The organism is Paenibacillus sp. FSL W7-1088 (assembly GCF_037969855.1).
In the GTDB taxonomy this organism is placed as follows: Bacteria; Bacillota; Bacilli; order Paenibacillales; family Paenibacillaceae; genus Paenibacillus.
On record NZ_CP150216.1, the window covers coordinates 6,686,436 to 6,744,106 of the forward strand.

Sequence of the window (57,671 nt, forward strand, 5' to 3'; positions counted from 1 at the left end):
TTATGTTTTAACGCATGGGTGACAGCTTCTCGGCCAGACCGGACGGATGGAGTTCATAACCATTCTCCGTATACGAATCGTAATACAACCGACCATTGCGATACACCATCAGGTCTTCCAGATGGAAGCCCCCCATCAGATTCAGCTTCTCCACACCACTGCTTCGTTCTTCGTATACCACACCCAGCTTATAGATCCGTGACGTTTCTTCGGCATGCGCCGCGTAGTCCATGAAGGCACTATGGTGATCACCAAAGAAATATTTTTCTTCATAACGATGTTCCTGCGTATAGTCGAATACTCTTACCCGAACGACCGCCTGCTCCTCTAGTGTGCGATACAATCGGCGGAACAGATCATCACGGGTCAGTACATTTTTGTCTCCATAGGTAATGGTAACATTCGCTCGTAACAGCAATTCTTCCTCAAAAGGTACCCGGAGCGGTTCTGCTGTAAGCAGCATCACATGACATACTTCCATCAGACGTTGCAGGAGCCGCTCGTTTCCTTCTGTGGCAAGCTGGTTCATATCCCCCATATAGCGGTCCTCGAACCAGACATCCCGTCCACGCTTCGCCTCCAAATCTGCGATCAACGCTTCCGTCACTTTGCCGTAGTACTCCATTACGTTCTGACCGATATATTCATCTGCAGCCGCTATGCTCTCTACCGCTGTCTCACGCAAAACACGTTCCAACGTTGCCAGTGTCTCCGTTACACTGCGGCTGAACGTATGCAGTTGTTCCATCTCTGTGTCGTAGACACGAAGCAGCTGCAATTCATTCTCAAGACGCAACAATTCAACTTTGGGCACATACACGCGTTCCAGCAAACAATCGATTAAATTGCGCACGTTCTGTTTGTCACGGAAGAAGGCACGTTTGAACGACTGATCCTCTACCCGCTCCTGCTGACGCTGCTCCAGTAAGGCCCGTGCGGATTCAAGCTGCACCGATTTATCACGAATCAATCCAAGCAATGCCTCACGCACACTGCCGAACCCATTGTCACTCCAGGCGGCCCATTGAAAATAGCCAACCTCAGGATGCTCCGTGCGCGATTGCTCGGCCTTACGACGAAGGGAGCCTTCTGTGCTGCGCTGGCGTACTCGTTCCTCGGCAAGACGGACCACGTTATCACGGTAGTACGCCTCTGCCCCATGCCCGAACAGTGCTCTCTCCGCTTCACGCAGCGAGAGCGGCTTCAGATCGGTGAAGCTGACGTTATGCGTCATAATGCCGCTCATACCGCTCACCAGATCCTCATCAGGAAGAATCCCTTCCACTTTGCGCTCTACCGAAGCTCCATCCAGTCCGAAAAAGGCAAGCTTGTCCTTGATGCTCCACTCGGGTTCCTGCCGCATCCGTTCAAGCAAATAACGATACAGATGGTACAACACCGCGAGTGCAATGGGTTTGTTCGGCCGTCTAATCTCGGCAAAACCTGCACTGGCATAACCATGCTGATCCGAGGTCGTACGGATGTTATTTTTGAACGACGTATTGTTATACGTGTTGGCCCCTGTGCTCAATACGGAACCAGAGCTATCCCCATCCTGCTTCCGGTTCTTGAGCAGACAGATTCGGCAGATGATCTCGGCATTTTCGATCCACCCGCCGGGTACGCCAGTTCCCCGCTCATTCTTGTCTGACAAAATATATACGAGATCAAATAACGGAGAAGCGGGATGTACAACCGGAATGGAGATGCCGTCCTCCGTAACCAACAGATTGCCACTGAACGTATAGTCCAGCCCCTGCATGTAATCCAATTCCCGCAGAAAAGCGAGTCCCGCCGCGCTTGCATAACCGAAGGAATCGACCTGCTCCATCTCGCTGACCAGCACATGCAAATCGGTCTGTACCGACTTGAAGGATTGAGCCAATATTGTTTCGGTCAGCTTGGTAAGCTCCGGCAACAATACATTCAACGGATCATCTGCCCTGGTCACGACAGTCACGTAGATTCGATCGAACGATGAATATAGGCGTCCGTATTCGGCAATACGATTACTCACCCGCCGCAAGGTACGATTCAGACCAAAGAGTGCCTGATCTGAATCGTGGAAACTGCGATGTACGTCCTTGCGAAGCGTTTTGGAAGGTCGATCTGTCTGTATGGTGGACAAGGGAAGCACGTGACGTGTCACCTGACCCTCATCGGAAGTGCTGCCATTCCTTGCATCACTCAAGCCGTTAACACGTGCATATCCTGAATGAGCACCAGCGCTGTATTTCTTCGGTTGCACGGGGTCATGCTCACGATGACGGGCATCTTCCTGATTTTCCGTCCCAATCTGTACATAGACTACACCTTCTCCGTTATCCCACTTCAGCCGGTTGATTTCCTGGACAGCAGACACTGCCGGAGCGACCTGGTCACCCACAAACAGGAACAACGCGGGGTAATGGATGCTGCTGCGACCATCACCCAGGCTGCCTTGACGCTCCTGCTCTGCTGCATACTGTGCTGCATACTTCTCCAGATTGCGTTTCAGAGCATTGTTCGAGCTGAACTCCATCCCGGCCGCCACCCTTACTTCAGCCTTCTGCGAATGTCATTCAGTTTCGATGACATCGTTCTGTAGAACTGGTAGATGTCTTCCCCGTTCGCCAGTTCCACTCGCTCGTATTCCAGACGATCACGGGACTCCATGAACAATGCAGCCAGATCATCCAATTTCGTAAGCAGTGGCGTGATATCTTCGGAAGCGGTGAGGTCGTTATCACGGCGGGACGCTTTGCGCAGCAATGTGCTGCGATCCTTCTCTGCCAATCCACGGAAGTTGCCAAACACTTCATATTCAGCAAAGTTACGGCTCTTCATCAGGTTCGCAAACGGCTCCCATGCATCTTCTTCCGGATCACGGTCATAGACGTACAGCGCACCCTTCTTCACGATGGTATCCGTGTAGAGTGCTTCGATGAAGCGGTCATACCACTGCTCCTCGTCCTGATGCTGGGCGAGAATGCCTTCCAGCTCGGTGACTTTGGCCGAGATGGCGTTCATCTTCGCCAGTTCTTCACGTACCCGCGCGATCAGCTGCGGGGAACGCACCAGGTTTTCTTTGGCCATATCTTCATTAATACTTCCGAAAATGTCCTTCACCGACACCCGTGGCAATCCTTCGGATTGCAGGCGTTTCAATTCCATGACTGCCCGCTTCACTTCACCCAGGTTCGGCGTGGTGGACGTCAGGCGCATGTCGTAGGCACCCAGCTTCGCAGACAGGTCAAACGGTTCTGTTGTCACAATTGCATAGCGGTTGCTTGTATTCTCATCAATGGATTTGGCTGTCACAATGTTGTATCCAAGCGCCTGCTCGAATTCGGTACGTACACGGGCGTTGTACTGCTTCACCCGGGCGTTCTCGTACACATCTCCCCATGACTTTTCTGGAATTGGCGACGGCAGATAGGTCCAGTTATTCTTTTCGGTTTGCACCAGATGGCGTCCGATACCTTCTTTGTCCAAAATGGTACGTTCATAACTTTCCTCATATACTTTGAGCGGTGTGTACACAAACAATGGTACCCCGTTGCGAGTGTTCAGCCAGAAGATCCGGTTGCGCACTTCACTTTCCTTAACGGTAAAATGAGATTTGCCCACCGCATTATTCTGATAATTGCGAATCCCTCTCAGAATGCCCGGCGCCTGTGCCGGCACCGATACGAATCCCCAGGATGGGAAATGCAGACTGCCTGTGCTGTTGCTCAGATTGAACACCGGAACGGCCTCATCATCCAGTTTGCCTGCAATGAAGCGTTCCACGAATTTCTCGACCGACTCATCCTGTCCATATTTGATAACCAGGAAGTCCTCCATCGAGCGGGTAATCAGATCGCCGAACTTCTCGGTCAGGAAATCAGAGATGGAGCTGACGATATCGATCTCATTCTCTTTCACCCACTGGCTGGAGTTCTCCAGCAATTCACGCGAGAAGTCGCGGATCAGGTCATCCGTATCGCGCTTGTCCAGCAGTCCATCCACCACACTGACGATATCCGGCACACTTACAACGTTCCAGTAATACGTTTTGTTGCCTTTATGATCGGACTGTTCTTCGCCGCGTGTAAGGATATCCCCGTTTTTGGAGAAGATCGAGCTGAGTGCGTTCAGCGTTTCGGTAAATACGTTATAAATGCGGCTGTTCTCCTGGTTCAGCAATTCGTACAGGTCCTCGTAGAACTCGATCATCTGATCGTTGCGTTCCACATCGGCATGCAGCCAGTACTCATGAATTTTTGCTTCAATATAAGCATTCTTCTTCTTCTCTTTGGAGACAAACGCACTCTTCGCATCGCCCAGCTTCTCTTCGGACTGCTCCTGAGCGGCCTCAATGTCACGCGGAATGCGGAAGGCATTCTCACGCAGGGTTTCAATGTACGACTGAATCATCTTCAGTACACAGAAGCCTTTTTCCGTGTAGATCAGACGGGAGACATAGAACGGACCCTGTTCAGGATGCAAAAACATACGGCGGATCTGTTCGGTGAACTGACCCGCAATCTCACCCGGCAGCTGTTTCTTCGCCTTGATATATTCCTCACGGGCACGAGCCAGGAAGTTCTGCTCCAATTCGGTATCCATGTTCACAACCTGTGATTTCACCACATTGCCATAGGACAGACGCTCACTGTTCTGATAACCTGGGAGCGGCTCCGGCACACGGGCTTCAAAGGACTTGACCACACTTTCGAGATCAATGCCGAGCTTGCGGGCAAATTTCTCGGTATCCTCCTGGTTTGGCGCTTTGGAGAACATGGTGTTCATTTTGTCGAACATGCGGTAAGCCAGATAAGTCGTCATTTCTTCAATCGGCAGTACCGCTGAGGATGCACCGATAATGTTGTAATCATAGTTGGCCGGATAGGCTTTGTTCATCTGTGCAATGTTCGTGCGAATGTTGCTAATATAATCGTGGATGGCAAACTCCTCGCCGGATTGCTTTTCCTCACTCGCCATAAAGTTAGTGATGTTCTCGGCGGTGACGTTCATGCAGTAATCATAGGCGTTCTCCAGCAGTTTGCCTTCCGTGTTGGTTGCGGAAATCAGATGACACAGGTTGAAAGGCGGCAGCGGTGAATTTACGGTCAGAATATTGCCGTATTTCTGAGAGAAACGCTCTCCCCGGCTATCCACGTTCATCCAGTAATCCAATTCCTTGAGCGCAGCGTATCCATTCTTGCGGATATATTCACGAGTGTGTTCACTCAAGCTTTTGTTGGACAGATTCACGTCTGGGGTGAACAGATAACCAAGCGTATTCACGCGGTCAATCCCGGCAGAGCCGTGATCACGTTCGATAATCCCGCGCACGATATAGGAGATATCGAGGAAACAACCACTGCCTGTACCGCCGGAAAGACCTGTCAGCAGGAACACCATCAGTTTTTTGTTGGTGCCTACAGATAATGTTTTGATCTTTTTGTCGATCGCCTGTACGACCTGGTTAATCTTCGTAAACAGCAGCAGACGTCCAGCCTGACGCACCCCTGCGGCTCCGTTCATGCCATCGGTGATGCTCAGCTCCGGAGACAGCCAGTCCGTAATGTACGGCTCCAATACGCTGCGGTTCTGAAGCAGTCCCCCAATCTCGGCATTGGACAGCAATACGAATTCATTAATTGGATCAAGTCCGATGCCTTTATACTTTTTGGCGCGATCCTGTTCATTCGTTTCAAAAGCAAGAAACTCCACGTTGGACGGTTTGTCCATTTTTTTCTTAGATACCGGGTCCTGCGGCAGCTTGAAACGTCGGTTAATCTGGTATTTAAGACGCAACAGTGCATCAATACCTGTTCCTCCAAGACCGATAATCAGAATCGGGTTATCAATTGTATCGACTCTGATTTTCTCACTGACAATCCCTCCGCCAAGCGATACATCCAGTTGCTGAATATGTTCTCTAACAATCGGTTTCATTCGTTGTCCTCCCTTTAGTTAACGCAGTCGGAACTACACATGATTACACTTGCCACTCCGATGACAGAACAACCTTCCGATCGCTGTTATCCCCAGATTTTTTGATTCTCTTTTTCAAAGGTGAAAATCTGGTGATAAAGGCGAGCGCTTCGCTTCTTCAGCTTTTTTCTGCCCTCTACGTTCTTGTGTAAACGGTTATTCCAACTTCTATTGGCAATCATTTTCAGACCAAGTACTCGATCAAAATCGTTTTGTCCGCCTGTTGCAGCGGGATGCTCAGTCGGTCACCGTTCTTCAGTTCAACGCCTGAGCTTGCATCAACGGCACGGCCGGATTTCTCCAGCGTTCCACCTGCAGTGTTACGGATTATAATTCGATCCCCATTGCCAGGTGTAAATACATATTTCTCGGTTTCCTTCAACTCAGGGTCCAGCTGTAACAGCTGGTGCAGATGGAATCTGCCCCGGAAGGATGTCAGCTTTTTATATTGCGGGTACGACTTGTCCCCGGTATTCTCATCACGAATTTCGACAACCATCTGTCCGACAAATCCACGGTTTTTGCGTTTCAACCAGCCTAACAGGAACCAGACACCCACAGCTACCACGATCAATGCGATCACGCCCAAAATAACAGGTATCCATGGAAATGGCTTGTCCTGCTCGCCCGCAGGAGTCGTTGGCTGAGTTCCGCTACCAGCTGCTCCGCCCGCATTGATCGTAATTGGAGCACTTTCCCGGTAGAAGCTGTCTTCTTCTGCACGGATAACAAGCTCGTAGTTATGGTTGTCCGGCACTTCAAACGTTCCGGCGAACCCGGTACCCGTGTTTTCAAGCGGCTGTTCTGTGCTTTTGCCTGTATCCTGATCGTTTACGACCAATGTCGCCTTCATATCAGCATACAGGTCATTATCCTGCAGCGGTTGTCCCCCATTCTCCAGCTTGGCAGTCAGATCGACTTTGTCACCCTTCGTATAGGACTTGGTCTTAATTGGGTCCACGACGAGCTGGAGATCATAGTTGAACAACAGGTTGATATCGATGCTGTCTTTCGGAGCCCCTTTTACCCGAAGTTTCCAGTCGCCTTCCTGGGGCTTGAGCAGCTTCACCAAGGAATAACTCTTTGAAGTCGAGAGCTTGGCAGTGTCAGAGTTCAAGGCTACGGCCTTGCCGGAAGGATCGGTTAATTCAATCTGGACTTGCTTTGAAGACATAATCGAGATGTTGGCTTCAAGTACACTGTCGTTCGGTACGTTCACGGTAACTTCCTGATAACTGCCGTTTCCTGTAATGGAGGGCAGCTTCACGACATTCAGTTTGGCATGATCGGCGAAAATCTCACTCAGAATCTGTGGCAGATCATCCGGTGTATCTGTGATAAAGGACTTGCCTCCGGTCTGCTGAGCCAGATCTGCAAGTGCGTCCTTGTTCAGTTTGCCGTCTGCGTTCAGTCCAATCGTATAGACGGGAATCCCCTGATCTTGTGCTTCCTTGACGGCCTTTGCCAAATCCGCATCGGACTGAGACTGGGTGCGACCTTTAGTTTTGTTAAAATCGTTGTTGCCGTCAGCCAGCAGCACGATCATTGGCGAGTGAGATGCGTCTGCTCCATGGTTCAGCACATTCACCGCTTCAGCCACCCCGACAGAGATATCGGTATATGGCCCTCGGCCGAGCTGATCTATAAAATCTTTCAGGCTGCTCTTGTCCGCATCGGACTGAATCTCCAGCAATGCCTTTTCCCGCTCCACCTGATCGGTGTAAGCAACAATCCCTACCTTGTCCCCCTGGACCGGCAGCATATCAATAAACATTTTCATGGCTTCATTGCTGATCTTGTCACGGTCACTTGTATTCATTGAATTACTGACATCGGCTACAAGTACCGCATCGATTCCGCTTGTCTGTGCCTGAGCCGCTGCAGCATGTGGCAGCAACGCCTGAGGTAGCAGCAGCGTTAGAAATGCCAGCAGAACCAGAGTTCCGCTGAGCCAGCGTATTTTGCTTGTCCGCAGCATTGGGTGTACTCCTTCACGTTTGAGATTAAAATGGGAATAGTTTATTATAGGCGTCAAGCCTTAAGGAAATCTTAACAGTCTACTAATAAATTCTGAAAAGCACCCCTATCTTCAGTTACAGTTTTGTAATGACTGACAAAAATCGACGAATTCATGTCAGTAGCTGGCATGAAAGTTCCAACTATGGAAATATGATATAGTTATTGCCAGCAAACTGCAATATAACGACGCTTGATCAGTAAACATTATCGTTTATAAGATGAATATAAGAATCACACGCTAACGGAGAGGTCAGAAAGGTTGTTCTGCCATCGAAATGGCTCGGGTGTGCAAACAATAGTTCATCTTACAACATAAGCAAAATGATCAAGCCATAGAAAGGAACGGATTATGGTTACATACGGATGCCTCGCCATATTGTTTCTTTTTGTCATTATAAAGGTGATTGCGTTCCTGCTTCATCGGCGCAAACCCGTTTCTCGGGAAGATGCCGATCGAACCCTCTACACTATTCTGAATGGCGAGCGTGATTGACCATGAGCAATAAACAAGTTGTATCCATCAGACCTTTTATAAGAACAACGCATGCGTTTCAAAAGTTGCGTGTCTGCAAACGATGCGGCCAGTATACCTGCCTGTGGGAGGATCATTGTACTGCCTGTGGGCGCGGCACCCTTGCCACAGTGGAAGAACGCGCCTCTTCCCGCGTGAAACGTCGGATTGCACGCGACCTGTTTATCACGGTAATCCTTGGTGCAGCGGCCACCTATTTTGGTGAAACCATAGACCAAACGATGGCGGCGGCCAGCATCTCACTGCTGCTCCTGATTGGATTGATCTTCATGCAAAAGCGATCGTTCCAGGTCGAACAGCAGCGTGAACTCAAACGCATGCTGCGTCAGGATGAAGAAGCAATTCGCCAGGGCATTAACCGAAATTGGGCCCTTGTCGCTGAAGCACGCAAGCAGGATGAAGCGCTAGCCTACGAAATGCTCCGGGAGATCGGCTCACTTGTCTATAACGACCGGATTCGTCTGCAGCAGGTTGCGCTGCTGCAATCCTTTGTGCTGCGCAGTGATATGGACCTGCAGCTCAAACCTCTGCTGCTGCACAGCTTCGAGCGGCTGCTCGCTGAATATATCGGTGAAATCGCACGGCTGAAGCCCGAATTGGTCCGTGAAGATGCGATTCGATATGTCGCCACGTACGAAGTGAATATTTTGCAGCTGCACAACGGGATTCAGATTCTGACGGCAGTAGCCGCCGCTGCTGTACGCAAAAGTAAATATATTGAGTTGTTCCCCAGTCTTATTACCCGCTACGCCCGCTTTATGCCCAAAGATCGGTTTATGCGGCTCTATCGAACTCTGGAGCTGTATCCGGGTAAGGCACGTGGAGGTCTGGCGGAATCGGTTACTCGGGTGTATAACGAGAAATATCGGGATTCATACGCAGATGTTCGTGTGTAGAGCTGTTGTATATGGAACCGAAATGTAAATTAGTGCAAACTCAATCCCTGTATATAGACGAACCACAATTCGTTTACCCCTGCATGCGTACTGGAATTACACGTGACATTGTATAGTTTTTATCATATAAGCTTCAACGAAAAAACACCCCATCCTTAGGTCTAGGATGAGGTGTTTTGATATTTGGAAAATGTATGGCGTTCTTCCAAACTACTTGTTATGGGTTTGATCGTTTACCGTCCGCGACGAGAATCGCGGCGGTCGCTCTTGGCCGGCCCGCGTCCTACGGAGTCCGTCCGGCGTGAACCTTCACTGCCGCGCCCGGAGCTGCGCTTATCGGCGCTACGGCCGCCCCAGCCGCTGCTGCGCTCATCGCCGCTGCGACCTGCACCACGCCCGCCTTGACCCGCTGCACCACGCCCGCCTTGACCCGCTGCACCGCGACTGCTGTCGCTGCTGCGCGCGGAACCACGGCCTGCGCTGCGCTCGTCGCCACTGCGGCCGCCACTACGACCACCGCTGCGTCCACCTTCGCCGCCACGGGAACCACCACGACCGCCACGTCCGCCTTCGCTGCGGCCGGTACGACCTGCACCACGACGGGCACTGCCTGTCCCAGCGGAGCGTCCGCCAGAACGTTCTTCATCACCCTGACTGTTGATGGAACGTCTATTTGCTCCAGTTGATGCTACCGGACCTTCACTTGTCCACTGGATACGGGACAGCTTCTGATTGGTGCCTTCCTCAATACGAGCAAGCTCCGGTCTGTCGTGCTGTGTTGCAAATGTCACGGCAAGGCCCGTGCCGCCTGCACGACCCGTACGGCCGATCCGGTGGATATAGCTTTCCGCATCATGCGGCATATCGTAGTTGAATACATGCGTTACGCCTTCAACATCCAGTCCGCGTGCAGCAACATCCGTAGCAACGAGGATTTGCAATTTCGCGTCGCGGAATGCTTTCATTACATTCTCACGCTTGGATTGGGACAGGTCCCCATGAAGTTCATCGCTCGCATAACCTGCTTCACGCAGATCTTCATTCAGCTTGGATGCACGGCGCTTGGTCCGGCAGAAAACAATCGCCAGGTACGGGCGATACGTATCAATCATGCCGCGAAGTGCCTCAAGTTTGCCACGATCCGTACACTCCAGCACCTGCTGGCGAATCTGATTGATCGGAATCACAGATTTGGAGGATACTTTTACATCTTCCGGGTCTTTCATGTAGTTCTTCGCCAGGTTGCGAATGCCTTTTGGCATCGTTGCCGAGAACAGCATCGTCTGACGTTTGTGTGGCAGTTCACGAAGGATAGTTTCCACATCATCCAGGAAGCCCATGTGCAGCATTTGGTCAGCTTCATCCAACACGAGTTTCTTCACATTATCCAGCTTCAACGTGCCACGACGCAGATGGTCCAGGAGACGTCCCGGCGTACCAATCACGATCTGTGTACCGTTTTGCAGTTTGCGGAGCTGCTTGTCCACATCTTGTCCGCCGTATACCGCAAGAACATGCAGCTTATCGTCGTTTGCAGTCAGCTTCTTCGCTTCTTCCGTAATTTGCAGCGCCAGCTCCCGCGTAGGGGCAATAATCAGTGCTTGCGGCGAGCGGTCGGATACGTTAATTTTCTGAATAATCGGCAGCAAAAAAGCCAGCGTTTTCCCTGTACCCGTCTGTGCCTCAGCAATAATATCACGCCCACCCAGCAATACCGGAATCGAACGCTCCTGTACCGGAGTCGGCACGGCGATGCCCTGATGTTTCAGGATCTCGCACCATTCCGGGCGAATGCCCAGTTGTTCAAAGTTTGCCAATCGTTACACCTCTGTATATTCATTTAGATAAGTCCATTTCATAATTGCTTTCACTTGGCTTCAATCAAGACTAGTTTTCCGTATATCAATCATGATTATGAAATGAATTTTTTAAAAAGCAATCGGTCCGTTGCTCTTCTTCTCCATACCCTGTAGTTTACACGTTAGTCAAGCAAAACAAAAGGGGATCAAGAATTACACCCTCAACTTGTAGCACAAAATTCCAAGATCCGCGTGACTTGTATCGACCAAGTGAGTTTGTGGATAGCTTTGAGAGTAGAGTAAGTATAGAAGCTCGCCTGAGAACGGTGACTACCACTTATCACTAATTTTAACGAACCCAGGACACCCTATTCTGACAATTAGAGCCGCTTGGAATTTCTAACGAACACCAGCTACTTTATTATTCAAAAATACACCCAGAACGGCTGCAGTATTGGTGATATCAGCAAAATAAAATGTCTGAGATTCTTTAGAATAGGGAAAACATGAAATAACCCCATATAAGACATGCCAGGTTCGTTAGAATTTAATCTAATCAAAACAGCGGCGCCCTCTCCCGAATTAAATCCGGAAAACAATGCGCCGCTGATAAAAAAATAACTATTTATGTTGAATAACTATTTATGTGGTCTACTTCGTTGCAACCAAGTTACGAACTGTGCCCTTGCACCGTGGCAAATCCGCTCTTCTCAAGCAAACGAGAGCTTTCCTCGTTCAGTCCACGCAGATGCACTGTTTTTCCCAGCTTCGCATATTTGAACTTCACTTTACCAATGGCGACGACCGCCGTGTTATCCCAAATATGTGATCCGCCAAAATCAATCATGATTTCCTGCGGATCAGTCTCCGCATTGAACTCATCAACGAAGCGGGAAGATGAACCAAAGAAGAACGGTCCGTGGACACGGTACACCTTCTGCCCCTGCTCCTCCTTTGCCTGAACACGAATCTTGGTCTGTTTCCAACCAAAATGAAGCACACTAAGCACAACGCCGACCATTACACCGATAGACAGATCGTGGGTATACACCACAATAGCAACTGTGACTACCATAACAATGGCTTCCGCTCGTGGCACACGCGCAATGTTCTTGATAGAACCCCAGTCAAACGTACCGATGCACACCATAAACATGACACCTACGAGTGCACCCATCGGCACCTCTTTCACCACACCACTGAGCAATAACAACAATATGGCCAGAAAAGCGCCAGCCGTAAATGTGGATAATCGACCTCGACCGCCAGATTTCACGTTAATAACCGACTGTCCAATCATCGCGCAACCACCCATGCCGCCGAAAAGGCCATTAACAAAGTTGGCAATCCCCTGACCACGTACTTCACGGTTTTTGCTGCTCTTGGTCTCGGTCATTTCATCCACAATCGTTGCAGTCAGCAATGATTCCAGCAGACCTACCAGAGCCATCGTGAACGAATACGGCAGCAGAATCATCAGCGTATTGAGGGACCAGTCGATATTCGGCAGATGAAACATAGGCAGGGTACTCGTGAGATTCCCCATATCACCTACCGTTTTGACATCCAGATGTAACAGCGCCGTAATGAGCGTCATGATCACAATAGCAATCAGTGGAGCCGGAACGCTTTTGAAAAAACGTGGCAAAATATAAATGATCGCCAGCGTACCTGCTACCATCGCATACATGATCCAGTTAGCGCCCGTGAAATGGGTAAGCTGAGCCATAAAGATGAGAATCGCCAGTGCGTTCACAAATCCGGTCAACACCGAATGCGGCACAAACGTAATAAACCGCCCAACCTTGAAAATCCCCAAAATAAACTGAATGATGCCTGTCAAAATCGTAGCAGCAAACAGGTATTCCACGCCATAATCTTTGACGAGTCCCACCATCAGTACCGCCATTGCGCCCGTTGCTGCCGAGATCATGCCCGGTCTTCCGCCCGCAATTGAAATCACGATGGCAATCGTAATCGAAGCGTATAATCCGACCATCGGATCGACACCCGCAATGATCGAGAAGGCAATGGCTTCCGGAATCAGCGCCAAGGCTACCGTAATACCTGCCAGCACATCTCCGCGAATGTTACCAAACCATTGTTGTTTTAAAGTATTCATATCTTCCTTTGCCGGTCCTCCTACGTATTTAAAATCAAATTTGTCTTATCGCCTGAACGGCAAGAGAACGGTTCGTCACTGACCAACTTACAACAGACAACATAAAACAGCGGCATACCCTCCCGCAAAAATCCGTCTATATAAGTTGAATTACATGTTGCATTGAACATGATCCGAATATGTTATCCGATATCATGTCTGAACATGTCTCATCCGTTCCAGTGTGCACCTCTTATTTCCACTACAGCATTCAGGTGTCTTGCTTTCGAGACGTTGTGAGCCAATCACAATTTCTCTAGGTTTTCCCCTCTCAGAAAAACCGGGTCCGTTAATGTACTGACCTATTATTATAGTCATAGGAAGCGATATGTACTAATACAATTGAACTGAAAAAACAGGAGCATATCTCGTATTATCTTAATCTTGCGTTATTTAACTCGGAAATACTCTGTTCTTAAACAAACTATTCTCATAAAAATTGGTTGCGACTCTATCCTTTAGCCCGACGGTTTTTGTTTAATAAATAGCTTACCAGATAAAACATAGCCAAGATTCCTGTAATTGCTAGACAAACAAACCTCTCCCTTTCACAAATAAAAATAACCCGCAAAGATCCTTTTAAAAAGTCTCTTTACGGGTCTTGTTACTAATCTAAAATCTCCCCGATTTAAATATAGAATATAGCAGGAAGGCCACCATCAGAATGGCTACCAGAAAACCAATCTCAATGACCGGAATATCCCATAGCATGGTGGACTGGTGACTGATCGAAGAACCGATAATCAACCCGACCATAATGATACAAAATGCCAGCAGTACAATACTGAAAGACAGCCGATTACTAATCTGGTCCAGCCTGCGCAGGAGTGTTTCCAGTTCAGGTACGCTGACCTCCAACCGCAGCTTTCCTTTGCTGATGATTGATGAAATCTGTCTTAACTGTCCCGGAAGACCCATGACACTCTCGGCCATATCCGCCGCACTGCGGAACAGACGATTCTTGATCCTCCCAGGATTGAAACGTTCCTTGATCAGCTTTCGACCAAATGGCTCGGCCATGTCCACGATACTTAAGGAAGGATCGAGATGTTCGATGACACCTTCCATGGTGAGCAGCGATTTCCCTAGCAGAAGAATGTCGGCAGGCATCACGACCCGATGTCGCTGGGCCACACCGAACAGATCATTCAGTGCTTGACCCACGCTTATTTTGGAAAAGGGAATATCGTAGTATTTGCTGCGCAGCTTGTCCAGATCGCTATGAAGCCCTCGCAGATCCATATCATCCGGCATCATGCCCAGCTTCTCAATTGCCCGGATCATGCTGTCCGTATCTTTGCGCATCAATCCGATAATGAGCGAAGCCAGATGCTGCTTCATCTCATCACTCAGACTGCCCACCATGCCGAAATCGATAAAGGCCAGCCTGCCATCCTTCAACACCATCAGGTTGCCCGGATGTGGATCGGCATGAAAGAATCCATGAATGAAAATCTGATTCAACAATGAATCTACCAGTCGCTGAGCAATGTTATTGAGATCATGCCCACGTTTAATCAACTCGTCACGGTCATTCAGCTTGATGCCTTCGATGTACTCCATGGTGAGCACACGAGAGGAAGTTTGATCCCAGTAGATCACTGGTATTTTCACTTTATTATCCTGTTGATATTGCTGTGCAATCTTCTCCGTATTACGGCCCTCGACTGTATAATCCAGCTCGGCCATTAGTGCCTGGGCGTACTCTTCTACCATTTGCGGGATCTGATATTGCTTCACCCAATCCCAGCGTTTCTCCGCCATCGCAGTCAATTCTCGTAAAATATCCAGATCGCGCTGAACAATACGCGATATGCCGGGCCGTTGGATTTTAATAGCTACGGCCTCACCGCTTCGAAGTTTGCCCAGATGCACCTGTCCAATACTAGCCGCAGCCACAGGGGTATCCTCGAACCGGGAAAAGATGTCCTCCAGCGGTGTATCCAATTCCTGTTCCAAAATACCCCGTGCCGTCTCCGAGGAAAACGGCGGGACCTGATCCTGCAGCTTCACCAATTCCCGGATCACAGACTCGGGCAGCAAATCTGCCCTTGTGCTTGCCAGTTGCCCCAGCTTGACGAAAGCCGGCCCCAGCTCCTGCAGCACGAGTCTTATGCGTTCACTCAGCGTCTTGGTGGTGTGGGCTTCACGCGACATCCACCGCCGGGGTAAGGCCAGCAACTGGAACAAACCCAGCTCCTCGACCATATAACCGAAGCCATGACGCACCAGCGCCATGGCAATTTCCCGGTATCTGCCGACATGTTTGATTCGCACAGCCATCTACTCGATCTCGTTTCCTTTGAGAGGAGGAACTTCAAGTGGAGCTGGGGATACATCAGGTTGAAGCTGTGGTGTGTGACCCAGTTCTGCAAGCTTTTTCTCAAGGACGGCAACACGCTGTTCCAATCTGGTTACATCACTCTCGGATGGAACGCCCACTTCCTGAAGGACGCGCTTAACCTGTTCATGAATCATTCTTTTGAACTGGCCCTGTTCTTCATCGCCCCGTTCCATCAGGCGTTCGACCAACGCTTTGGATTCACCAGGCGCCAGTTCCCCACGCTTGACCAGATCATCCACGGTTTTCTCAATTTTCTCCTTGCTTACAACAGTAAGACCGAGCCCTAACGAGATTGCCTTTTTGAACAAATCGCTCATTCTTGTCATCCTCCTCTTCGTTGATCTCTATAGTATACCCTTAATTCATCCGCACACAAAAGAAACGGTCCCGCTATACGTAACGTGCAGCCCATTTTCCTGCCTGCAAAATCAACTGACGATAGGTTTCATGTGCAAACGAAGGTACATGATGTCCTGGCATCAGGTAAACAATGCGTCCAATGCCGTATCTATGCGCCCAAGCTGCGGGCTTTGGCCCTTCTTCGGATTGATACTCCAGCAGAACTTTCGTTTCGGCAAATGAACCAAACTCGAACTGATAAGGCTCTTCCTCCATCGTAAATCCCGATATGCCTTCCGTCACTGGATGACTCTCTGTCGTTACTGTGAACTCCAGTGGTGCATAAGGTGGATGATGCAGGAATTTGGCACCGATCATCTGTTTCAGCTCATAACGATTCTGGAGCGAAATCCCGTTATGTATGATGACCAGTCCACCTCCATTACTAACATAGGACAATAAGCCCGCTGTCTGCTGTGGAGAGACTTTCCCCTTCCAATCGTCCATGTAAGAGATACACACGTCAAATCCGGTTATATTTTCTTGCAGCAGCATGTTGCGATTCTCACTGCACTGCACAGTCATAGTATCGTGAAAAATCCGACTGATCTCCGCATCCACTCCTTGCAGCGGATGCCAGTCCGGATGAGTATAATCACCAAGTAACAACGCTTTTTTACGATGATCCATCAATAAAAACTCCTTTCAAATTACCTAGAACAGAATTACCAAGGAAGGGCTTCCCCCTTGTAATCTACATACGCGGGCTGATCTCCCATGAACTCCTTATGGCGATCAATGAGTGCTGTGATATGCTGAGCCGATTGATCTGGCGTAAGGTCTGCAGCGGTATTCAATTCCCCGCTCATATAACTCTGTACCCACCCGGGATGAATCAGCATCACTTGTCCACCCTCGTTCTTCAGACCATTATGCACAAGGCGAGCCTGCATGTTTAACGCTGATTTGGACATACAATAGGCAAACCATCCATCCCGGCTGCACTGCTCAATACTACCTGCCTCCGAAGAGATATCGACGATCAGCTTGTTTTCCCCTTGAAGCAGGAGGGACAGCAGGGCATGAGTCACGCGCAATGTTCCCAAAGTATTGACGTTAAATACTTCTGCCATCTCCGCCATGTTTAACGGTCCGCGGATATGATCCGTAATACTTCCTAGTATAGCCGCATTATTAATAAGCATATCCAAATGCTCTGTATCCAGCTTCAGTGTTTCCGTGAACAAAGCTACGGACAGATCATCCGCAATGTCGAGTTCGATGGCGCGCAAATGTTTAGGATAGGCATCCGTCAGAAGACGAATCCCTTCGGACTTTTCCATGTCCAACCCTGCCGCATAAACGATATAACCTCTCTTCAGCATTTGTGCCGTCAGAGCCAGTCCCAGTCCACGTGCCGCCCCGGTAACACATACGGTTTTCATCATGCTGTCCCTCCCTCACAAGCTTAATCTGTCTTTAATTCATTCCACATTATTATCCAAAAACCTTTAATTATGAATGGGTACAACTAACTTCACGACCAAAGTCTCAGGTGAATTACCATGAATCAGAGTCGTTCAGCTTATAGAAAATATAAAAAAGTTCTGATCCATATATCAGACCAGAACCGGGAACCATTTGGCATCTTACATGCGTTTCATTTAACACTTCAATAGGAGTCCAGGCGGCTTCACATCTTATTGCAGAAGATGGGCCTTGTCCGCAGATTGGGCAGCGTAATAACGCCCCAGTTCAACGATTAGTGCCCCCATCTTCTCATCTTCCGGGACCACGAGCGCCTCAATACCTTCTTCACGCATCGCGTTTGCCGTAACCCTGCCCACTGAAGCAGGCACCACGCCTTGCCGGAAGGCTTCCTGCATGGCTTCGAGCTTGCCCTTTGACGCCGCATATTCAACCAAAAACCGCACTTGTGGTCCGCTTGTAAACGCGACAGCATCGACCTCATGCAGCAAAATCTCATTCAACAACTGTTCCAGCTCGCCCTCTTCGGGCGGAACGTGACGATATGGAAGCACCTGACGTACTTGAGCCCCTTGTTCCTCCAGCCACCCGACCAGCTTGGGCGCAGTTTCCCCGTGCAGTTGCAACATGACCTTCTGTCCCGCAAGTTCATGAGGCGCGAATTCACGAATCAGCCCGTCTGTACTGCCATCATCATCCCGCACCAGCGGGGTCAGTTTACGTTTTCGGAGTGCATTAACCGTTTTGTACCCTCTTGCGGCAATCAAGGATGCCGATAATACGTCCAGCAATTGATCAGCAATTTCCATATCCTCAGCCATATCAAAAATAGCATCCAATCCCATACCTGTGGTTAATACCGTCCAGTCTGGTGGATCGGATATCCAGGATACCAGACCATCCCGAATGTTACGATCGTCCAGAAAAACAGTTCCCTGTGCAGGCCGGACTAGTGGAATCCCGCCCAATTTCTCAACCAGCAAGGACATCTCTTTGGATTTTCGTGGTCCTGTCAATGCTACGCGTATACCTGCCAAATGTTGAGCCATCCATGTTCCCCCCGTTTATTCAGCCGAATGTCATCAGTCTGACTACAGTATACAGGGTACTTCTATGGAGGGAAACCGAGTTTCCCCTCTTTTCGGCGGTTCATCTATAACGATTTTTGATGGAATATATCAGGAAGGCTGTAGTTCTCCACCCTGATGTCCTTCCCGTTTCCCTTTGTCAGATTCATCTCGTTCCTGTGATGTTTTGTTTGATTTCTCCTCGTTGGAGTGCTGCTTCGGCTTTGTGCCATCCGTTGCCTTCCGGTCGTTCATCCCCTTTTTGCGGGGACGAAGGAATATGAAAATGATGATGGGTAACAGCACCTCGAACAGAATCCCAATCCAAGTCCATTCCCGTGTAAAGCGGAAGAGCTGAACGGCGTTTTTGAAAAACCAGAAGGCGCAGACAAACCCGATCAACGCAACCGGCCCTGTCATGACTTTTCCTGAGACCTTCGGAATCATTCGTTTCAGGCCCCAACATACAAAATACAGGTCAAATGCAATCTTTGTAATTAACGTAGGTAGCGTTACCGCTGCTAATGCAAGGTCAAACCGATCAAGGAAATCACTGATTTGCAGTTGTCTTGCAAGCTCATAGGAGGGATATACCAGTCTGGATGCGATGGGTACCCCCACCGCCAAGATAGTTTCGATGATAATCAGCATCATTAACAGGGCTGCGAACGTAATCCCTCCCATGACTGACTTGAATCGAAAATCACTGCCTTTAACTACAAATGGGATGGCAATCATCTCACCAAAAAAGGAAAATATGTACCAGCTTCCCTTTCCAACACCAGCAACATCGATGTCAAAATACGGCATGAGATTGTCCATGTTAATTTGCTTAATGAGCATAAATGGCAAAATTAATGAATTCAGCACAAACAATGTAACATACAGCTCGGACATTCCTATTAGGGATCCCAACCCTCCCCTCACGATAAAGACAGCCATGACCAAGAGGGTCAATACAATGATGGAAATCGGGGTCGTCTCCAGCAAGGTAATGCTTATATAGTCACCAATTAGCCGGATATCGCGGGCAAATATAAAGAGGAAAAACAGGATATACATTATACCTGTCATACGACCAAAAAAAGGGAATCGCTCCACCAGAGATTCAAACAGATCCTGATCGGGGAACCGTCGCTGAACACGGCTTAACATCCATAGGGATGCCACCATGACAAGAAACACAGGTATATAAGATAAGTAAGCGTGCTGTTCAGCATAAAAAATGGCTTGTGCATGGGGCTGCATCAACGTACCTGTAATGCTGAGCAGCATGATGAGCAGCACCAACTGACGATTGGTCACATTTTGATTCATGGAATACCTCCTTTCTGTCTGATCATTTATGCTTCAAAATTCGTTAGATAACCTTACGGTAACGGTAGCCAACGTTGAACCAATTGGGTAATCCATGTGGAGACAAAGACGGTTTTGCTCAAGGTGGTTACATAAAACCAAATTCCGGCGCTGACAGCGATCAGTCCGTAGGATAACCAGCGATTAATGGCCGCTGCCTGCTTCACATGTTTGAAGTCCATGATGATTACGGCAATAACCATACCCAAATAAGTGAAGAGCAGCGGCTTAATCATGGACAATATCCTCCTCTTGTAATCCAATCGGTTTATTGATAACCCCTACATTTTCAATAAGGATATGTGGCACTACGATTACCTTTACATCTGGATAAATATCATCCCAGCGATCCTTTATTTTTTTCCATTCCTGGGGGAGTTGCTGATGAATGGAACGGCCCAGACCCAAAATATCCGCAGGATATTGTTTTTGAATCAGTCTGACCCCTTCCTTAATGTCCTCTTCGATTTTCTTATGAAGGGCCTGAGTAAGGCTCTTCATTTCTTGGTCTCGCAAATCACCATAATTGGATTCGTTATCTACCAAGACACCCTTCGCATACAGCTCGATCGTCACCGTGACTTTTCCGTTTTCAACATGAGGATGCAATGAAGAGTTATTTTCGTTCAATTTGATGAAAATATCACCTTTTCCACGCGGAGCCTTGACCATCACTTCTGGTTCGTTGGCTTCACCCATTGCCAGTATAAGTGCACCAGCAGGTTCTTTTTCAATCATGCCTATCAGTTTGTCCTTCTTAAAGATGGCGATTCCATCCAACTTGATGTTCGTCTTGACGTCCTTCCAGTTGCCCGGTACATTGTCAGCAGTCGAAGCAACCGGAAGAAATGGATCTACTCCTTCGGAAAGAATCGCATCCGTGAATGTCTTGAGTGAACGCGGTTTGCGCATATTCAGAAAGCACAGTTCGCGTACCATTTCGGAAGGGAATTTTTCGATTGGCGCGTCAGTATCCAGCACTTTGTATGCATATCCTTTAGTCACAATGGGTAACGCTGAAAGCCGGTTAAGCGGATAACGTGTTAGTAAATCAAGCATGGGGGCCACACCATCTCGTGCGAGTTCCTCACCAATCAGCATGGTCCGCCGATGGGCATAATATAGTTCACGAGAGAGTGACTTTTGGCCTTCAACGGATGTTCCGCGCAAGGTTTTGGCTGTATTAGACAACATAAACCACGATTTATCCCCGCTTGTGCCTCCGCCGCCTCCTTCACTTCCAGAAGAACCAGATTGGCCTGGAAGAGCAATTTGAAGGCTGGACCTGTAATTGTCCTTTTCTTTGTCGATAGCAATTCCAATCACAAAAGCGATATCATTAATTTCCTTCCGGTCCCAGCATCCCGATATGAACATAGTACATAGGAGCAGTACGGCTATCGCACGTCGTTTACGGATGAGAACCATGCGCTCACCACCCTTCCTCAGCGTCAGGAGAACCGTTAATCTTTTCATTCATCCGCTGCTGGTCACGATGAACCGTTGATGGACGATGGATCATCTTCCACCATGGTGTACGAATCACAATATCCTTGGTATCCGTCTTGCTATAGGGACTGAGACCTGACAGATAAGGCACCCCAAAAGAGGTCATTTGCGTTAGATGTACGGAGATCAACACCAGTCCGATTACAATGCCATACAAGCCAAGCGCACCAGCAAGCAGCATGATCGGGAAACGCAATAAACGTACCGTAATGGCAAAGTTAAAACGTGGGATCGTGAATGACGCAATCCCTGTCATGGATACGATAATAACCATGGGCGCGGACACGATTCCCGCCTGAACCGCTGCCTGTCCAATCACAAGTGCCCCCAGAATACTGACGGCCTGACCTACCGTTTTGGGTAACCTGACCCCCGCTTCTCGCAAAGCCTCGAATGACAGCTCCATAATGAGGGCTTCAACGAGTGCAGGGAATGGAATGGCTTCCCTTGCCCCGGCAATGCTCAGGATCAGAGTCGTGGGCAGCATGTCCTGATGGAACGTTGTAATCGCGATATAAAGCGCAGGTAGAAATAGCGCGATGGCAACAAACAGAAATCGAATCCATCGCACCAGATTACTGATGAAGAACCGTTCGTAATAATCCTCACTGGCCTGAAGCATCTGCCACATGGTCACTGGCGCAATAAGGGCAAACGGACTGCCATCTACAAAAATGGCAAACCGACCTTCCAACAGGTTGCCCGCCACCGTATCCGGACGTTCGGTATAATGCATCTGCGGAAAAGGAGAATATGGATGATCTTCAATAAGTTCCTCTATATATCCCGTTTCCAGAATGCCATCAATTTTAATTTTATTGAGTCGTTTTTTGACATCCTTAATCAGTTTGGGATCGGCAATATCGTCGATGTAGGTCAGTACTACATTGGTTTTGGTTTCGGTTCCAATTGTCATGCTTAACATCTTCAGTGCAGGAGTTTTCAGCTTAAAACGAAGCAAAGCCGTATTGACGCGCAATGTCTCGGTGAAGCCTTCGCGTGGTCCACGAATAACCGACTCGGTCTGGGGTTCCTCGACACCGCGCCGGACGCCGCCCTTGACGTTAAATAGCCAAGCCTGCTTACTTCCGTTGATCAACAGCAGCGCGGAGGATTCCAGCACCCCATCCGCTGCATCCGCCCAGGTATCTACTTTCTTCACCTGCGTCAGGGCGATACGTGTATCATCCAGAGGAGACGCAGGCTCATCCGTACGTTGCTCGACCAGACCACGAATTAAAGGCCGAAGCATATGATCCTGAATATCCGTCGAATTCACGATGCCTTCGATGTACACCAACAGACCTTCCACTTCAGGTGAAATCTTGACATTGCGGAAGATCACATCCGAGCAATCTGAGAAAATGTCTTCCAGTGCCAACATATGGCTTTCATGTGAAAGTCCTATCGGTTGCCTCAGAATAGGGGGAGACGGCAGCCCCAAGGGGATGTGTTTCTTCTTTTCTGAATCCTTGGAACCATCTTTCCCTGATGTTTTGTCTGCCATATGCCGCCCCTCCGTTCCTGTTTTTTTATACAAGGTAGCTTGTGCCAGATCATGCGGAATTATGTGGTCTTTTTTTTCGAATCTTGTTGAACACATTTCTCCTCGGAAAGTGAATTATTAAAGTACAGTAAGCAGTGAGCAATACTATTATGGCTGACCTAGTATGCAAAAAGAGCCCTTAAATAGGGCTCTTTATCTTTCCAGTTTTAAACTTCCGAATGAATTGCCGTCGGTTTCTCCAGCATCAGTTCCTTGTTACATACATCATCAAATTCCTTGCCATGGTCTATAATCAGACAGATGTGATCTGACAACTGATGTTGGATCAATTCCTTGATGCTATTTTTCCCTTCATGATCCATGTGAGAGACTGCTTCGTCAAAAAGCAAGACACTTGCCCCTTTCAATAAGGCTCTCGCAATAGCAATTCTTTGAATTTGCCCTCCCGATAAATTCTTTCCATTTTCTTCAATCATTTTGTTATTCTTCTCCGGGAACGACTCCATAATCCTGTCCAGCCCCGTAATTCGAAGCACTTTTTCATACTCCATTACTTCAATATGTTCTGCTCCATATTTTATATTGTTCTCGATTGTATTATTGAACAAATATATTTTTTGAGAAACTACAGCCACTTTTTTACGAAGAGAACGTCTATCAAGTGTACGGATAGACACACCATTGATCAGAATATCGCCGTTGTTCTCTTTGAGCTGATAAAGCCCCGTAACTAGCCTGAAAACGGTTGTTTTCCCGGAGCCATTCTCCCCTTTAATGAGAAGTTTATCCCCGGAACTAAGACTGAATTTAACGTTATTAATAACATGTTCTTGTTCCTCATTATACCGGAATGACACATTTCGAAATTCAACTTTGTGAATAGAGTCTACTTTGTTCTTATCATCATCATACTCACCGACCTGGTCCAAGAAAATATGCAATCTTTTCAGGCTGGCTAATGCTGGCTGTATCGTCAGAGCAGTTGTTGATATACTTTGAACAGGTGCATACATTTTAGGTAAGTAATTCATAAACACCATATATCCCCCGAGTGTCATCCCACTTGTAATTACATCTCTTCCCCCAAGGATAATTAAGAGTACAGAAGATAGTGTTCCTAACAGGACAATTAGTTCAATACCAACGGAGTAAAGAATAGATTGCTTAATACTTGTATTCACCAAATCCTTAGTAGCCGTATTGATTTTTTTCGTTTCCTTGTCTTCTACTGAAAGATGCTTAACCTCTTCGATTCCCTGGACTGACTGCTGAATCTTTTCATTAAGGATTGAACTCTTCTCTGCAGCGTCTAAAGAAATACGGTGTATGGATAACAGGTATCGGTTAGATATGAAGTAATATACCGGCATCAGCAGACACAGAATTAATGTTAATTTTATGTTGATGTTAATAAGGATAATGAACGTTGCAATCAATTCAAAAAAACTTAGTATGACTTTAAATGTGTTTGCTGAAATGAGGCCACCAATAGCATTAACTTCATTCAGTCTGGATGTCAAATACCCACTTGAATATAACCCAAAAAAGTCCATTGGTGAATTAAGCAGTTTCGAAGATATGTCTGTACGAAGATTCAGAAGAATATTTTGGCTAACATTAGTAAATACCACATTAGATAAATAGTTCAAAGTGCTTTTAACAATATAAATGACGGCTAGAATTAACCCCAAGCGGACGACATAACCAAAATCACTCTGTGAAATCCCCTTGTCAAATATATTTTTTATAAGCAAAGCTGGTATAACAGACAATGCCGAAAGAACAATGAGCAATGAAACAGCTATCATCAGCTTACCTTTAAATTGCTTCATATAGACAAAGAGAACTTTCATATAATCGCCCATCCCAGATACCTCACTTCAGTTCACAAGTTTTAACCCCTGTATTCAAACGCTCACAATAGTACATGCCGTTTAATTTTTCGGATTTAAAGCTATCTAAAGCTCTACAATCAAAACAAGATAAGTTTTTTGGACAATCTGAACAACCTTCAATTTGTGTTTTAGACATTTCCCAGAATGGTTTATGGGATTTGCGGAAAAATATTTCCCATAATAACTCAGAGCGTAAATCCCCCAACTTGAATTGTCTCATCATCATACATGGATAGACCTGTCCTTCGGAGGAAACAAATATTTGTCCATATAGACAGTTATTATATTTTTTTAAGTACGGTACTGACTGAATGTTGATTGGAAATTCTCTACTCAAGGGACTGTACATTTCCTGTAGATATTTCTGTGAATAAAAATCATTAGATGGATATATATATATTTTTTGCAAGTTTTCATTACTATTATTATTAATTCTATTTACAGACTCCTCATTTAATGAGCATACAATTACAGAAGTAGTATAGGGTATCTGTTCTTTTACGATAATCTCCATAGCCCGCTTAACCTTCCCATAGGCTTCTTCATCTCCGGTAACTCTTGTGTATACTTCCGCATCATCTCCAAACAACTGAAGTGCGAGTGAAACGTTATTCCGTTTGATAAAGTGAATCATATCCTGTTCAAGCATTGTAGCGTTTGTAAACAAAGTTATATTAATGCTGTGCATAGTCAGAAATGAGATTACTTTTTGTAGAAGTTCTTTCTCAACAAGAGGTTCTCCTCCTGAAATGAAACACTCCTTAATCCCTAGTTTAATAGCCTGTTTCAGTACATCCCTCCACTTATCAAAACTCATTTTCTGTTCATTCGGCCATTTTTTACAGCCACAAGATCTATACACAATAGTACTTTCGGTACAGAATTTACAGTTAAGGTTGCACTCCCCCGTTAATTCAATAACAATTCGATTCAAATGGAACGGTACCAATTTATCGTATTTCAATGTTGTTACTCGGGTTGTCTTTATTTCTTCCACAAATACTTTCCCTTCAAATATTGATCCCAAATTCTGTTCTAGTAAGTTATGAAGTATATGGTCTTCAGGTAAATCCAAATCGATTGCTCTATCACTTAATAATTCTTCGAATGCCATCATGTCGTTCCCTCTAAAATATGCTTTCTTTCCTGATATGAGATCCGTTAAAGTGTATTGATCCAGTTCCTTTACTATTATAATTTCCGGATTCAATTTAAAGTACATCGACTCACCACCTACTCTCTTATTTCCATGAACAGATTTGGATTAGTCTCCATGATTGAATAATAAGTAGACAAAGAATTTAGAATGCCCTCTCTAAATTTCCTGCAAAAATTTTCTTTAAGTTTAAAGCCATTACCATCTGTTTCCGTTGTAACATAGCACAGATTACATATGTTCTTCAGGTTGCAATTATTACATTCACTGAGGCTTTCAAAAAACTGGTTCATATATTTAGCCTGCATTGAGAAGTCCAATCCTGTATTGACATCTCCAACAGGATAATGCGGATTAATCTTTTCACACATGTGAAACTTCCCATCAGAGTCTACAGCAAGTTTATGAATACCTGGTATACAACCTCCTCGCATGAGATTATCGTTGTAGGCGAGATTCATCATCGGTTCAAATATAATACTTTTCAATATAGTTTTTGAAAAATTTGTTGCCTCAGATTCAAACCTTTCACACTTACTAGCTTCAATCAAGTCTCTAATGAATCGCTCTCTTTCTTTCAGATGACTCTGGTCTGACTGGGATACTCCATTATAGTACTCAGTATTTAAATCACTTACCCTATTAACTCTCTGAATGCGGATATCCATTTCTTTGTTTTTTTCAAAAAAATCGTCCAATTGTTTAAAATGAGTCAAATTGTCAAAAGTAACTAGAATCCCATAAGGAAGTGGTGTATCTCCTTTGTCTAAGTATTCTCTATACATTTTCTCTAATAAATTCAATTTTTTGAAGACCAAATCAAAGGTTCCCTTATTGTTAAGCGTAACTCTATTCCTATCATGATTTTCACGATCACCATCTAAACTAACTGATATTGAAAAATTATTCTCCAACATATAACGTATCTTGGACTCAGTTAGCAAGGAAGCGTTTGTTGTTAACGAGAAGCTAATATTCTTAAAAAATTCCGTATATTTATTTCGCACATATTCAACAGTTCCTTTCATTAATTCCCAATTTAACAGTGGTTCTCCTCCATAGAATCCGAGAGAAATACTTAGATTGGGGTTATTTTGAATACTCTTTAGATTTACATGCATAAAATAATCCACTGCTTTGAAGGCAGTAGAAGAGTCCATAAACTTATTTGAATAGCCTTTTGTAAAAAGGTAATGGTCAGAGTAGATACAATACTTACATCTCAAATTACAGGAATCTGTAACTATAAGACATAAGTGGGCAATTCCCTCTGTCTCCAGTTTGTTTTCAATGTATGCTTTGTCTATGTAAGGCATGTGAAAATCCGTTTGAAACAGATTGTACTTCTTTATTTTAGCCAGCAGGCTTTTGAGGTTATTATGAAGAAAGTACGAATTCTCCACTTGAGATCCACAATCCATTCTTTGCAGAAAATCTTGTTCTTTTTGTTGTAAAGGTATTACAATTCTCGTACTGTTATCAAAACAATAATGAGCACTCTCTGTTTTAAAAAGTAGCGGTTTAGATAGAAATGTAATCATCTATGCTCCTCCTTTAAGACAATCATGAAAAGGAACGCCGGGCCCACAACGTTCCTACGCCTCCATATTACATGCTAAAAAATCTTGCTTCCCCTGCAGCAAAGCCAAACACATCTGCAACCGGCGATACTAGGTCAGCAGCACAAGCTGCTGCACAGGTACCTACACACTTCACTTGACAAAATAATACAGCCACACTTAACACTCCTCTCATTTTATTTAATATAAGTAAATTTAATCAAAGAAATTGCAATTTCTGGTTATAATTTTACAACCAACCATTTACTTGAACTATGATTTTTTTTACATTTTATCAATTATAATCAAATAGAATAAAAAAATGGCCCTAGTGGATTTAAGAGCCATTTTTTTGTTCATTATTTTAGTTAGTCGGCAAAATAATCTTCAGGAACATAGCGAATCTCCGATTCCGCATATATCGTCAATGTTTGGCTTTCTCCATCGTACTGCACCCGGTCTCCCTGAACGTAATACCAATGCTTCACCAAGGGCTGATCTTTACGCTGTACAAAGCGAAACACGTTGAGCTCCTGTCTAAGCTCCATAATGCTATCTACCACCTGTTGTTCCAGACCCGTAACGGTAAAAACAAATCCGGTGCCTTCTTTTTGATAGCGATAGGACATCGAATCTGTTTTGCTGTTCACCAGCCCTCGTCCAGTCACTGCATGCTTAACCATGAACCATTCCTGCTGCGTCATAAAAGTACATCCTCCTTTGATCTTGGAGTTTCATTGCATTTCAGTAATCTAGGGCAGATCGATCAACATATAGAAAGCGTCCTCGCTTGCATCCAGATTCATGGATGTCGTCTGTTCCACACGAGCCGTATCTCCTTCATTTAGCTGATACTCTCCGTTCAAGCCAAGCTTGCCTTCAATAGCAAAAATGTACATGCGGCGATCTTCCGCCTGTTCATATGTTAATGTCTGGCCTGCAGCCAATCGGCCAAGATAGATGGTCATATCCTGTTGAATGGATGCGATACGCGCCCCACCTTCAGGGGATACCACAGGTACCAGTGCTCCCGCAAGCGCGTCTGTATCAAAAGAAGTTGTCTCATAAGAAGGCTCAAGCCCTTTCGTATGTGGCATGAACCAGAGCTGAAGTATACGCACTTCTTCAGAATCGGAGGCATTGTGTTCGGTATGGATCATGCCACTGCCTGCTGACATGCGCTGAATTCCACCAAATGATGTAACAGCCACATTGCCCAGGTTATCTTCATGACGCAGCTTCCCGTTCAGCACGATAGACACAATCTCCATATCACTATGCGGGTGTGCCCCGAAACCACGACCAGGAGCAATTATATCGTCGTTAGCTACCCGCATGGGTCCAAACGCAGTATTCTCCGGGTCCTGATATTCACCAAAGGAAAAGCTGTGATTGCCGCGCAGCCAGCCCCGGTCGAAGCTGGAGCGGGAATCGGATGGAATGACGTTAATCATAAAGGCATCCTCCTATATGTTCTCTTATTTTTTCTTAGTAGCATACTTATTCTCATTGTACCAAATCGATGGGCTAGTCGTCCAAAACAAAATCAAAAAGCCTTTTCCCGGTTCGAACGGTTCACACGAATAATTACGCGTATTCCGAACTCGCGAGAAAAGGCTTGTATGCAGGATTACCTGCTTGAATGAACTTGTTATCCATCCCTATTGGATGATAATAGATATGTTATGCACTAACGTTCTGCCGAGCGTTCCCTTGTCTGGAGAAGAAATGATCCACCGCCAGAAAACGGCTGCCTGTAAAGAGTAGTGTCAATGAACCCGCCAGCAGCAGGTAATCGAATTCGGTACCACTCAAGAACGGCTGTCCCACTTTGGCAGTAAGCAGAACCCCGCCCATCACGACGATGAACAATGCAGCAAATACACGTGTTCCCAATCCCAGAATCATGGCTGCACCACCCACCAGCTCAATGATTGCGACAACCGATGCGAGAAAACCAGGAATGCCGATACTTTCAAAGAAACCAACTGTACCGCTAATTCCACCTTCGAATTTGCTCCAACCATGTAATACAAAGATGAGACCAATCATGATCCTTGAGAAAAACAAGCCAATCTCCACACTTCTATTCATATTCATCTTCCTCCTTGGAGTTTAAGTTCAACGTTACATTTCACCCAATTGACCAAACGAACAAGACAGACAGCAGCAGGATCACTGTGGCAGAAATAAATACCGCATAGCGGGGAAGCGTCAGCGTAACATCCTGTTCCGGGTCTAATAGACGGGAAATCCGCACATTCACCGAAGTATCGGCAAAAGATGATTGTATAGCTGTCTCTCTGATTCTCCAAGGTTCAGGGCAAGCCCGGATCAGTTTGAGCAGTGCACTACCGATGCCCGCAGCGTTCCCTGTACGTTCAATCGCTTCATTGTCAGCCAGAATTTCTCTAATGATACTGTATTGTTTTGAAGTATGCTTCAACACCGGAATATAAGGCATCATGACGGAAAATACCGACAGCAATGTCGTCTTGAGTGGATCACGATGCCACAGATGATGCACCTCATGGTACACAACCGCTCGTTCTTCTTCAGCATCCAGCATCGTGAGCAGGCCTGTGGAAAGCACTATACAGGGTTTCCACAAACCAATCGTAAATGCCACTGGAGACGGCTTGTCCACCACAATGAATCCAGGTTGTCTCAGATGACGGTACCTCGCCTCAAGTTTCCGAGACATGGACCTATCTTCCATTGACCGAAGCTTCCGTACCGCTGCACGTGTCTTGATCATACGATCAAACAGCAGCCAGCCTGTACCAGCAAACGTCAGGAGCACCAGTGCCATAAGAACATGCCCTATGGATAACCAGCCCAGCCTGCTCATCCAGTGATTACATAGCCAGAGCAAGTTAAACGGAATGTCCCAACCGAATATTTTGTACATCGCGTACATGAACATCTGCATGAACACGAATAACGGAATGCCAAACCCGACGGTAAACAACAGCTTCGAGCGGGCCTTCCACATGTCAATCGCTATCCTTTTTCCATTGCTTAATCTTCTGCTCCAGACGCTCAATCAACCCTGCATCTGCTTCATCCAGCGCATCCAGCATGTGATTCACAGCAAGTACCCCGAATTCATCCACCAGCTCATGTGACAATTCCTTGGATTGGTCGTTCATAAATTCCTCCCTGCTCTGCACCGGATGGTACAGTGACGTTCGGCCCTTCTGTGACTTGTGGAGCAGCTCCTTGTCCACGAGACGATTCATCACCGTCATGACTGTATTGAAATTAACGTCTTTATCTTTTTCTAGTGCGGTTTGCACTTCGCGAATGCTGCTGCCTGGGCGCGCCCATAAAATGTCCATGATCTTCGCCTCCAGCGGACCGAAAAACCGGTTCAGCCCACGCTCACCCACTTTAAAATTGTGTATTCTCATGTTCAGACACCCCTCACACTACCCATTGTAGTGCCAACAAACGAGAAGTCAACCTCTATGTCAGCTATTTATTGTAAATGATTTGTAAATATGTTTTCCATTTCAGAATATTATTTGGATGCACAAGGTCTGATTATAAGTAAAAAAATGCCTAAAGACCGGGAGGTCTGCTATTCTGCAGTCCCACCCGGCCTCATTCATAAATCGATTATTCATTTCTGAAATAATGATGAAATCAGTGCTTTATTTATTTACGATCCTGTGATGGCATAAATGCGGAGATGTCCACACCCAGTCCATGGGCCAAACGACCACCGAGCTGTCCATCTGCCTGGAAGAAATGGCACAAGGCACGCAGCTGGGTCTGTTCCGGTACGGCCTTCAGGTCATTGATCAGGTTATCAAGCAAATGCTCCTGCTCAACCGCCGTGAATGAACGGAACAACTCCCCTGACTGCGTATAGTTATCGGTCTTCTCAATTTTCTCACGCGTAACATGACCCTGTAACGGAGCTTGACTGTCGCGATATTCAGGTGCTTCCTCCGGGCTGCTGCCCGAGCTGTTCGGTTCATAGTTTACCGGAGACGGGTCCTGATTCACATTCATGAGGCCATCACGCTGATGATTGCGAACCGGAGCATAAGGGCAGTTCACCGGAATCTGCAAATAGTTCGGTCCAAGCCGGTGGCGCTGTGTATCCGGATAGGAGAACAGACGGCCTTGCAGCAATTTATCCTCAGAAGGCTCAATCCCAGGCACCAGAGCGCTTGGTGAAAAAGCTGCCTGCTCCACTTCTGCGAAGAAGTTCTGTGGATTACGATTCAACGTCATGGTTCCAATCGTCTGGAATGGCAGTACATCTTCCGGCCAAGTCTTGGTTGGGTCGAGCGGATCGAAGGCGAAATCATCCATCTGCTCCGGCTTCAACAGTTGTACCTGCAGCTTCCACTGCGGGTATTGACCGTTTTTGATATGCTCGTGCAAATCCCGGGTGGCATGGTTGAAATCCTGTCCTTGCACCTCAGCCGCCTCTTGACGCGAAAAGCCTCGTACGCCTTGAGCCGATTCCCACTTGTATTTCACATAATGGACTTGCCCCTGAGCATTAATCCATTTGAAGGCGTGTACGCCGAATCCATCCATTTCACGATAACTTGCTGGTGTGCCGAGATCGGAGAACAACCAGGTCATCATATGAGTCGACTCGGGAGATAGTGTCATGAAGTCCCAGTAGCGTGCAGGGTCCTGGATATTCGTATCCGGCGCAGGCTTCAGGGAATGAACCATATCCGGGAACTTTATGGCATCGCGGATGAAAAAGACGGGTAAGTGGTTCCCCACAATATCATAGTTCCCTTCTCGGGTGTAGAACTTCACGGCAAATCCACGTGGATCACGTGCTGTCTCCGGTGAACCTGTACCGTGAATGACGGTCGAGAACCGCACCAGTACATCCGTCTCAGTGCCTGGTTCTTGCAAGAAGTCCGCTGTTGTATAAGCCTTCATGCTCTTCTCCAGTGTAAACACGCCATGTGCACCGGCACCTCTCGCATGAACGACCCGTTCCGGAATACGCTCACGGTCAAAGTGTGCGATCTTCTCAAGCAGATGATAATCCTCAAGTAATGTGGGGCCTCTTCTTCCTGCGGTACGGGAGTTTTGGTTGTCACCTACGGGTGCGCCCTGATTGGTTGTCAAGCGTTCTGTCATATCGTTATCCTCCTTATGTTGGTCTCATGCCTGCTGTATATACTCTATTAAAATCATATTCACCATCGGTTTAAATATACATTTAGACTTGATCTAACTGTTAAAATGATTCTAACATGTCCCACTTGCCTCTTGCATGAGGTTCGTATGAGATTAAGATGAGTTTCTCGCCCGTTTCATGAATGAAACATGAACATCAGCTTGGAGAAAAATGAGCGTTGATCCATTCCAAATGGTTTGATCTACTCTATCTATTGGATATACCCGCATAGGAGTGACATGAACAGCATCATGTGTGCACAAAAAAAAGCGGACTAATCCGCCAGGCGGTAGCCCACTCCTCTTACCGTTACGATATATTGAGGCGAAGCCGCGTTATCGCCAAGTTTTTTGCGCAAGCTTTTGATATGAACATCCACCACATTGCTTCCACCCGTAAAATCAGTCTCCCAAATATCGCTGAGCATCTCCTCACGGGAAATCACTGCACCTTTGGCATCAATCAGCTTCAGCAGCAGATCATACTCTGTCTTGGTCAGGTGAATGCGGTCATTATTCCGGTGCACACTCATCCGCTCACGATCCAGCCATAGATCCTTGAACCCGATGCGTTGGCCTTCCTGTGGAAGAAATCCGCGTTTCGGTGCTGCAGGGCTATTACCAATCATGCGTTGCACACGATACAACGCTTCCTGCGGACGTGCCGGCCAGACCAGTAATTCCTCCTGAAGCATCGGGCCACTGGCACTGCCAATCATCTTCTCCCCCACCAGATACAGACAGGGTGTTGCATGTTCCGCTTCACGATTCAAACGGCTGCTGATGCCCGCAAAAGCATCAATCGTTCCAGCAACAGACAGGTCATAGATCAACAGATCAAATACAAGCCGTTCATGCAAATCAGGCTCCCAGCGGTGGAACACCAGCACATCGAAGCAGCTATCCGTAAGTGCCTTAACCAGCTCATGTACTTGGCCGGGCATCGGACTGATCAGAATGACCCGTCTTGTAACCGGGCAATTATCCACAAGAGGAGTTGGATCTGTCAGGGCAGGCTTGACCCGGAGCGGCAAACGACGACCGGACAGGTTGATTTTTACTTGACCCGTTTGTTTCTGCATTCCGCGCAGACACCTCCAAAGACCACATGAGCGTGATCAATCGCATATCCGGTTTCCTCCGCGACTTGCTTCATCCATTGCGGAGGAACTTCCGTCATGACTTCATCCACCTTGCCGCATACTTCACACATAATATGTTGATGTTCGTCCATGCGGGCGTCATAACGACTGGCTGTCTCGCCCAACTTGAGCTCTCGAATCAATTCTTTATCTGTCAAATATCGGAGCGAATTATATACTGTACCATAAGCCAAATTATAACCTTGCTCCACCAGACGGTTCATCACTTCTGCTGCCGTTGGATGGTCTTCCGAATGACGGACTACATCATAAACAGCTTGACGCTGTATCGTCAGATTTAGAGTTCTCACCAGCAATTCTCCTTTATTTACCCATTCAATAGTATATAAGATGACACAGCAATCTGCTGATTGCTATGATTCCCGGAAATATCAAAATCAATTTTGATTTAGATTAAGTATAAATCTCATTGTATAATGAAGTCAATATCCGACTATTTTATTCATGAATAGCGATAACCAAGGCTCTTCTCCGTATCCACCTCTCCCATTTGGGATAATATGGTTCGCTACTAGACTGCTTTTCAGCTAAAATATAGTAATGTGCGCTAAAGGGGGGATGCTGGTTGCTAAGCACGTTTTTTGTCAATCTCTGTGTTATGATCACGTTCATGTATGTGTCCGGAATCGTAGCCAAATTCTATCGTATCCGTGTTCCCTTTCCCTCAATGCGTATTCAGATGATTGGTGGTCTGCTGTTCGGGATCTATGGAACTGTACTGATGAACTATTCCTTTCCTTTGAATGAAACGACCATTGTGGATTTGCGTCATTTGGCTATCGTCACAGCAGCCGTATATTTAGGAGGACTAGCTTCTGTCATCTCGGGGCTCGTCATTTCCATCCTGCGTATTGTCATGTTTGGAATGTCCTCTGCTGCCATCGATGCAGCATTTGTCATGACAATCATCGGATTGTCCGGTGTATATTTTGCCTATGCTCCCTGGTCCCGATTAACCAAGATTATTACCATGAACCTGCTGGGTATGACGCTGATCTTTGTGATCCTGATGCTGAATACAACCAGCATGAACTCATTAATGAAAGTATATCCGTTACAGATGACCATTTCTTTTGTCGGTGGAATCTTTATTTATTTCATCGCAGAATTCATTAATAAATCCAATGAGATGTTGTTCCTGCTCGAACGAAAAGCAACCACAGACCATCTTACCAACCTCAGTAATCGCAGGCAATTTGAGAAATCACTTGAGCTTGAACTGGAACGGGCACGTGAGTACAAGCAAAAACTATCGCTATTGGTCATCGACATTGACCGGTTCAAAAAAGTAAATGATACCTTCGGTCATACTTCAGGTGATGCGGTCCTGAAACAGCTCGGACAATTGCTCATTGAGCATTCCCGTTCGGCGGATATCGTCTCTCGAAACGGAGGCGAGGAATTCGCTATACTATTGCTCGATTGTGGTCATCATCAGGCCTTGGCCATTGCCGAGTCAATCAGACAATCGGTTGAGAAATACCATTTCGCTCTGCCTGATGGCAATACAATCCGGCTGACCATCTCGATCGGAGTCGCTGTTTTTCCAGATCACTGTGACGACCGGGATGATAACGATTTCTTTGAACAGGCAGACCGTGCATTATATGAAGCCAAGAATACAGGACGGAACCGGGTATGTGCCATTCCGCTGCGTTCCAGGTCACTCTCCGGCAGCCAAAGCCCATTCTAATCTCAAACCCAAAAAGGGATGTTCCCGCAGCCTATTAGGTTATCCAGGACATCCCTTTCTTTCTTATCTCACCCATTTTGCAATCATTCAACTCAACTCGCTTACGGGTACAAGAGCCACCTGTGCGGTCGAGTATGACTGAGTTTGCCTTAAGCTAAGATTTGTTCGATTTCTTCAACGATGGCAGCATCCAGCTTCACACCGGAAGCGGCTGCGTTCTCTTTCACCTGTTCAGGGCGGCTTGCCCCTACAAGCGCACTGGAGACGTTATTTTGGCGCAGAATCCACGCCAGAGCCAATTGACCGACCTTCAGGTCCAGCTTGTCCGCCACTTCAATCAACTGGCGAACCTTGCCGATCCGATCAGCGTTAATTTTCCCTTCATCCCAGCCAAGCTTCGCTGCGCGGCTGTTCTCAGGAATATCGGACACCGAAGTGTATTTCCCGGTCAACAAGCCTTGCGCCAGCGGGGAGTAGACGACTTGTCCAATACCTTTACGCTCACCCAGCGGAATGATTTCACTTTCAATGTAACGGTCAAACATGTTGTATACCGGCTGGTTCACCACGATATGATCCAGCAGCAGGCGATCAGCGGTACCCAACGCAGCTTCCATCTGTGCCGCGGTCCACTGACTAACACCTACGTAGAGCACCTTGCCTTGACGCACCAGATCGTCCAGTGCTCGCAGTGTCTCTTCAATCGGTGTTTCGGTATGATAGCGATGGCAATAATATATGTCTACATAATCAACACCCAGCCGTTGCAAGCTGGCTTCGCATTGTTCCTTAATATGTTTACGGGATAACCCTTGGTCATTTGGACCGTCACCCATTTTGCCAAAAACCTTGGTTGCTAGCACATATGAATCGCGGGAATACGCTTTCAACGTCTGCCCCAGCAGTTCCTCTGCTGCACCCCGCTCGTACACATTGGCTGTATCGAAAAAGTTGATACCTTCATCGAATGCGGCTTCAATTGATTTCACCGCGTTTTCACGTTCCACATATCCTCCGTATGTCAGCCAGCTACCCAGGCTGATCTCGCTTACTTTCAGTCCGCTTCCACCCAATCTACGGTATTCCATTGAATGCACATCCTCCTCTAAACTGATTAATGATGAAGTTCCCTTTCTATTGTATCGTATTCGGCTCGGATTAAAAGGGCTTTGGTGAAGAATTTGGCAAATAGATAAGGTTGCATATGAAAAGCTCCGCTGCATGAGCGGAGCCACGATGCACATTAAATATTACCTAGTCACCACATTCTAATGAATGCACGCTAGTTTGACTTAGTTAGCTGTTACGATAAATTGTTCCCATGCTCCGCCCACGGCGTTACGATTGGCGTACAGTACGCCCCCGTTATTCAGATCTGCACTGACATATTTACCGTTCGCCACGGATTTAAAGGCAACCAGTCCCCCGCCCAGCTCTTCACGGGTAAACTTCTCCCATGTAGATGGATACGTGGCTGAGGCAATCAAGCGCCCGCCATTATTCAAATCAGCTTGCACATATTTGATATTGCTCATCGACAGCAAAGATACCGTTCCATCTGAATTCTGGATGATTTTGAATCGTTCCCAATGTCCGGCAGTGTCCCGATTGGCTACCAGAGCATCTGCACCGCCATTCTCTGCGCTGACAAAAGTGCCATTGGCGTTGGCTTTCAGACTGGACCATGTCTCTGTGAAGGGAGCCGTTCCCGTATGCTTCTTGGCCACATTCTGGAACGAGGTATTAGAGGCAAAGTTCGCCGTTGTGAACTTGCTCCATTTGGAAGCAATCGTTGCCGCGCTGTCCGTATTCAGGTTAGGTGCCGGATTGTTGTTATTATTGTAATAGCCCCAGGTTCCGCCCCCTTTAACCTTATAACTCCAGTTCGTCCATGAAGCATTCAGTGCATTCAGACCAGACAGCCACTTCTCGGTCAGATCATCCTGACCAAACGAGAACTCGCCCGCTAACACCGGAACGTTCCAATTCTTCTGATAGGACGCCATATCCTTCAGCCAGCGATCCATCTCCGAATTGGTCAGATCCCAATTGTTATAATCCGTGAATTGATAATGATGCGTCTGATACATCACATTCGTCCAGCCATAAGTTGTGGGTGGTGAAGCTGCCCACCAGTCGAAGAATGCCGCGATGATGATCATGTGATCGGCATCCTTGGCACGGACGGCTTTGTACATCCGGTCATAGAAATCCATTTTTTGTTTGATTTGAGCTGCATTTTCACCTGTTCCCATCGTTACGAGAGGTTCATTGAGCAGGTCGTACGCGGCAACGGTTGGATTGTCTTTGTAACGTGTCGCCATCCGTTCCCAGATCTGAATCGTCCAGTTCTGGTATGTAGAGTTGGTCCACAGTTGGTTAGAATTCTCCTGACCGCAGGAATGCCATGGACAGGCTGCTCCCGGTGCACCGTGCAGATCGAGAATGACATACAGGTTCCGTTTGCCCGCTTCATCAATCAGCCAATCCAGCTTGCGGAACGTAACCGAATCAGGCTTCATGACACCGCTGGTGTTCATAAAATCCTCCCAATAGATCGGCACACGCACAACGTTCATGCCCCAGCTCTTGATGTTATCCAGATCACCAGCCTGAATCCAGTTGTCCTGATATCCATTGATCAGGCTCTGTGCACCCGATTCTCCAAAACGATTCGTCAACGTGCGACGCAGCGTGTATTCATCTACCGCGCCGGATGGCGTCATCCATTCTTCCTGCAGCAGCCACCCACCCAAATTTGTTCCACGCAGGTTTACCACGCTGCCTGTACCCGAATTATTACGGACAACTGTCCCGTTAGCCTTCAGGAAATCCCCTGGTCCAAAAGCCGCACTTGCCTTCGGTGAACCTACGGCCGAAGCCAGCAGTCCAAGCAGCAGACAGCTGCACAATAGCATGATGGTGCTCTTCTTCAACATGTTGACGCCTCCCTTAAATGGTCATATTTTGAGGTATGACTGAACCAGGATGCAGCACTCACGACGAGTAACGTAATGCTATAGAAACAGCGGGTACGAGCGGTACGATCCAAAGATGACCCCGCTATTTATCACAACCAAGGGATAGTGAAATCGATTACATTATGTTGAACGTTAAACCCTTTATTCCTGCACTATCCCAATTATTGTTTCAATCGGTTATAACTTGTAATCGTTTTCAATTGGAATTATAATGAATTTGAATTAATTGTCAATCACTTATTTGGAGTTGTGAAGAATATGGATGTCAAAATCATTGATGTAGCTGCCATTGCAGGTGTGTCCCCGGCAACCGTATCGCGGGTCATTAATCAGCACAGCAAAGTTAGCACCAAAACCAAAGATAAGGTGATGCGCGCCATCGAGCAATTGGGATATCACCCCAACGCAGCAGCCAAAAACCTTCGTTCACAGAGAACCATGACGATTGGCGTCATCGTTCCGGACATCAACAACTCCTATTATGCCGAAATTATCAAAGGCATTGAGAATATCGCCTACGCCCGACACTACAAGGTCATTATATGTGATGCCCATAACCAGAAAGAGCGAGAAGTTGATTATCTTAATTTACTGCTGGATCGGACCATAGACGGTGTTATCATTATCACGCCCATGCTGGCGGATGAGGAATTATTCCAGCTTGCAGATAAAGGCTATCGCATTGGCATCGTTGGCAAATACATCGAACATGATCAGATCCCGTGTATATATACGGACAACGTGAAATTCTCCCAGGAAGTTGTTCAGCATCTCGTTGAGGCCGGACATCGAAATATCGTTTTCTTAAACGGTTATCCTGAAGCGATCGACAGCTATGAACGACTTGAAGGTTATTTGAAGGCCCTGCGCAATCACCAGATTCCGTTCCGTCCCGAATTGATCGAGAATGGGAACTTTAATGAGGAAGGCGGGTACGAGGCTATCAAAAGACTGTTTAACAAAGGCCTGTCCTTCACCGCTGTATATGCGGCTAATGATGAAATGGCTCTAGGCGTTTACAAGGCATGTACGGAATACGGAATACGCATTCCCGAGCAATTGGCTATCGTAGGTGTGGACAACAATCGAATCAGCAAATACATCCATCCTACGCTAAGTTCGGTGAACCAGCCCAAGTATACGATGGGGGCCATTCTTATGGAGAAGATGATTGACACGATGAATACGAATGAATTTCAGGACAAACGTGTCTTTAAAGTCGACTCAGAGCTGCTTGTTCGAGGGTCCTCGTCCTTCAAAATAACAACATAAAGCGCACCCGTGAAAGGTGCGCCTAATTTAAACTATGTTCTCATGTTTTTAATGCACAATGATGCTTAATGCATTTAACAAATCAGCCTGCTTCACCGGCTTGGTCAGGACCGCATCGAAGACTTCCGCTTCATGCAAATCGATATGCATGCCATACGGAATCAGAACAATAACTGGTGAATCTGTAACCAGGCGTTTCAGCTTGTGTACAAAATCCACAGCGCCGCCCTCCAGCAGTCCCATATCCACAACAGCCACGTCCGGTTTAAAGCCCCCCTGAATCCAGTCGTACGCCTCGGTTGTAACCGAGGTCATGTGCACATCCATCTCCCATCTGCGCATCAGGGATGAGGCCCCTTGCAGAATGTCAGGATCCTTGGCAAGCAGCACCTTTTTGCCCTTCAGTCGATGCTGAATATTGGCAAGCTGAGGCAGTTCCCAATGTCTGCGGAGCGGCAGTCTAATTTCGAATTCTGTCTCCTTGTCGCCCATACCATGTACCTGAATACGCCCATTCATAAGGATGGCAAGATTCTGGCTGACCGCCAAACCGAGATTGGTCCCTACCAGCTTCTGTGTACTTATATTTCCGTCCAAATTGTTAAATGATCTAAGCTTTTTGTCCGAAGACAACATGCGGCCAGTGTACTTCACATGGAGTAGAAGCGTACCCGCCTCTTCTGTATCTCCACCAGCTACGGTTGCCGTAACCAATACGGAGCCTGTCCGTGTTGAATCTAGGGCATACTGCATGACATGGGCCAATAGTTGTCCGATCTTTATTTCATCCCCGACGAAAACCTGAGATACGTTCAGATCAAGGTTCAAACCCAGCTCAATGTTCTTGCTCAGCGCCAGTCCCGCGTAGAGATAAACGGTATTTTCAATCGTGGCGACCAGATCGAATGGATCATCATGCACAACCGTTTGGCCTGCGTCATTGACGTTAAAACTCATCATGTTATTGAGCAGGGAGAGCAGAATGTTCCCGCTGGTTTCGATCATATTCACATATTCTATCTGCTCGTCCGACATATCCGGTGTACGCATCAGATCCGTTAATCCCAGAATGCCGTTCAGCGGGTTACGAATTTCGTGGCTCATCAGCGACAGCATCTGTGTCTTGGTCAACGCCTCAGACTCCGCACGTTCCTTCTCTGCCTGCAATTGCTCTTGCAGTTGCTCCGAATGACTCAGCTTCTGTTCCTGAACTTGCAGCGTATCTTCCAGATCCACGACATACCCGAGAAAAACGGCCATGGCTTGCAGTGTTTTCATATCCGTTTCACTAATCACATAATCGGGATCATCCATGAGGCAGATCGTGCCGAACGTTTCCCCTGACCTCCGCATAATAGGAATCCCCACAAAGTAACGATTGCCCAGTCCGCTTGTTACGTCCATGGATTTCGTAAGGGGATGTTCACATGTATCCGTAATAATCAGACTGCTGCCCTTATCTCTTAAGACCAGGCTGCAGTATGACGCTTCAAATGGAAGTTTACTACCTTTGGCGACCAACTCTTCCTCGCGGTTAAAAGCTTCCATAATAACATTGGTCACTCCATCGTTCGTGGCAACAAAAATGGTGTTCACTTTTAAGATGCCGCTTAATACGTCTACAATATGGGACGCGGCTTCCTGTATATTTTCATAGAAGCCCCTTGTAACACCTACCGTTCCCATGATTCACCCCTCTTGTCTTAGCTGCATTTTCAATTCATAGTGCACTGTATGATTCAATCCATTAACGAGGGTTCAAAAGTTGCGAAAAAGTGGTCACAACCTATACATATATAAAGTTTTCTATCTACTTCTAAGCATCGTCAACTGTAATTACACGGTAAATAGAAATTATACGCTTACCCTCCAGCTTTGAAAACCTCTATCATTCTGAGCGATGAATCATGACGAACGATCAGCCACTCACATGTGATCATTATCACACCAAAATAACAATATATAGTTTATAAATGGATAAAGAAACTCTACATGTAGTGTTCAATGAATGGACATTATCCCATACATTTCAATTTTATTATTTTTAGGAGGAACTGAGATGAACATGCTTGAGTATGCCTCTCCACCGGCATCCGACCTGCTATCAGACCTGGGAAGACGAATTATAGGTGCTGAAGACGCCGATACGCTGAGGGAGAATGCCAATCTGAACGGAGACTCGTTCAGCGGCAAGATGAGCAGGCTCGGTTCGGAGACCGCCAAGTGGCATGCTCTGCGTCATGTACTGCCTAAAGAGCTCGCTCAGGCTGTGGAGAACGGCGATCTGTATGTACACGATCTGGATCAGTATGCCCTCGGAACAACCAACTGTATCTTTATCCCATTTGACCGGCTGCTGGCCTCCGGATTCAACACCGGCAACGGTTCGGTTCGTACACCTCAGACGATCATGTCTGCCATGGCACTGGTCGCCATTATTTTTCAATCCCAGCAGAACAGCCAGTATGGCGGTGTATCCGCCAATAAAATCGATTGGGATCTCGCACCTTATGTGAAGCGTTCGTTCCGTAAGCATTACCGGAAGGGACAACGGCTGTTTGGAGAGAATGAACGAATTGAGGATGAGCAGCTGCATCTGGATAGTGATGAAGCGAAGAAGAAGTGTGCACGAGCCTTTGCCTATGCCTGTGAAGAAACGGAACTGGAGACCGGGCAAGCTGCGGAGTCCCTGATCCATAACCTGAACACCATGAGCAGTCGTGCTGGCGGACAGATTCCGTTCACTTCGCTGAACTACGGGCTCTGTACTTCAGCCGAAGGTCGACTCGTATCCCGGTCGTTGCTGGAAGCGACCATTCGTGGACTTGGTAAGGGGGAAACACCCGTGTTCCCTCAGCATATTTTCCAATGCAAGCAAGGAATTAACCAATCGGAGGGAGATCCGAATTACGATCTGTTCCGGCTTGCTGTGACCTGCTCCTCACGGCGCATGTATCCGAACTTTGTCAATGTGGATGCTTCCTTCAACCTGCCCTATTATCAACCGGAAGATCCCGATACGATCATTGCGACGATGGGATGCCGGACACGCACACTGGCTGATCGCTTCGGACGCAATCGTCAGAGCGGCAAAGGCAATCTGTCCTTTAACACTATCAATCTGGTCAAGCTCGGCATTCGATATGGAATCTGCCAGGGCGCAAGCGCCATCGCTGACCGGGCTGGATTCTATACGGCGCTGGAATCCGTCATGCACAATGCTACGGATGGACTGCTGCACAGGTATCGAATTCAGAGGAACCAGCCTGCCAAAGCATCGGACTTCATGATGCGGGAAGGGGTATGGGAAGGCGGTGAACAATTGGCTCCGAATGAACCGGTGGCCGATCTGTTGAAGCATGGTACGTTATCCCTTGGTTTTATCGGGCTTGCGGAATGTATGACCGCTCTATATGGCCGTCACCATGGACAAGACCTGCATGTACATCGAGAAGCCTTGAATATCATTCGTACGATGCGAGAGTTCTGTGACCGGATGAGTGAGCAGCATAACCTGAATATCACCTTGTTCGCTACGCCCGCTGAGGGTCTATCCGGCAAATTCACCAAGATCGATCGTGAGCGATATGGCGTCATCGCGGGGGTGAACGACCGGGAATACTACACCAATTCATTTCACATTCCGGTCTATCATACGCTTCCTGCCTATCGCAAGATTGAGCTGGAAGCTCCCTTCCACTCACTATGTAATGCCGGAGCGATCTCATATGTCGAACTCGACGGGAATGTAAGGGCCAATACCTCCGCTTTCCAACGAATCGTGCAATTCGCGCTGGCCCAGGACATCGGGTATTTCTCCATTAATCATCCGATTGACCGCTGTCCGTCCTGTGGCTATGAGGGCGTTATTGGAGATGTATGTCCCGGATGTGAGGCTCATGAAAACCATGTACATTTCCAGCGGCTGCGCCGGGTGACGGGATATCTGACCGGTGACTATAAAGTGCGCTTCAATGCGGCGAAGCAAGCCGAAGTGAGAGACCGGGTGAAGCATCAATGAATCTGTATGGTTACATCCCGGAATCGGTGAATGAGGGGCCTGGCCTGCGTGCCGTGTTGTTCATCAGCGGATGCCGCCATGCCTGTCCGGGCTGTTTCAGCCCCGGCTCATGGAGCTTCCGTGCAGGGGAACCATTTACGGAGAAGCAGCAGCAGCAGATTTTGCATGAAGTGTCTTCGCATCCCTTGCTGGAAGGGGTTACGTTATGCGGAGGTGATCCTTTTTTCTCTGCCGCAGCATGTGCCTCCTGGGTTCGGCAGCTTCGGGCTGCTCGGCCTGATCTGACCGTATGGGCCTACACGGGGTTTGTGTATGAGGAGCTGATAACAGACCCGTCACGGACGGAGTTATCCCGGCTATGCGACGTCATTATCGATGGACCTTATATTGCAGCTGAGCGTGATGTATCACTTCCTTTTCGCGGCAGTCGTAATCAGCGCATCATCGATGTTGGGGCAACAACGGCTCGCCAGACCATCGTTACTGTGCAGTTAGATGCATGGTAACGATTTTTTTATTTGAGGGGAATCAAGCACAGCGTGGGAGATGATTTGCTTCATTTTAAGAATGCCAAATCTACCAATATATCTAGGATTCATAGAGTATTATTTTATTTCCGATCGGATTAATGATATATGTTGCAAGCCCTTAGGTTATCGTCTATGATTGGTAGCATAAGAGCAAGTATACGACGATTGCAGCATGATACAATCTATCATCTATGCTTGGTCACCAATTTCATAGCCGGAGATGTGTACGCACATTTCTGCACACGGAAACAGGTGCCGACCGCGCTGCATGCGTGGTCAGGCTTAAAAGGGAAGCACGGTGCAAATCCGTCGCGGTCCCGCCACTGTATACGGGGAGTCTATGCATATAATCCACTGGGGTAAACACCGGGAAGGAATGCATATGGCCATGATCCGCAAGCCAGGAGACCTGCCTGTTTCGACAGCATCGCATGACCTACGGAAGATAGGGAGGTGTTAGAGCAGCCGCTACAACGACTTATAGCAGGTGTTCTTTCCCATTCTATCTTTGTGCACAGTCGTCATTCATGATGCCTGTTTCTCGGGGGTATGGAATCGGAAGGAATGCCTTTTTTTGATGCTTTCAAATGAAACACAACACAATAGCTTCAACCGGATGATCATCATTATTAATGAGGAGGAATTTTACATGTCGCAATCACAGCAACAACAGCCACAAGTACGGACAGGCAACCTCGGTTACCCCCGCATCGGTGCGGGACGCGAATGGAAAAAAGCACTGGAGTCCTTCTGGGCTGGCCGAATCGATGAATCCACGCTTCATCAGGAGCTGACCTCGCTTCGGTTGCAGGATCTGAAGAAACAGCAGGCACAGCAGCTCGATCTGATTCCTGTGGGCGACTTCTCCTATTATGATCATATGCTTGACGTATCCGCGATGTTTGGCGTCGTTCCTGAGCGCTTTAACCATGCAGGCGGACCGGTATCCGTATCTACCTACTACGCCATGGCCCGGGGTAATGATGAGGCAACCGCCTGTGAGATGACCAAGTGGCTGAACACCAACTATCACTACATCGTACCTGAGATTCATAATGATACTGCATTTGCATTGCTTGAAAATAAACCCCTTGCCGACTATCGCGAAGCGAAGCAGGAGCTTGGGCTGGAAGGTAAACCGGTTGTGGTCGGTCCGTACTCGTATGTACGGTTCGCCAAAGGCTATGACGCGGAACGCTTTGCAGAGATCGTCACACGTCTCGTTCCAGTGTACGCCCAGCTTCTGTCTGAGCTTCAGGCAGAAGGCGTACAGTGGGTACAGATCGACGAGCCTGCTCTGACGCTGGCTGTCTCTTCCGAAGATGAAGCCTTGCTGCAACAGGTGTATGCTGCCTTGGCACAAGCTGCACCGGAATTGAAGCTGCTGCTTCAAACGTACTTCGAATCGGTGGAGGCTTATCCGGTCGTGACAGCACTGCCTGTTGCCGGAATCGGCCTGGACCTGGTCCACGGCTATGAAGGCAACTTCACCAGCCTGCGGGAGCATGGCTTCCCGCAGGATAAATGGTTGGGCGCCGGTGTCATCGACGGGCGCAACATCTGGCGCGCCGATCTCGCAGAGACGGCGAAGCTGCTGGAGCAGGTGGCTGAATTCGCAGCCGAAGGCAAGCTGATCATTCAGCCTTCCTGCAGCCTGTTGCATGTACCGGTTACGGCCGCTCAAGAGAGCGCGCTTGATCCGGTACTGCGCAATGCCCTGGCCTTTGCCGACGAGAAGCTGGAGGAAATTGCGACGCTCGGCACGTTGTTGTCCGGCGGTGCGCAGCAGGCGGACCAAGCAGCGGCTTTGGCTGAAGCCAGCCGCCGCGCCCAGGCAAGCACCGAAGCGGTGCGCCTGCTGAGCGAGTCCGAATCACGGACACGCCTAAGTGGTGCGCCTGCAGGGGTGCATGCTGATGAGCAGCTGCTCCGCAACGCGTCATTCCAGGAGCGACGCGAATTGCAGCAGCAAAAATGGTCGCTCCCGCTGCTGCCAACCACAACCATTGGCAGCTTCCCGCAAACGGCGGACGTGCGCAAAGCACGCGCACTCTTCCGTAAAGGGGAATGGAATGCGGAGCAATATGACGCCTATGTACGTGAACAGATCCAGGAATGGATTACCATTCAGGAGGAAATTGGTCTGGATGTGCTGGTACACGGTGAGTTCGAACGTACCGATATGGTTGAGTTTTTCGGTGAAAAGCTGACTGGATTCGCCTTCACCAAAAATGGCTGGGTACAATCCTACGGCTCACGCTGCGTGAAGCCACCTGTAATTTACGGAGATGTGCTGTTCAATGAACCGATGACGGTGAAAGAAACAGCCTATGCCCAGACACTGACCAGCAAACCGGTGAAAGGAATGCTCACAGGTCCGGTAACGATCCTGAACTGGTCCTTTGTACGCTCGGATATTCCACGCAGTGAAGTATCCTACCAGATTGCTCGCGCCATTCGGGACGAGGTTGAAGCGCTGGAGCAAGCAGGCATTGAGATGATTCAGGTCGATGAGCCAGCTCTGCGCGAAGGGCTTCCACTCAAACGAAGCAAGTGGGATGAGTACCTGCAATGGGCCGTGGAATCCTTCCGTTTGGCTACTGCAACCGTAAAACCAACAACGCAAGTGCATACCCATATGTGCTACTGCGAGTTCGATGATATTATTGAAGCGATCAGCGACCTGGATGCAGATGTGATCTCGATCGAGACATCCCGCAGCCATGGGGAACTGGTAGGCAGCTTCGAGCAGAATACGTATGACAAAGGTATCGGACTCGGTGTATACGATATCCATAGTCCGCGTGTTCCGGGCAAGGACGAGATGTTGAATATGATCGAGCGTGCACTTCAAGTGCTGCCAGCAGATCTGTTCTGGGTGAATCCTGACTGCGGACTGAAAACACGTGGTAAAGCGGAAGTTGTGGATGCATTAAGCATCATGGTAGACGCTGCTCGTACGGCAAGAGAACGAGTAACGGCAGAGTCCTCCATATAAACGAAGCTTGTGAATGCAAACAATGGGGCTGTTCCCAAAGGAATTCCGCCTCGCTCCAAGCGCTAACGAACCTACCGCACCTTAACAGGCGGATCATCAACGCTTGCAAGATTTAACGAATCTCAGTAACGCTATTTCGTCATAACACGTTGTCAAAACCTGATAAATCGACCGAATCGACGAAATAACGTCTCTGTGATTCCTTAGATCTCAGATTTGGGCAAATGGGAGCGTATAGCATGTCTCAGGTTCATTCAAACAAAATAAGACGAACAAGGGATGTCCCCTGTCATATTCATGACTTCTGGGACATCCCCTTTTCATTTACCATCATTATATTTGTTTATCTGGTTGAAACTACAGCTAACTCTTCTAAAGGTACACATATTATCATTTCTCTCTATTTTATTCTCTATTGCATGACGATATATGATATAGGCAGTTATTAAATAAAAATTGAAAACAATATTTATCAGATCAAAAATTGAGGAGATGGACCTTTCCAATGGATATGATTCAATCATTAATCGCATGTATGCCCTTTTTTCGGGATACGATTCGCCAAGATGTAACCCTTTCCATTATTGACCGGGAGAAATTCCTGTATTTTTCCGCAGGAGAGTCGTTGAAACAACTGGAGTTCAAAGCAGGTGATCCACTGCTCGAGCCTAATCGAAATTTTGCCGATCTGAAAGGCGGTACGGACAAACAATTTGATCATTACCCGAAGGAGTTATTTGGAGTACCGTTTGATGTCGCCTACCTTCCGATCAAAAATGAACAGGGCGAGGTCATCGCTATATTCAACCTGCTCTACAGTATGGATGATCAGGATCAGCTGCAGCAGCTCATGAATGTGACCGAAAATTTGACCAACCAGTTGATTGACAGCGTTCAGCACGTGGCTGCACATTCGGAGGAGCTGAGCGCCACCACCGAAGAGATTCGCAACAACTCCAAACAAGCTGTACAGAAATCAGGCAACGTGACTCAGGTCGCCAGCTTCATCCGTGAAATCTCGGAGCAAACAAATCTGCTCGGCCTGAATGCCGCCATCGAAGCTGCTCGTGTCGGTGAAGCAGGTGCAGGATTTGGCGTGGTCGCCAAGGAAATCCGCAAGCTGTCCGTAGATACAAAGGAAGCGACTACGCGTATTGAAGAGTCTCTCCTCTCCGTCCGCCAATCCATTCAGGGGATGGAGAATGAACTTGGGGAGATCACCGCGAGTTCTCAGGAGCAAGCGGAACTGGTTAACAATTTTATGAGCACGATCGAGCAGTTGAATGCAACGAACCAGCAATTGAAAAAATTTGTGCACAAACTGATTACGTTTGACGGAAAGTAAAAACGAAAACGAAAACGAAACTCCTAACCCACTCAACCAAACGCACAAACAAAAAGCCTCCGAATCTCTTCGGAGGCTTTGTCATTTACTATCATTCCAATTTGGTCATCTTGCTAATGTTATTCTATCGACTTAACGAATCTGGAAATGGCTGACACGAACTCCTGCGGACAACACGAGGTATACATCCTGTTGACCTGATGCGCCTTGCAGGTCTGCCTTAACCGTGGACCACTGCTGTGCCTCGCCTTGTGCCAGTTCCACGCGTCCAGCCAGTGTACCATCAGGTGCGCCCAGTCGAACTTCCAGTACCGCATCTGCCTGCTCTGATGATACACGAGCTTCAAGCGCTGCTGCGCCGCCGCCCAGATCTGCATCCTTGAAGGCAACCCATCCTTGTTCACCAATCACACGGACAGAAGTTCCACCTTCCTTGCTCTCATCCAGATCCACACCGAAGTATGCATCGTAATTTTCGGCGCGTGTAGCCACACCCAGATTACGTGAAGGAATGGTCTCCCCTTGTACTGTCAGATCAGCAACAAGCTGAACATCAGCAGAAGATTTGGCCACCATAATGGAGTACGTGCCGCTTTCGACCACATAACGATCACGGGTTACATCCCAGATCGCCAGTTCTTGAACGGGCAGTGTGAAGCTGACTTTTACTGTAGCTCCAGCTTCGATATAAAGACGACGGAACCCTTTTAACGTTTTGAGTGGACGTTTCACACGGGACTGTCCGGCACGCACATACAACTGCACGACCTCATCACTAGCGATCTTTCCTGTATTCGTCACGTCCACTTGCACAGTAATGGTTTCGTCGACTCCAGCTTGGGCCGGGTTCAGTTCCAAATTACTGTATTTAAACGCTGCATACGTTAATCCATGTCCGAATGGATACAGTACGTCACCTTCAAAGTACTGATACGTACGTCCAGATTGAATGATATCGTAGTCTCTGATATCGGTCAGCTGATCTGCAGATTGTACCCACGTCATATTCAGGCGGCCTGCAGGCGCATAATCGCCATATAATACGTCAGCCACAGCGTTCCCCAACTCTTGTCCAGCATGGGATGTATACAATACAGCCGGGATGTTCTCCTGCACCCAGTTGGACGTGAACGGGTAACTTCCCACGATAACTACAACGGTATTTGGATTCGCTGCATAGACGGCTTCAATCAGACGCTGCTGGGATTCAGCCAGATCCAGACCTGGACGGTCGATCTCTTCTTTACCATTCACAAGCGGATTATTGCCGACAAATACAATCGCCGTCTCCGCTTCCTTCGCGGCCGTTACCGCTTCCTCTAGTCCATTCACCACAATATCCTTTTTGAACGTTTCCGTAGCACCGAAAGATTTCAACTCTTCGGATACCGCAAACGCATCGTTTCCACCATTGGGTGCTGTTACTGTTTTACCGTTCCAAGTGGTCAGCCCCACGCTTCCGTCCTGTTGAGGCAACAGATGGAATACTTCCTTCACAAACCAGCCATACACTTCATCCGCCGATGCCGTAACCGTTTCTTCATCTGTCGTCAGGTATTTCCCATTACGGTCTGCCTTCAGTGTGTAACTGCCAAAGCCCCAGTCACTCAGTGTAAATGTCTCAGCATTCCCAGAAGCAATGATGGATGATTTCTCATCTTCAGCCAATCCGACAGCTTTGCCACTTGCCACGGAAGTCAAAGTAATGCGGTCGTTGCCGTCCTTGAATGCAACCTTGTCGCCGCCTACTTTGCCACTGATCGCTTCAAGCGGGGATACACTATATGGCATGGTTCCTGCATACCAGTCACGATAGACTGTTCCGCCCAGTTGACCAATCACAGCCACTTTGCCGGATTTTGTTTTATCCAGCGGCAGCGTGCCTTGAACATTTTTGAGCAGTACCACTTGTTCTCTCGCTGCTCTCAATGACAGGGCCTTTGCCTTCTCCGTCATCATCGCTTCTTCACCAATCGAAGCATATGGATTGCCCTCCGCCGGATCGAATTCACCCAGACGGAAACGCACACGGAACGTATTGAACAATGCCAGATCGATATCTTCCATTGTGAGTGTGCCTTGCTCCAACCCTTCGCGCAGCGCCTGCTTCGACAGATCCGCATCATCGGTAATGCTGTCAATTCCGGCTTTGACGGACTCCACTGTACCTGGTGTGTGCGAATCATAGTATTTATGATCGTTCTTGATCCCCATGACATCGCCTGCATCACTGACGATGAAGCCATCCATGCCCCATTCGCCCTTCACAATCTCGTTTACAAACGGATGCAGCAATGCTGGTGTACCATTAATAGAGTTGTACGCGGTCATCATGGACTGCGCGCCGCCCTCTTTGAACGGTTTCTCGAACGCCTTCAGATAATATTCACGCATGTTGCGCGGATCAATGCTCGATGAACCACTGCCCCGGTCCACTTCATTATTGTTAGCCAGGAAATGCTTCAACGTGGCAACCGCCTTGTAATACTTCGGATGATCGCCCTGAATTCCCTTAACCAAGGCCGTTGTCAGCTCAGCAGTCAGTTCCGGATCTTCACCATAAGCTTCTTCGTTCCGACCCCAACGCGGATCACGCTCCATATCAACCGTAGGTGCCCACAGCGTCAGACCGTTTACTGCGGGATTGCGTTTGTAAAATACACGTGCCTCGTCTCCGATCACGGAGCCGATCTCTTTCATCAGGTCCGCATCCCAGGTACACGCCAGCCCTACCGGCTGCGGGAAGGAAGTCGCTTCGCCAAGCCAGGCCAGGCCATGTGCTGCTTCTGTTCCGTGTTTGTATGCTGCGATTCCCAGTCGTTCTACTGCGGGTTGGTATTGCAGCATGGATTCGATTTTCTCATCTTCCGACAGACGGGACACGAGGTCCTTTACACGTGTATCCAGTTCGAGCGTTGTATCCTGGAAAGGATATTTCGTTTGGTTGGTCATGATATGGAATCTCCTTTGGGCATTCATTGATTTATTTGGAATGATAGCGGATACATAATCGATAAATTAATACGATAAAATCTTGATGTATCCGACCTCTCAATTCGAAGATTTAACCTTTTATAACAAGCACTTTACAAACCTTCGTTAACTCTTCTTTTGATTTACTAAAACGATTTCGGTGAATCTATCATATAGCATGTTTGGCAAAAAAAACAGGGGGCTTCACAGGAAAATGTGAACTTTCCTCAGGAAAGTATGCGGTCAATCGTTTTATTCTGGCACAGGATGGTAATCATGGATAGAAGTATAGATATGACGTACTTATTGAGCTAAGCATAGTCCTTAATGAAGAAGAATATTGAAGGAGGAACATCGAGTGAGTGACCATCAACAGCCCCCGACAGGTTTGCCTTCCATACCGGAATCCCTGTGGAGAGCGACAAACACATTCAATGAATATCCGAAACTGACAGAAAATACAACCGCCGATGTCGCCATTATCGGAGCAGGAATTGCAGGTATCACAACAGCCTATTTGCTGGCCCAGAAGGGCATGCGTGTCGTTGTGCTTGAAGCCGGAAAAGTACTGGATGGCACAACCGGCCATACAACGGCCAAGGTATCGGCGCAGCATGGCGTCATATTTGATGAATTGCTTCACCATTTTGGAGAAGAACAGGCCCGCATGTATTATGAAGGCAATGCAACAGCTGCCAAGTGGATGCGCGATCTGGTGAAAGAGAAACAGATTGATTGCCAGTGGGCTGAGGAAGATGCCTATGTCTACATTCAATCCGAGGAGAATCTCAAGAAGCTGGAGATCGAGCTGACTGCCTATGGCAAGCTGAATATTCCTGGTCAATGGGTTGATCCCCTTCCCATCCCTGTTCCGTCCAGGGCAGGGATTAAAATGCCGGGACAGGCTCGCTTTGACCCGCTCCGTTATTTGCATTACCTGCTGGAATCCGCAGTCAAACAAGGTGTCCGCATCTTCGAACATACAACGGTAACCGATGTGGAGGAAGACGCCTCACTGCATGTGCGTACACATGAGAATGGTCCATCCGTAACGGCCGAACATGTCGTTGTGGCCTCCCATTTCCCGGTCTATGACCCTGGATTTTATTTTTCACGGCTTCACGCTGAGCGTTCCTATGCTGTTGTTGTTGAACCTCAGAAACCTTTCACCGGTGGCATGTACATCTCTGACGATGAACCCTATCGATCCCTGCGTACCGTCATTCATAAAGAGAAGGAACACATCCTCTTTGGAGGGGAAAATCACAAAACCGGACAGGGCATCTGCACGGTCGGTCATTATGAAAATTTGGAGCGCTATGCAGCCGATACATTTGGCATTCGCAGCATCCCTTTCCGCTGGTCAGCCCAGGATCTGATCTCCATCGATAAGGTCCCTTACATTGGGCCAATTACTGGACGACATGAACGTGTCTATGTGGCTACCGGCTTTGCCAAATGGGGCATGACCACAGGAACGATGGCTGGGCATATCCTTACGGACCGGATTACCGGACGCGACAACGCTTACGCTGCTGTATTCGATCCTGCACGATTCAAGGTAGACCCTGGTGTGAAAAACTTCCTTGTAGAGAATGTCAATGTAGCCGCGGAACTGATCTCTGGCAAAGTCGGCATTATTCACAAAAACACGGGAGAACTCGGCAACGATGAAGGGGCTGTTGTTCGCCATGACGGCAAACGTGCTGGCGCCTACAAGGACCCGACTGGCAAACTCTTTCTGGTGGATACTACCTGCACCCATTTGGGTTGTGAAGTGGAATGGAATGCCGGGGAACGTTCATGGGATTGCCCATGCCATGGATCACGCTACGATTATGCGGGCAAAGTCATTGAAGGCCCTGCCGTTAAAGACCTTAAGGTGCTGGAAGCACAAGAATAAACGAAGCTGATACCCCCATCAGCGTATATCTTCATCCCATAGACCCGAATCGGAATCCGTCTGCAGACGGAAGTAATCGATTCGGGTTTTGCGTATGCTGATCTATAGGTAAATTAGCGAGACAACGAAATGAGTCCAACTTAGCGGGACATCGTGATATGGAACTATTTTAAAATCACTACCTTGCATTAAACAGTACCGGATGCTATGATGAATTCACGACTACTGAACAATACACACTAGTGATTGGATAGAGAGCAACAAGGAGGAACCCAAGTGAATGTTAATATTCAATTCAAAAAAGGGGTGCTGGAACTATGCGTCCTCGTGCTGATCAACCGCCAGGATCGTTACGGCTACGAACTGGCTCAGGCTGTATCCCAGCATATTGAAGTGGCGGAAGGTGCGCTGTATCCCCTTTTGCGAAGGTTGGTCAATGACGGCTATTGTACGACTTACCTGCAGGAATCCAGTGAAGGCCCACCACGTAAGTATTACAAACTGTCTGATACCGGACGGGATTATATGAAGACTCTCACGAATGAATGGAATAGTTTTGTGCGCAATGTCGCAAATCTTATAGAGGAAGGTACCCCCAATGAATAGACAACAATTCATGCAGGCCATGGAGATTCATCTAAGACCGATGGACCCGCTGGAACGGGCCGAATTGCTCGCTGATTATGAACAGCATTTTGAGATGGGATTAAGAGAAGGAAGACCGGAAGAAGAGATTGCACGGGAACTGGGGCATCCGATCGAGATTGCCAAAGAAGCGTTAGGTGATCGGTATGATGCACTTACGCCTGGATCCGATCCGTTCTATGCGCCAACATTCGAAGAAATGCGTTCACAGCAAAAGAAGGGAAATCGAGCTGCACGCAACTTCTTCACAGCCATCGGACTTTTTTTCCTGAACATCATGTTGGCCATTCCGCTAGGATTGACTCTGTGGTCGGTATGGCTCACCATTGCCAGTTTATCGCTGCTGGTATTAGCCCCGGTTGCTGCTGCTGTGGATTTCTTATATCTCGGCCATTTCGAGTATTCTGAATTGTTCGTTTCGATTGGAGTATTCGGTATAGGCATTCTATTCGCCATTGCGACAAAATCGGTGTTTAAATCCTTTAAGTCAATCACTCTTCAGTATATAAGATGGAATCAAAAGACGATGAAAGGGGATGATGTCTAGTCATGAGCACCAAAAAATGGATCGCTTTAGCCATACTATGTATCGGCATCGGTTTGCTCGGAACCTCCATTTACGGAGTTCAGTTCGGAGACAAGAGAGAACCTTACTCCAAACGTTGGGAATTCAAAAATGATGAGCTGCACAATATCATGATGAATGCCAACTTAAGCGCAGATATTGAATTCGTTGTCAGTCCGGATTCCAATGGCTACATTGAAGTCGACGGAAAGTGGGATCCGGCCGTAATTGAAGTTTTTAAACAGGCTTCGATCAAGGATGGAACCTTTACGTTAAACCAGGAAGCGCGTTTGCGTTTGCAATTTTTCACCCTTTATTGGAATAATCAGCAGCAAACGATCACAGTTGCGCTACCTGAAGGACATCAGCTGGATGAAGTTAATATCACCTCTTCTTCCAGCGATCTGGATCTGAAGGGTCTGCATGCCAATACCTTGGACCTTAATAATACGTCTGGAAGCATTCACCTTCAGGATATTACCGTACCAACCATTCAACTCGATCTAACTTCAGGAGATATTAAAGCAGCGGCAATTGCGGGAGATATGGAAGTCAAACAAACTTCCGGAAGTTTCACGCTGAATGGCATTGATGGTGATGTGACCCAAAGTGTACAGTCGGGAGATACCAAAATTACGCAATTGAACGGTGCTGCAAATGTTAAGTTCACTTCCGGCAGTGTGAAGATCGAGCAAGAAGTCTCCGGTCCCATTGATGTATCGGGACAGTCAGGGGATATTTCCATACAGGCGGCGCCTGATTTTGATGGCATTTACGACGCACAGGCCATTTCCGGTGATGTAAATATACCTGATTCCCCCATGGTAAGCCGTGAGGTTATCAAAGCTCGCACCACTTCAGGCAGTATCAAAATCAAACAATCTTAATAAATCATGATGAAGCAAATATTCGAACTGTGGGTAATATAGTATAATTAAGTGCTAGTCCAATTCTAAGGAGGAGTTACCCACATGGAACTTAAAAATAAAACGGCTGTCATCACTGGCGCCGGTAAAGGTATTGGCCGTGCCATTGCTGAAGCACTTGCCAAGGAAGGTGTACATCTCGGACTGATCGCTCGGACGGCCTCCGATCTGGAAGCTCTCCAGCAATCGCTGAGCCAGGAATATGGTGTAAAAGTAACCAGCGCCATTGCGGATATTTCCGATCGTACGCAGGCTGAAGCAGCCGTAGCTGCGATTGAGATGGAGCTTGGCGCAGTCGATATTTTGATCAACAATGCGGGCATTGCAAGCTTCGGCACACTGCTGGACATGGACCCGGAAGAGTGGGAACGTATCCTGCATGTTAATGTCATGGGTACATACTATGTAACTCGTGCTGTTCTGCCAAGCATGATTAAGGAAAGCAGCGGCAGCATTATCAACATCGCATCCACCGCAGGCGAGCGTGGATTTGCTACAGGCTCAGCTTACTGTGCTTCCAAATTCGCACTGCTCGGCATGACCGAATCCCTGATGCAGGAAGTGCGCAAATCCAATATCCGGGTTACTGCGTTAACACCAAGTACAGTGAACACGGAGCTGGCAACCAATGCCGGACTCAAAGTTGGTGACGAAGACCGCATGATGCAAGCGGAGGACGTAGCTGAACTGGCTTTGGCGACGCTCAAGCTGTCGGACCGTGTATTTGTTAAAGCTGCAGGCATCTGGACAACTAATCCACAGTAAGCAGGAGTAGTCCGACCATTTATAAAGAACAATGAATGACGGAAGCAACCATTTCTAATGATGCACTCCGTCGCCATCCGGCCGCCCGAGAAACCTCTGGGCGGCCTTTTACATATTCAGCAGCTGCCATCGTGTCCGAATACGATTCATCATGCTGATTCTCTACCCTTATGATTAATGCAGCGTTACTTCTCCATTCCACGATCCTCTGCTTATGCGTTCCACAAATGGTCCAAATCCAGCTCCTTGGATACGGCGATCAGCACTACCGCCGGCTCATCCCCAATATTGGTTACTTCGTGGGGAACGATGGCATTCCAGCTGAATGAATCCCCCGCTTCCAGAATCTCTACATCCTCACACTGCTCTGCGCGAATTCGGCCTTGCAGAACCAGATGGCTCTCTTCTCCGGCGTGCTTATTAACTCCAGTCGATGCACCTGCTGGCAGCTCCACAATGGACATGCGCATGGCGCCCTTGGCCGTTAGATGCTGTACTTTGATCTGCCCACTTCCGGCAGTCGTCTCCTTGCGCTCATCCTTGCGCACCACGTTCATCCGCTGCTCCGGTGACAGCAGCAAGTATGGCAGTGGCACTTCCAGATAATCCGCGATACTTTCGAGTGTCGCGATGGACGGTGATGTTTTATTATTTTCCACGTTGCTGATAAATCCCTTGGACAGCCCCGTACCCTCACACAATTGCATGATGGTGATCTGTTTTTGTTTGCGGATCGTACGAATGGCTAGACCAATATCCATGCTGCAATCTCCCCCTTTTTGATCTGTATATCCGATCTGTATATCCCGAACTGAATATTCATTACTTCATCTTATTCTGCGTTAGGTTCATAAAAAACAATCCGGTTGCCAAATGGATCAATCACTGTCATTTCCCTTAGATTCCACGGCGTGTCGGTAATGCCAGGTCTGGAATGCTTGTACTTTTTCCGATTAAGCTCCTCACATAATGAATCGAGTGCGTCCGTTTCTATTCGCAAAGCCGTTCCAGGCGTACAATCGCCATGATGTCCGGATAGATGCAATTGAATGGAATCCAGAGATACCTGCATATATAGCGGCAAATCTGCCTCAAACCGATGCTCCCAATCCATTCGAAAACCCAGATATTCCAGGT

General features: G+C 47.6%; 44 protein-coding genes and 1 riboswitch (1 of these 45 only partly in view). Of the genes, 12 read left to right on the forward strand and 32 right to left on the reverse strand.

Going from position 1 to position 57,671, the window contains the following annotated elements; all coding sequences use genetic code 11:
* Positions 1-7 precede the first annotated feature (7 nt).
* From MKY42_RS30190 to MKY42_RS30200, 3 genes are all read right to left on the reverse strand, one after another.
* Positions 8-2,521, reverse strand: a complete 2,514-nt coding sequence (locus MKY42_RS30190) for a transcription initiation factor TFIID (protein ID WP_256222254.1) — start codon at positions 2,519-2,521, stop codon at positions 8-10.
* A gap of 14 nt (positions 2,522-2,535) precedes the next feature.
* Positions 2,536-5,925 (reverse strand): tubulin-like doman-containing protein, encoded by a 3,390-nt coding sequence (locus MKY42_RS30195; RefSeq protein ID WP_339846972.1) that lies wholly within the window; start codon positions 5,923-5,925, stop codon positions 2,536-2,538.
* Positions 5,926-6,148: 223 nt separating this feature from the next.
* Positions 6,149-7,942, reverse strand: a complete 1,794-nt coding sequence (locus MKY42_RS30200) for a VWA domain-containing protein (RefSeq protein ID WP_339846975.1) — start codon at positions 7,940-7,942, stop codon at positions 6,149-6,151.
* Positions 7,943-8,478: 536 nt separating this feature from the next.
* Between MKY42_RS30200 and MKY42_RS30205 the strand changes: the two genes are divergently transcribed.
* Positions 8,479-9,411 carry a hypothetical protein gene (locus MKY42_RS30205; RefSeq protein ID WP_339846977.1) on the forward strand — a complete coding sequence of 311 codons (933 nt, stop codon included), beginning with the start codon at positions 8,479-8,481 and terminating at the stop codon, positions 9,409-9,411.
* Positions 9,412-9,644: 233 nt separating this feature from the next.
* On the opposite strand, the gene MKY42_RS30210 is transcribed toward MKY42_RS30205, so the two are convergent.
* From MKY42_RS30210 to MKY42_RS30320, 23 genes are all read right to left on the reverse strand, one after another.
* Positions 9,645-11,228, reverse strand: coding sequence for a DEAD/DEAH box helicase (locus MKY42_RS30210; protein WP_339846979.1), 1,584 nt, complete (start codon positions 11,226-11,228; stop codon positions 9,645-9,647).
* A gap of 652 nt (positions 11,229-11,880) precedes the next feature.
* Positions 11,881-13,332: a SulP family inorganic anion transporter gene (locus MKY42_RS30215; RefSeq protein WP_339846982.1), complete on the reverse strand. Its 1,452-nt coding sequence runs from the start codon at positions 13,330-13,332 to the stop codon at positions 11,881-11,883.
* A gap of 651 nt (positions 13,333-13,983) precedes the next feature.
* Positions 13,984-15,654 carry an AarF/ABC1/UbiB kinase family protein gene (locus tag MKY42_RS30220; protein ID WP_179262685.1) on the reverse strand — a complete coding sequence of 557 codons (1,671 nt, stop codon included), beginning with the start codon at positions 15,652-15,654 and terminating at the stop codon, positions 13,984-13,986.
* Positions 15,655-16,032, reverse strand: a complete 378-nt coding sequence (locus MKY42_RS30225) for a phasin family protein (protein WP_090903420.1) — start codon at positions 16,030-16,032, stop codon at positions 15,655-15,657. It abuts the gene before it with no gap.
* Positions 16,033-16,105: 73 nt separating this feature from the next.
* Positions 16,106-16,744, reverse strand: coding sequence for a ThuA domain-containing protein (locus MKY42_RS30230; RefSeq protein ID WP_090903419.1), 639 nt, complete (start codon positions 16,742-16,744; stop codon positions 16,106-16,108).
* Between the two features lie 35 nt (positions 16,745-16,779).
* Positions 16,780-17,502 (reverse strand): SDR family oxidoreductase, encoded by a 723-nt coding sequence (locus MKY42_RS30235; protein ID WP_339846991.1) that lies wholly within the window; start codon positions 17,500-17,502, stop codon positions 16,780-16,782.
* Positions 17,503-17,754: 252 nt separating this feature from the next.
* Entirely contained in the window at positions 17,755-18,591 is an 837-nt protein-coding gene (locus tag MKY42_RS30240; protein ID WP_090903418.1) for a uroporphyrinogen-III synthase, read from the reverse strand.
* A 129-nt stretch (positions 18,592-18,720) separates the two neighbouring features.
* Positions 18,721-19,926, reverse strand: a complete 1,206-nt coding sequence (locus MKY42_RS30245) for an endospore germination permease (RefSeq protein WP_339846998.1) — start codon at positions 19,924-19,926, stop codon at positions 18,721-18,723.
* Positions 19,927-19,979: 53 nt separating this feature from the next.
* Positions 19,980-20,201, reverse strand: coding sequence for a hypothetical protein (locus tag MKY42_RS30250; protein ID WP_090903416.1), 222 nt, complete (start codon positions 20,199-20,201; stop codon positions 19,980-19,982).
* Positions 20,194-21,441 (reverse strand): Ger(x)C family spore germination protein, encoded by a 1,248-nt coding sequence (locus MKY42_RS30255; protein WP_090903415.1) that lies wholly within the window; start codon positions 21,439-21,441, stop codon positions 20,194-20,196. The genes MKY42_RS30250 and MKY42_RS30255 overlap by 8 nt, the downstream gene beginning before the upstream one ends.
* The gene (locus MKY42_RS30260) at positions 21,398-22,858 is read right to left on the reverse strand and encodes a spore germination protein (RefSeq protein WP_257031992.1); all 1,461 of its coding nucleotides are present in this window, start codon (positions 22,856-22,858) and stop codon (positions 21,398-21,400) included. The genes MKY42_RS30255 and MKY42_RS30260 overlap by 44 nt, the downstream gene beginning before the upstream one ends.
* A gap of 329 nt (positions 22,859-23,187) precedes the next feature.
* Complete coding sequence (locus MKY42_RS30265; RefSeq protein WP_339847003.1) at positions 23,188-24,813, reverse strand: ABC transporter ATP-binding protein; 1,626 nt, start codon at positions 24,811-24,813, stop codon at positions 23,188-23,190.
* Positions 24,814-24,856: 43 nt separating this feature from the next.
* On the reverse strand, positions 24,857-26,098 hold the full coding sequence (locus MKY42_RS30270; RefSeq protein ID WP_090903412.1) for a radical SAM protein: 1,242 nt from the start codon (positions 26,096-26,098) through the stop codon (positions 24,857-24,859).
* 11 nt (positions 26,099-26,109) lie between these two features.
* On the reverse strand, positions 26,110-27,573 hold the full coding sequence (locus MKY42_RS30275) for a radical SAM protein (protein WP_090903411.1): 1,464 nt from the start codon (positions 27,571-27,573) through the stop codon (positions 26,110-26,112).
* 67 nt (positions 27,574-27,640) lie between these two features.
* Positions 27,641-27,787 carry a huazacin family RiPP peptide gene (locus MKY42_RS30280; RefSeq protein WP_177185831.1) on the reverse strand — a complete coding sequence of 49 codons (147 nt, stop codon included), beginning with the start codon at positions 27,785-27,787 and terminating at the stop codon, positions 27,641-27,643.
* Between the two features lie 172 nt (positions 27,788-27,959).
* A complete protein-coding gene (locus tag MKY42_RS30285; RefSeq protein WP_090903410.1) occupies positions 27,960-28,295 on the reverse strand; it encodes a hypothetical protein in 336 nt (111 codons plus the stop codon).
* Between the two features lie 48 nt (positions 28,296-28,343).
* Positions 28,344-29,045: a pirin family protein gene (locus tag MKY42_RS30290; RefSeq protein ID WP_090903409.1), complete on the reverse strand. Its 702-nt coding sequence runs from the start codon at positions 29,043-29,045 to the stop codon at positions 28,344-28,346.
* A gap of 229 nt (positions 29,046-29,274) precedes the next feature.
* Positions 29,275-29,685: a DoxX family protein gene (locus MKY42_RS30295; protein ID WP_090903408.1), complete on the reverse strand. Its 411-nt coding sequence runs from the start codon at positions 29,683-29,685 to the stop codon at positions 29,275-29,277.
* A gap of 40 nt (positions 29,686-29,725) precedes the next feature.
* The gene (locus MKY42_RS30300) at positions 29,726-30,586 is read right to left on the reverse strand and encodes a M56 family metallopeptidase (protein ID WP_339847015.1); all 861 of its coding nucleotides are present in this window, start codon (positions 30,584-30,586) and stop codon (positions 29,726-29,728) included.
* Position 30,587: 1 nt separating this feature from the next.
* Positions 30,588-31,004 carry a BlaI/MecI/CopY family transcriptional regulator gene (locus tag MKY42_RS30305; RefSeq protein ID WP_076287498.1) on the reverse strand — a complete coding sequence of 139 codons (417 nt, stop codon included), beginning with the start codon at positions 31,002-31,004 and terminating at the stop codon, positions 30,588-30,590.
* 247 nt (positions 31,005-31,251) lie between these two features.
* Complete coding sequence (locus MKY42_RS30310; protein WP_090903406.1) at positions 31,252-32,715, reverse strand: catalase; 1,464 nt, start codon at positions 32,713-32,715, stop codon at positions 31,252-31,254.
* Positions 32,716-33,029: 314 nt separating this feature from the next.
* A complete protein-coding gene (locus tag MKY42_RS30315) occupies positions 33,030-33,836 on the reverse strand; it encodes a winged-helix domain-containing protein (RefSeq protein WP_090903405.1) in 807 nt (268 codons plus the stop codon).
* Positions 33,812-34,207 (reverse strand): transcriptional repressor, encoded by a 396-nt coding sequence (locus tag MKY42_RS30320; RefSeq protein ID WP_076287495.1) that lies wholly within the window; start codon positions 34,205-34,207, stop codon positions 33,812-33,814. The genes MKY42_RS30315 and MKY42_RS30320 overlap by 25 nt, the downstream gene beginning before the upstream one ends.
* 275 nt (positions 34,208-34,482) lie before the next feature.
* Between MKY42_RS30320 and MKY42_RS30325 the strand changes: the two genes are divergently transcribed.
* Positions 34,483-35,610 (forward strand): diguanylate cyclase, encoded by a 1,128-nt coding sequence (locus tag MKY42_RS30325; RefSeq protein WP_090903404.1) that lies wholly within the window; start codon positions 34,483-34,485, stop codon positions 35,608-35,610.
* A 149-nt stretch (positions 35,611-35,759) separates the two neighbouring features.
* On the opposite strand, the gene MKY42_RS30330 is transcribed toward MKY42_RS30325, so the two are convergent.
* Both MKY42_RS30330 and MKY42_RS30335 read right to left on the reverse strand, forming a co-directional pair.
* Entirely contained in the window at positions 35,760-36,698 is a 939-nt protein-coding gene (locus MKY42_RS30330) for an aldo/keto reductase family protein (RefSeq protein WP_063567219.1), read from the reverse strand.
* 204 nt (positions 36,699-36,902) lie between these two features.
* Positions 36,903-38,549, reverse strand: coding sequence for a cellulase family glycosylhydrolase (locus MKY42_RS30335; RefSeq protein WP_339847028.1), 1,647 nt, complete (start codon positions 38,547-38,549; stop codon positions 36,903-36,905).
* Between the two features lie 300 nt (positions 38,550-38,849).
* On the opposite strand from MKY42_RS30335, the gene MKY42_RS30340 reads away from it, so the two are divergent.
* Positions 38,850-39,863, forward strand: coding sequence for a LacI family DNA-binding transcriptional regulator (locus tag MKY42_RS30340; protein ID WP_090903402.1), 1,014 nt, complete (start codon positions 38,850-38,852; stop codon positions 39,861-39,863).
* Positions 39,864-39,911: 48 nt separating this feature from the next.
* Here MKY42_RS30340 and MKY42_RS30345 read toward each other — a convergent pair whose 3' ends face one another.
* Positions 39,912-41,549 carry a histidine kinase dimerization/phospho-acceptor domain-containing protein gene (locus MKY42_RS30345; protein WP_339847031.1) on the reverse strand — a complete coding sequence of 546 codons (1,638 nt, stop codon included), beginning with the start codon at positions 41,547-41,549 and terminating at the stop codon, positions 39,912-39,914.
* A 373-nt stretch (positions 41,550-41,922) separates the two neighbouring features.
* Here MKY42_RS30345 and MKY42_RS30350 point away from each other — a divergent pair, with 373 nt between their 5' ends.
* The 4 genes from MKY42_RS30350 (at position 41,923) to MKY42_RS30365 (ending at position 48,757) form a co-directional block, all read left to right on the forward strand.
* Positions 41,923-43,884, forward strand: a complete 1,962-nt coding sequence (locus tag MKY42_RS30350; RefSeq protein WP_339847034.1) for an anaerobic ribonucleoside triphosphate reductase — start codon at positions 41,923-41,925, stop codon at positions 43,882-43,884.
* Positions 43,881-44,390, forward strand: coding sequence for an anaerobic ribonucleoside-triphosphate reductase activating protein (gene nrdG, locus MKY42_RS30355; protein ID WP_179262661.1), 510 nt, complete (start codon positions 43,881-43,883; stop codon positions 44,388-44,390). Before MKY42_RS30350 ends, nrdG begins: the two co-directional genes overlap by 4 nt.
* A gap of 257 nt (positions 44,391-44,647) precedes the next feature.
* A riboswitch (cobalamin riboswitch) is annotated at positions 44,648-44,846 on the forward strand.
* A gap of 217 nt (positions 44,847-45,063) precedes the next feature.
* Positions 45,064-47,412, forward strand: a complete 2,349-nt coding sequence (gene metE / locus MKY42_RS30360; protein ID WP_339847038.1) for a 5-methyltetrahydropteroyltriglutamate--homocysteine S-methyltransferase — start codon at positions 45,064-45,066, stop codon at positions 47,410-47,412.
* A gap of 505 nt (positions 47,413-47,917) precedes the next feature.
* Entirely contained in the window at positions 47,918-48,757 is an 840-nt protein-coding gene (locus MKY42_RS30365; protein WP_090903398.1) for a methyl-accepting chemotaxis protein, read from the forward strand.
* A gap of 132 nt (positions 48,758-48,889) precedes the next feature.
* Here MKY42_RS30365 and MKY42_RS30370 read toward each other — a convergent pair whose 3' ends face one another.
* Entirely contained in the window at positions 48,890-51,709 is a 2,820-nt protein-coding gene (locus tag MKY42_RS30370; protein WP_090903397.1) for a glycoside hydrolase family 3 C-terminal domain-containing protein, read from the reverse strand.
* A 379-nt stretch (positions 51,710-52,088) separates the two neighbouring features.
* Here MKY42_RS30370 and MKY42_RS30375 point away from each other — a divergent pair, with 379 nt between their 5' ends.
* The 5 genes from MKY42_RS30375 (at position 52,089) to MKY42_RS30395 (ending at position 56,534) form a co-directional block, all read left to right on the forward strand.
* On the forward strand, positions 52,089-53,633 hold the full coding sequence (locus MKY42_RS30375) for an FAD-dependent oxidoreductase (RefSeq protein WP_179262657.1): 1,545 nt from the start codon (positions 52,089-52,091) through the stop codon (positions 53,631-53,633).
* A gap of 276 nt (positions 53,634-53,909) precedes the next feature.
* Entirely contained in the window at positions 53,910-54,239 is a 330-nt protein-coding gene (locus tag MKY42_RS30380; protein WP_076287486.1) for a PadR family transcriptional regulator, read from the forward strand.
* On the forward strand, positions 54,232-54,825 hold the full coding sequence (locus MKY42_RS30385; protein ID WP_339847044.1) for a DUF1700 domain-containing protein: 594 nt from the start codon (positions 54,232-54,234) through the stop codon (positions 54,823-54,825). The genes MKY42_RS30380 and MKY42_RS30385 overlap by 8 nt, the downstream gene beginning before the upstream one ends.
* Before the next feature lie 2 nt (positions 54,826-54,827).
* A complete protein-coding gene (locus tag MKY42_RS30390) occupies positions 54,828-55,730 on the forward strand; it encodes a DUF4097 family beta strand repeat-containing protein (RefSeq protein WP_339847046.1) in 903 nt (300 codons plus the stop codon).
* Positions 55,731-55,814: 84 nt separating this feature from the next.
* On the forward strand, positions 55,815-56,534 hold the full coding sequence (locus MKY42_RS30395) for a 3-ketoacyl-ACP reductase (RefSeq protein ID WP_090903393.1): 720 nt from the start codon (positions 55,815-55,817) through the stop codon (positions 56,532-56,534).
* A 212-nt stretch (positions 56,535-56,746) separates the two neighbouring features.
* On the opposite strand, the gene MKY42_RS30400 is transcribed toward MKY42_RS30395, so the two are convergent.
* Positions 56,747-57,295 carry an XRE family transcriptional regulator gene (locus tag MKY42_RS30400; RefSeq protein ID WP_090903392.1) on the reverse strand — a complete coding sequence of 183 codons (549 nt, stop codon included), beginning with the start codon at positions 57,293-57,295 and terminating at the stop codon, positions 56,747-56,749.
* Positions 57,296-57,366: 71 nt separating this feature from the next.
* Positions 57,367-57,671: the 3' portion of a glyoxalase superfamily protein gene (locus MKY42_RS30405; RefSeq protein WP_339853166.1), read on the reverse strand. 61 nt of this gene lie beyond the right edge of the window; the window shows 305 of its 366 coding nt (coding positions 62-366); its start codon lies off the right edge, out of view; the stop codon is at positions 57,367-57,369.

Bases quoted from the DNA above. Each gene is read 5' to 3' on its own strand.
- MKY42_RS30190 (WP_256222254.1), bottom strand. From the start codon at position 2,521: ATGGAGTTCAGCTCGAACAATGCTCTGAAACGCAATCTGGAGAAGTAT.
- MKY42_RS30195 (WP_339846972.1), bottom strand. From the start codon at position 5,925: ATGAAACCGATTGTTAGAGAACATATTCAGCAACTGGATGTATCGCTT.
- MKY42_RS30200 (WP_339846975.1), bottom strand. From the start codon at position 7,942: ATGCTGCGGACAAGCAAAATACGCTGGCTCAGCGGAACTCTGGTTCTG.
- MKY42_RS30205 (WP_339846977.1), top strand. From the start codon at position 8,479: ATGAGCAATAAACAAGTTGTATCCATCAGACCTTTTATAAGAACAACG.
- MKY42_RS30215 (WP_339846982.1), bottom strand. From the start codon at position 13,332: ATGAATACTTTAAAACAACAATGGTTTGGTAACATTCGCGGAGATGTG.
- MKY42_RS30220 (WP_179262685.1), bottom strand. From the start codon at position 15,654: ATGGCTGTGCGAATCAAACATGTCGGCAGATACCGGGAAATTGCCATG.
- MKY42_RS30225 (WP_090903420.1), bottom strand. From the start codon at position 16,032: ATGAGCGATTTGTTCAAAAAGGCAATCTCGTTAGGGCTCGGTCTTACT.
- MKY42_RS30230 (WP_090903419.1), bottom strand. From the start codon at position 16,744: ATGGATCATCGTAAAAAAGCGTTGTTACTTGGTGATTATACTCATCCG.
- MKY42_RS30235 (WP_339846991.1), bottom strand. From the start codon at position 17,502: ATGATGAAAACCGTATGTGTTACCGGGGCGGCACGTGGACTGGGACTG.
- MKY42_RS30240 (WP_090903418.1), bottom strand. From the start codon at position 18,591: ATGGCTCAACATTTGGCAGGTATACGCGTAGCATTGACAGGACCACGA.
- MKY42_RS30245 (WP_339846998.1), bottom strand. From the start codon at position 19,926: ATGAATCAAAATGTGACCAATCGTCAGTTGGTGCTGCTCATCATGCTG.
- MKY42_RS30250 (WP_090903416.1), bottom strand. From the start codon at position 20,201: ATGATTAAGCCGCTGCTCTTCACTTATTTGGGTATGGTTATTGCCGTA.
- MKY42_RS30255 (WP_090903415.1), bottom strand. From the start codon at position 21,441: ATGAAAAGATTAACGGTTCTCCTGACGCTGAGGAAGGGTGGTGAGCGC.
- MKY42_RS30260 (WP_257031992.1), bottom strand. From the start codon at position 22,858: ATGTTGGCACTGGAAGACATTTTCTCAGATTGCTCGGATGTGATCTTC.
- MKY42_RS30265 (WP_339847003.1), bottom strand. From the start codon at position 24,813: ATGAAGCAATTTAAAGGTAAGCTGATGATAGCTGTTTCATTGCTCATT.
- MKY42_RS30270 (WP_090903412.1), bottom strand. From the start codon at position 26,098: ATGTACTTTAAATTGAATCCGGAAATTATAATAGTAAAGGAACTGGAT.
- MKY42_RS30275 (WP_090903411.1), bottom strand. From the start codon at position 27,573: ATGATTACATTTCTATCTAAACCGCTACTTTTTAAAACAGAGAGTGCT.
- MKY42_RS30280 (WP_177185831.1), bottom strand. From the start codon at position 27,787: ATGAGAGGAGTGTTAAGTGTGGCTGTATTATTTTGTCAAGTGAAGTGT.
- MKY42_RS30285 (WP_090903410.1), bottom strand. From the start codon at position 28,295: ATGACGCAGCAGGAATGGTTCATGGTTAAGCATGCAGTGACTGGACGA.
- MKY42_RS30290 (WP_090903409.1), bottom strand. From the start codon at position 29,045: ATGATTAACGTCATTCCATCCGATTCCCGCTCCAGCTTCGACCGGGGC.
- MKY42_RS30295 (WP_090903408.1), bottom strand. From the start codon at position 29,685: ATGAATAGAAGTGTGGAGATTGGCTTGTTTTTCTCAAGGATCATGATT.
- MKY42_RS30300 (WP_339847015.1), bottom strand. From the start codon at position 30,586: ATGTGGAAGGCCCGCTCGAAGCTGTTGTTTACCGTCGGGTTTGGCATT.
- MKY42_RS30305 (WP_076287498.1), bottom strand. From the start codon at position 31,004: ATGAGAATACACAATTTTAAAGTGGGTGAGCGTGGGCTGAACCGGTTT.
- MKY42_RS30310 (WP_090903406.1), bottom strand. From the start codon at position 32,715: ATGACAGAACGCTTGACAACCAATCAGGGCGCACCCGTAGGTGACAAC.
- MKY42_RS30315 (WP_090903405.1), bottom strand. From the start codon at position 33,836: ATGCAGAAACAAACGGGTCAAGTAAAAATCAACCTGTCCGGTCGTCGT.
- MKY42_RS30330 (WP_063567219.1), bottom strand. From the start codon at position 36,698: ATGGAATACCGTAGATTGGGTGGAAGCGGACTGAAAGTAAGCGAGATC.
- MKY42_RS30335 (WP_339847028.1), bottom strand. From the start codon at position 38,549: ATGTTGAAGAAGAGCACCATCATGCTATTGTGCAGCTGTCTGCTGCTT.
- MKY42_RS30340 (WP_090903402.1), top strand. From the start codon at position 38,850: ATGGATGTCAAAATCATTGATGTAGCTGCCATTGCAGGTGTGTCCCCG.
- MKY42_RS30345 (WP_339847031.1), bottom strand. From the start codon at position 41,549: ATGGGAACGGTAGGTGTTACAAGGGGCTTCTATGAAAATATACAGGAA.
- MKY42_RS30350 (WP_339847034.1), top strand. From the start codon at position 41,923: ATGAACATGCTTGAGTATGCCTCTCCACCGGCATCCGACCTGCTATCA.
- nrdG (WP_179262661.1), top strand. From the start codon at position 43,881: ATGAATCTGTATGGTTACATCCCGGAATCGGTGAATGAGGGGCCTGGC.
- metE (WP_339847038.1), top strand. From the start codon at position 45,064: ATGTCGCAATCACAGCAACAACAGCCACAAGTACGGACAGGCAACCTC.
- MKY42_RS30365 (WP_090903398.1), top strand. From the start codon at position 47,918: ATGGATATGATTCAATCATTAATCGCATGTATGCCCTTTTTTCGGGAT.
- MKY42_RS30370 (WP_090903397.1), bottom strand. From the start codon at position 51,709: ATGACCAACCAAACGAAATATCCTTTCCAGGATACAACGCTCGAACTG.
- MKY42_RS30385 (WP_339847044.1), top strand. From the start codon at position 54,232: ATGAATAGACAACAATTCATGCAGGCCATGGAGATTCATCTAAGACCG.
- MKY42_RS30390 (WP_339847046.1), top strand. From the start codon at position 54,828: ATGAGCACCAAAAAATGGATCGCTTTAGCCATACTATGTATCGGCATC.
- MKY42_RS30395 (WP_090903393.1), top strand. From the start codon at position 55,815: ATGGAACTTAAAAATAAAACGGCTGTCATCACTGGCGCCGGTAAAGGT.
- MKY42_RS30400 (WP_090903392.1), bottom strand. From the start codon at position 57,295: ATGGATATTGGTCTAGCCATTCGTACGATCCGCAAACAAAAACAGATC.